This window comes from Bradyrhizobium sp. Crot121, from assembly GCF_059512385.1.
In genome coordinates, this window is record NZ_JCAMOR010000004.1 from 1 (window position 1) to 55,377 (window position 55,377).

Annotated in this window: 54 protein-coding genes and 1 tRNA gene; 24 read left to right on the plus strand and 31 right to left on the minus strand. The window is 63.8% G+C overall.

Annotated elements, in window-relative coordinates; all coding sequences use genetic code 11:
• Positions 1-189: 189 nt before the first annotated feature.
• Entirely contained in the window at positions 190-951 is a 762-nt protein-coding gene (locus tag AC5ZGW_RS06015) for an SDR family oxidoreductase (RefSeq protein ID WP_130228989.1), read from the minus strand.
• An 89-nt stretch (positions 952-1,040) separates the two neighbouring features.
• On the opposite strand from AC5ZGW_RS06015, the gene AC5ZGW_RS06020 reads away from it, so the two are divergent.
• Positions 1,041-2,570 (plus strand): malonate--CoA ligase, encoded by a 1,530-nt coding sequence (locus AC5ZGW_RS06020; RefSeq protein ID WP_130228990.1) that lies wholly within the window; start codon positions 1,041-1,043, stop codon positions 2,568-2,570.
• A 26-nt stretch (positions 2,571-2,596) separates the two neighbouring features.
• Positions 2,597-3,094 (plus strand): DUF3658 domain-containing protein, encoded by a 498-nt coding sequence (locus AC5ZGW_RS06025; protein ID WP_130228991.1) that lies wholly within the window; start codon positions 2,597-2,599, stop codon positions 3,092-3,094.
• A gap of 98 nt (positions 3,095-3,192) precedes the next feature.
• Here AC5ZGW_RS06025 and AC5ZGW_RS06030 read toward each other — a convergent pair whose 3' ends face one another.
• Positions 3,193-4,053, minus strand: coding sequence for a sulfite exporter TauE/SafE family protein (locus AC5ZGW_RS06030; protein WP_165435483.1), 861 nt, complete (start codon positions 4,051-4,053; stop codon positions 3,193-3,195).
• A 17-nt stretch (positions 4,054-4,070) separates the two neighbouring features.
• The gene (locus tag AC5ZGW_RS06035) at positions 4,071-4,325 is read right to left on the minus strand and encodes a hypothetical protein (protein WP_130228993.1); all 255 of its coding nucleotides are present in this window, start codon (positions 4,323-4,325) and stop codon (positions 4,071-4,073) included.
• Positions 4,326-4,414: 89 nt separating this feature from the next.
• Here AC5ZGW_RS06035 and AC5ZGW_RS06040 point away from each other — a divergent pair, with 89 nt between their 5' ends.
• The 5 genes from AC5ZGW_RS06040 to AC5ZGW_RS06060 all read left to right on the plus strand — a co-directional run bounded on the left by AC5ZGW_RS06040 (position 4,415) and on the right by AC5ZGW_RS06060 (position 8,990).
• Positions 4,415-5,338 (plus strand): LysR family transcriptional regulator, encoded by a 924-nt coding sequence (locus tag AC5ZGW_RS06040; RefSeq protein ID WP_130228994.1) that lies wholly within the window; start codon positions 4,415-4,417, stop codon positions 5,336-5,338.
• A gap of 209 nt (positions 5,339-5,547) precedes the next feature.
• Positions 5,548-5,946, plus strand: coding sequence for a succinate dehydrogenase, cytochrome b556 subunit (gene sdhC / locus AC5ZGW_RS06045; RefSeq protein WP_028165151.1), 399 nt, complete (start codon positions 5,548-5,550; stop codon positions 5,944-5,946).
• Between the two features lie 17 nt (positions 5,947-5,963).
• Positions 5,964-6,338 (plus strand): succinate dehydrogenase, hydrophobic membrane anchor protein, encoded by a 375-nt coding sequence (sdhD, locus tag AC5ZGW_RS06050; RefSeq protein ID WP_130229006.1) that lies wholly within the window; start codon positions 5,964-5,966, stop codon positions 6,336-6,338.
• A gap of 3 nt (positions 6,339-6,341) precedes the next feature.
• Complete coding sequence (sdhA, locus tag AC5ZGW_RS06055) at positions 6,342-8,183, plus strand: succinate dehydrogenase flavoprotein subunit (RefSeq protein WP_130228995.1); 1,842 nt, start codon at positions 6,342-6,344, stop codon at positions 8,181-8,183.
• Between the two features lie 24 nt (positions 8,184-8,207).
• Positions 8,208-8,990 (plus strand): succinate dehydrogenase iron-sulfur subunit, encoded by a 783-nt coding sequence (locus tag AC5ZGW_RS06060; protein ID WP_130228996.1) that lies wholly within the window; start codon positions 8,208-8,210, stop codon positions 8,988-8,990.
• A 119-nt stretch (positions 8,991-9,109) separates the two neighbouring features.
• Here the strand turns inward: AC5ZGW_RS06060 and AC5ZGW_RS06065 are convergent, their stop codons facing one another.
• The 8 genes from AC5ZGW_RS06065 to AC5ZGW_RS06100 form a co-directional block, all read right to left on the minus strand.
• Positions 9,110-10,354, minus strand: coding sequence for a GGDEF domain-containing protein (locus AC5ZGW_RS06065; protein WP_130228997.1), 1,245 nt, complete (start codon positions 10,352-10,354; stop codon positions 9,110-9,112).
• Positions 10,355-10,499: 145 nt separating this feature from the next.
• A complete protein-coding gene (locus tag AC5ZGW_RS06070; RefSeq protein ID WP_130228998.1) occupies positions 10,500-13,844 on the minus strand; it encodes an adenylate/guanylate cyclase domain-containing protein in 3,345 nt (1,114 codons plus the stop codon).
• A gap of 94 nt (positions 13,845-13,938) precedes the next feature.
• Positions 13,939-14,811 carry a hypothetical protein gene (locus AC5ZGW_RS06075; protein WP_130228999.1) on the minus strand — a complete coding sequence of 291 codons (873 nt, stop codon included), beginning with the start codon at positions 14,809-14,811 and terminating at the stop codon, positions 13,939-13,941.
• A gap of 97 nt (positions 14,812-14,908) precedes the next feature.
• Positions 14,909-15,280, minus strand: a complete 372-nt coding sequence (locus AC5ZGW_RS06080; protein ID WP_130229000.1) for a hypothetical protein — start codon at positions 15,278-15,280, stop codon at positions 14,909-14,911.
• A gap of 317 nt (positions 15,281-15,597) precedes the next feature.
• Positions 15,598-16,032, minus strand: coding sequence for a cupin domain-containing protein (locus AC5ZGW_RS06085; protein ID WP_130229001.1), 435 nt, complete (start codon positions 16,030-16,032; stop codon positions 15,598-15,600).
• 113 nt (positions 16,033-16,145) lie between these two features.
• Positions 16,146-17,030, minus strand: a complete 885-nt coding sequence (locus AC5ZGW_RS06090) for a LysR family transcriptional regulator (RefSeq protein ID WP_130229002.1) — start codon at positions 17,028-17,030, stop codon at positions 16,146-16,148.
• A 264-nt stretch (positions 17,031-17,294) separates the two neighbouring features.
• Entirely contained in the window at positions 17,295-17,573 is a 279-nt protein-coding gene (locus AC5ZGW_RS06095) for a hypothetical protein (protein ID WP_028165159.1), read from the minus strand.
• Positions 17,574-17,846: 273 nt separating this feature from the next.
• On the minus strand, positions 17,847-18,320 hold the full coding sequence (locus AC5ZGW_RS06100; RefSeq protein WP_028165160.1) for a nuclear transport factor 2 family protein: 474 nt from the start codon (positions 18,318-18,320) through the stop codon (positions 17,847-17,849).
• A gap of 225 nt (positions 18,321-18,545) precedes the next feature.
• On the opposite strand from AC5ZGW_RS06100, the gene AC5ZGW_RS06105 reads away from it, so the two are divergent.
• The 4 genes from AC5ZGW_RS06105 (at position 18,546) to AC5ZGW_RS06120 (ending at position 22,470) form a co-directional block, all read left to right on the plus strand.
• Complete coding sequence (locus tag AC5ZGW_RS06105) at positions 18,546-20,690, plus strand: hybrid sensor histidine kinase/response regulator family protein (RefSeq protein ID WP_463327402.1); 2,145 nt, start codon at positions 18,546-18,548, stop codon at positions 20,688-20,690.
• 71 nt (positions 20,691-20,761) lie between these two features.
• Complete coding sequence (locus AC5ZGW_RS06110) at positions 20,762-21,697, plus strand: glutathione S-transferase family protein (protein WP_130229003.1); 936 nt, start codon at positions 20,762-20,764, stop codon at positions 21,695-21,697.
• A gap of 17 nt (positions 21,698-21,714) precedes the next feature.
• Positions 21,715-22,098 (plus strand): VOC family protein, encoded by a 384-nt coding sequence (locus tag AC5ZGW_RS06115; protein WP_130229004.1) that lies wholly within the window; start codon positions 21,715-21,717, stop codon positions 22,096-22,098.
• Between the two features lie 129 nt (positions 22,099-22,227).
• Positions 22,228-22,470, plus strand: a complete 243-nt coding sequence (locus AC5ZGW_RS06120) for a hypothetical protein (RefSeq protein WP_130229005.1) — start codon at positions 22,228-22,230, stop codon at positions 22,468-22,470.
• A 197-nt stretch (positions 22,471-22,667) separates the two neighbouring features.
• Here AC5ZGW_RS06120 and AC5ZGW_RS06125 read toward each other — a convergent pair whose 3' ends face one another.
• Positions 22,668-23,480, minus strand: a complete 813-nt coding sequence (locus AC5ZGW_RS06125; RefSeq protein ID WP_496113886.1) for a hypothetical protein — start codon at positions 23,478-23,480, stop codon at positions 22,668-22,670.
• Positions 23,377-23,733: a hypothetical protein gene (locus AC5ZGW_RS06130; RefSeq protein WP_463327396.1), complete on the minus strand. Its 357-nt coding sequence runs from the start codon at positions 23,731-23,733 to the stop codon at positions 23,377-23,379. Before AC5ZGW_RS06130 ends, AC5ZGW_RS06125 begins: the two co-directional genes overlap by 104 nt.
• A gap of 271 nt (positions 23,734-24,004) precedes the next feature.
• Between AC5ZGW_RS06130 and AC5ZGW_RS06135 the strand changes: the two genes are divergently transcribed.
• Positions 24,005-24,940: an OmpA family protein gene (locus AC5ZGW_RS06135; protein WP_463327395.1), complete on the plus strand. Its 936-nt coding sequence runs from the start codon at positions 24,005-24,007 to the stop codon at positions 24,938-24,940.
• A gap of 139 nt (positions 24,941-25,079) precedes the next feature.
• Here AC5ZGW_RS06135 and AC5ZGW_RS06140 read toward each other — a convergent pair whose 3' ends face one another.
• From AC5ZGW_RS06140 to AC5ZGW_RS06175, 8 genes are all read right to left on the minus strand, one after another.
• Positions 25,080-26,015 (minus strand): homocysteine S-methyltransferase family protein, encoded by a 936-nt coding sequence (locus tag AC5ZGW_RS06140; RefSeq protein WP_130227329.1) that lies wholly within the window; start codon positions 26,013-26,015, stop codon positions 25,080-25,082.
• A 225-nt stretch (positions 26,016-26,240) separates the two neighbouring features.
• Positions 26,241-27,998, minus strand: coding sequence for an alkaline phosphatase (locus tag AC5ZGW_RS06145; protein WP_130227330.1), 1,758 nt, complete (start codon positions 27,996-27,998; stop codon positions 26,241-26,243).
• A gap of 192 nt (positions 27,999-28,190) precedes the next feature.
• A complete protein-coding gene (gene argG / locus AC5ZGW_RS06150; protein WP_130227331.1) occupies positions 28,191-29,528 on the minus strand; it encodes an argininosuccinate synthase in 1,338 nt (445 codons plus the stop codon).
• Positions 29,529-29,629: 101 nt separating this feature from the next.
• Positions 29,630-30,385: a phosphatase PAP2 family protein gene (locus AC5ZGW_RS06155; RefSeq protein ID WP_130227332.1), complete on the minus strand. Its 756-nt coding sequence runs from the start codon at positions 30,383-30,385 to the stop codon at positions 29,630-29,632.
• Between the two features lie 179 nt (positions 30,386-30,564).
• On the minus strand, positions 30,565-31,056 hold the full coding sequence (locus AC5ZGW_RS06160; protein WP_130227333.1) for a hypothetical protein: 492 nt from the start codon (positions 31,054-31,056) through the stop codon (positions 30,565-30,567).
• 153 nt (positions 31,057-31,209) lie between these two features.
• Positions 31,210-32,424 (minus strand): dual-specificity RNA methyltransferase RlmN, encoded by a 1,215-nt coding sequence (gene rlmN, locus AC5ZGW_RS06165; RefSeq protein ID WP_130227334.1) that lies wholly within the window; start codon positions 32,422-32,424, stop codon positions 31,210-31,212.
• A gap of 65 nt (positions 32,425-32,489) precedes the next feature.
• Entirely contained in the window at positions 32,490-33,110 is a 621-nt protein-coding gene (locus tag AC5ZGW_RS06170; protein WP_130227335.1) for an invasion associated locus B family protein, read from the minus strand.
• A gap of 122 nt (positions 33,111-33,232) precedes the next feature.
• Entirely contained in the window at positions 33,233-34,072 is an 840-nt protein-coding gene (locus AC5ZGW_RS06175) for an SDR family oxidoreductase (protein ID WP_130227336.1), read from the minus strand.
• Between the two features lie 89 nt (positions 34,073-34,161).
• Here AC5ZGW_RS06175 and AC5ZGW_RS06180 point away from each other — a divergent pair, with 89 nt between their 5' ends.
• The 3 genes from AC5ZGW_RS06180 to AC5ZGW_RS06190 all read left to right on the plus strand — a co-directional run bounded on the left by AC5ZGW_RS06180 (position 34,162) and on the right by AC5ZGW_RS06190 (position 37,550).
• A complete protein-coding gene (locus AC5ZGW_RS06180) occupies positions 34,162-35,136 on the plus strand; it encodes an NADPH:quinone oxidoreductase family protein (RefSeq protein ID WP_130227337.1) in 975 nt (324 codons plus the stop codon).
• A 353-nt stretch (positions 35,137-35,489) separates the two neighbouring features.
• A complete protein-coding gene (locus tag AC5ZGW_RS06185) occupies positions 35,490-36,356 on the plus strand; it encodes a hypothetical protein (RefSeq protein WP_130227338.1) in 867 nt (288 codons plus the stop codon).
• Between the two features lie 18 nt (positions 36,357-36,374).
• Entirely contained in the window at positions 36,375-37,550 is a 1,176-nt protein-coding gene (locus AC5ZGW_RS06190) for a TAXI family TRAP transporter solute-binding subunit (protein ID WP_028165177.1), read from the plus strand.
• Here AC5ZGW_RS06190 and AC5ZGW_RS06195 read toward each other — a convergent pair whose 3' ends face one another.
• Entirely contained in the window at positions 37,551-37,934 is a 384-nt protein-coding gene (locus tag AC5ZGW_RS06195) for a YkvA family protein (RefSeq protein WP_130227339.1), read from the minus strand.
• Positions 37,935-38,045: 111 nt separating this feature from the next.
• Positions 38,046-38,345 (minus strand): 4a-hydroxytetrahydrobiopterin dehydratase, encoded by a 300-nt coding sequence (locus AC5ZGW_RS06200; protein WP_130227340.1) that lies wholly within the window; start codon positions 38,343-38,345, stop codon positions 38,046-38,048.
• A 172-nt stretch (positions 38,346-38,517) separates the two neighbouring features.
• Between AC5ZGW_RS06200 and AC5ZGW_RS06205 the strand changes: the two genes are divergently transcribed.
• On the plus strand, positions 38,518-39,960 hold the full coding sequence (locus AC5ZGW_RS06205; RefSeq protein ID WP_165435319.1) for a TAXI family TRAP transporter solute-binding subunit: 1,443 nt from the start codon (positions 38,518-38,520) through the stop codon (positions 39,958-39,960).
• Between the two features lie 289 nt (positions 39,961-40,249).
• Positions 40,250-41,797, plus strand: a complete 1,548-nt coding sequence (locus AC5ZGW_RS06210; RefSeq protein ID WP_130227341.1) for an alkaline phosphatase D family protein — start codon at positions 40,250-40,252, stop codon at positions 41,795-41,797.
• 99 nt (positions 41,798-41,896) lie between these two features.
• Here the strand turns inward: AC5ZGW_RS06210 and AC5ZGW_RS06215 are convergent, their stop codons facing one another.
• Positions 41,897-42,277: a response regulator gene (locus AC5ZGW_RS06215; protein WP_130227342.1), complete on the minus strand. Its 381-nt coding sequence runs from the start codon at positions 42,275-42,277 to the stop codon at positions 41,897-41,899.
• Between the two features lie 200 nt (positions 42,278-42,477).
• Here AC5ZGW_RS06215 and AC5ZGW_RS06220 point away from each other — a divergent pair, with 200 nt between their 5' ends.
• The 3 genes from AC5ZGW_RS06220 to AC5ZGW_RS06230 all read left to right on the plus strand — a co-directional run bounded on the left by AC5ZGW_RS06220 (position 42,478) and on the right by AC5ZGW_RS06230 (position 46,788).
• Positions 42,478-43,239: a Crp/Fnr family transcriptional regulator gene (locus AC5ZGW_RS06220; RefSeq protein WP_130227343.1), complete on the plus strand. Its 762-nt coding sequence runs from the start codon at positions 42,478-42,480 to the stop codon at positions 43,237-43,239.
• Positions 43,240-43,565: 326 nt separating this feature from the next.
• A complete protein-coding gene (gene typA / locus AC5ZGW_RS06225) occupies positions 43,566-45,392 on the plus strand; it encodes a translational GTPase TypA (RefSeq protein ID WP_028165184.1) in 1,827 nt (608 codons plus the stop codon).
• A 151-nt stretch (positions 45,393-45,543) separates the two neighbouring features.
• Positions 45,544-46,788, plus strand: a complete 1,245-nt coding sequence (locus AC5ZGW_RS06230; protein ID WP_130227356.1) for a flavin monoamine oxidase family protein — start codon at positions 45,544-45,546, stop codon at positions 46,786-46,788.
• A 221-nt stretch (positions 46,789-47,009) separates the two neighbouring features.
• On the opposite strand, the gene AC5ZGW_RS06235 is transcribed toward AC5ZGW_RS06230, so the two are convergent.
• Positions 47,010-47,417 carry a thiol-disulfide oxidoreductase DCC family protein gene (locus AC5ZGW_RS06235; RefSeq protein WP_130227344.1) on the minus strand — a complete coding sequence of 136 codons (408 nt, stop codon included), beginning with the start codon at positions 47,415-47,417 and terminating at the stop codon, positions 47,010-47,012.
• Positions 47,418-47,461: 44 nt separating this feature from the next.
• The gene (locus tag AC5ZGW_RS06240; RefSeq protein ID WP_130227345.1) at positions 47,462-48,358 is read right to left on the minus strand and encodes a dienelactone hydrolase family protein; all 897 of its coding nucleotides are present in this window, start codon (positions 48,356-48,358) and stop codon (positions 47,462-47,464) included.
• A 269-nt stretch (positions 48,359-48,627) separates the two neighbouring features.
• On the opposite strand from AC5ZGW_RS06240, the gene AC5ZGW_RS06245 reads away from it, so the two are divergent.
• The 3 genes from AC5ZGW_RS06245 (at position 48,628) to AC5ZGW_RS06255 (ending at position 51,376) form a co-directional block, all read left to right on the plus strand.
• Complete coding sequence (locus tag AC5ZGW_RS06245) at positions 48,628-49,137, plus strand: GNAT family N-acetyltransferase (RefSeq protein WP_028165189.1); 510 nt, start codon at positions 48,628-48,630, stop codon at positions 49,135-49,137.
• Positions 49,138-49,305: 168 nt separating this feature from the next.
• Positions 49,306-49,833, plus strand: coding sequence for an inorganic diphosphatase (gene ppa, locus AC5ZGW_RS06250; RefSeq protein ID WP_130227346.1), 528 nt, complete (start codon positions 49,306-49,308; stop codon positions 49,831-49,833).
• Between the two features lie 61 nt (positions 49,834-49,894).
• Positions 49,895-51,376 (plus strand): M20 family peptidase, encoded by a 1,482-nt coding sequence (locus AC5ZGW_RS06255; RefSeq protein ID WP_130227347.1) that lies wholly within the window; start codon positions 49,895-49,897, stop codon positions 51,374-51,376.
• 140 nt (positions 51,377-51,516) lie between these two features.
• Here the strand turns inward: AC5ZGW_RS06255 and AC5ZGW_RS06260 are convergent, their stop codons facing one another.
• Genes AC5ZGW_RS06260 through AC5ZGW_RS06270 form a run of 3 tightly spaced genes read right to left on the minus strand, consistent with a single transcriptional unit; the run spans position 51,517 to position 53,048 of the window.
• Positions 51,517-52,401: a bifunctional methylenetetrahydrofolate dehydrogenase/methenyltetrahydrofolate cyclohydrolase gene (locus tag AC5ZGW_RS06260; RefSeq protein ID WP_130227348.1), complete on the minus strand. Its 885-nt coding sequence runs from the start codon at positions 52,399-52,401 to the stop codon at positions 51,517-51,519.
• 1 nt (position 52,402) lies between these two features.
• Complete coding sequence (locus tag AC5ZGW_RS06265; protein WP_130227349.1) at positions 52,403-52,732, minus strand: DUF167 domain-containing protein; 330 nt, start codon at positions 52,730-52,732, stop codon at positions 52,403-52,405.
• Between the two features lie 25 nt (positions 52,733-52,757).
• A complete protein-coding gene (locus AC5ZGW_RS06270) occupies positions 52,758-53,048 on the minus strand; it encodes a YggT family protein (RefSeq protein WP_028165194.1) in 291 nt (96 codons plus the stop codon).
• Positions 53,049-53,228: 180 nt separating this feature from the next.
• Here AC5ZGW_RS06270 and AC5ZGW_RS06275 point away from each other — a divergent pair.
• Positions 53,229-53,304, plus strand: a tRNA-Ala gene (locus AC5ZGW_RS06275).
• Between the two features lie 153 nt (positions 53,305-53,457).
• Here AC5ZGW_RS06275 and AC5ZGW_RS06280 read toward each other — a convergent pair.
• Complete coding sequence (locus tag AC5ZGW_RS06280) at positions 53,458-54,261, minus strand: glutamine amidotransferase (protein ID WP_130227350.1); 804 nt, start codon at positions 54,259-54,261, stop codon at positions 53,458-53,460.
• 127 nt (positions 54,262-54,388) lie between these two features.
• Entirely contained in the window at positions 54,389-55,168 is a 780-nt protein-coding gene (locus AC5ZGW_RS06285; RefSeq protein WP_130227351.1) for an SDR family NAD(P)-dependent oxidoreductase, read from the minus strand.
• Positions 55,169-55,377: the final 209 nt, after the last annotated feature.

The window sequence follows — 55,377 nt, forward strand, 5'->3', positions numbered from 1 at the left end:
GCTCGCCCGCCAGAATGCGGCGGACCGCTTCGAGCTTGAACTCTCGGCTGAAAACACGGGGAGATTTGTTGGGCATATGTTCTCCGTTAGAGAACTGTCCCTAATTTCCCGTGTCTCACTTTTGGGGGGCACTCCATGCACCTATCCCGGATTACGCTGCGCTCCATCCGGGCTACAGGGGATCAAAGACTAATCCCTGCTCGTGGGGGTCTGGATGAAGCCGCGGTTGTGGGTCGGGCTGATCAGGATCTCGTTGACGCAGACCCGCGGCGGCAGGCTGGCGACGAAGGCGATGGTGCGGCCGAGATCCTCCGGCTGCAGCATCCTGGCCTGCTCGGCTTCGCTCGGCACCACCGGCCGCAGTTTCAGGATCGGCGTAGCGACCTCGCCGGGCGACAGGCAGCAGGCGCGCAGGCCATTGGCGCATTCATCCATGTTGAAGGAATGGGTCAGCGCCAGCACCGCATGCTTGGTCGTGGTGTAGGCCGGCCCCGGCATCTTCGAGACATGGCGTCCGGCCCAGGAGGCTACGTTGATGATGCAGCCATCCTGCTGCTTGCGCATCGCCGGCAGCACCGCATGCATGCAGTAGAGCACGCCGTTGAGATTGATCTCGACCAGTTTGTCCCAGCCTTCCAGCTCCATGTCGGCCCAGCTCCGCTTCGGCACGTTGATGCCGGCGCTGTTGACCAGGAGGTCGATGCGGCCATGACGGCCGAGGATCTGGTCGGCGGCCTTGTTGACCTCGTCCTTGTTGCTGACGTCGAGCGGGATGGCCTCGGCCTTGCCGCCCTTCTTGGCGATGTTGGCGACCACCCGGTCCAGCTCCTCCTTGCGGCGGCCCGAGACCACCACCGTCCAGCCGTCAGCCGCCAGGAATTCCGCCCCGGACTCGCCAATCCCGGTGCCGCCGCCCGTCACCCAGGCCACGCGTTTCCCATCATTTGTCATGCAAACTGTCTCCGTTGCTTTCCAAAGGGCGTTTTTGCTAAGCCATTCGCCGGATTTCCCGGCCTTTTCGCCCTTCCAGGGAATGTTGCATGAACACGAGCGCCAACGCCAACCTGTTTTCCCGCCTGTTCGACGGTCTCGAGGATCCGAGCCGGCTCGCGATCGAGCAACTCGACGGCAGTCGCATCAGCTATGCGGACCTGATCGCGCGCACCAGTCAGATGGCGAACGTGCTGGTTTCGCGCGGCGTCAAGGTCGGCGACCGTGTCGCGGCGCAAACCGAAAAATCGGTGCAGGGCCTTGTGCTTTATCTCGCGACCGTGCGCGCCGGCGCGATCTATCTGCCGCTCAACACCGCCTATACGCTGAACGAGCTCGACTACTTCATCAGCGACGCCGAGCCATCGCTGGTGGTGTGCGATCCTTCCAAGGCGGAAGGCATCGGCGCGATCGCGGCGAAAGTCGGCGCCAAGGTCGAGACGCTCGGTGCCGACGGCAAGGGCTCGCTGACGGAGGCCGCCGACAAAGCGAGCCCGGAGTTCAAGACGGTCGCGCGCGGCAATGATGATCTCGCCGCGATCCTCTATACGTCGGGCACCACCGGCCGCTCCAAGGGCGCGATGCTGAGCCACGACAATCTGGCCTCGAACTCGCTGTCGCTGGTCGACTACTGGCGCTTCACCAAGGACGACGTGCTGATCCACGCGCTGCCGATCTATCACACCCACGGCCTGTTCGTGGCCAGCAACGTCACGCTGTTCGCGCGCGCCTCGATGATCTTCCTGCCGAAGTTCGATCCGGACCTGATCGTCAAGCTGATGGCGCGCGCCACCGTGCTGATGGGCGTGCCGACCTTCTACACGCGCCTCCTGCAGAACACCGCGCTGAACAAGGAGACGACCAGGCATATGCGGCTGTTCGTTTCGGGCTCGGCGCCGCTGCTCGCCGATACCCACCGCGAATGGTCCGCGCGCACCGGCCACGCCGTGCTCGAGCGCTACGGCATGACCGAGACCAACATGAACACCTCCAACCCCTATGACGGCGAGCGCGTGCCCGGCGCGGTCGGCTTTCCGCTGCCCGGCGTCTCCGCGCGCGTCACCGACCCCGAAACGGGCAAGGAGCTTGCGCGCGAAGAGATCGGCGTGATCGAGGTCAAGGGCCCGAACGTCTTCAAGGGCTACTGGCGGATGCCGGAGAAGACCAAGGCCGAATTCCGCGACGACGGCTTCTTCATCACCGGCGACCTCGGCAAGATCGACGCCAAGGGCTATGTACACATCCTCGGCCGCGGCAAGGACCTCGTGATCTCAGGCGGCTTCAACGTCTATCCCAAGGAGATCGAGACCGAGATCGACGGCATGCCCGGCGTGGTCGAATCCGCCGTCATAGGCGTGCCGCATGCCGATTTCGGCGAAGGGGTCACCGCCGTCGTGGTGCGCCAGCCCGGGGCCACGATCGATGAAGCCGCGGTGCTCAACGGGCTCGATGGCCGATTGGCGAAATTCAAGATGCCGAAGCGGGTGTTCATCGTCGACGAACTGCCGCGCAACACCATGGGCAAGGTGCAGAAGAACATTCTGCGGGATACGTATAAGGATATTTATACGAAGAAGTAGGGGCGCAAGAACGTCGCGTTGAAATAATGAACCGCAAACAAGCCGTCCGAATTAACGAACACTTACTCGATGCCTATCAGGCGATGGACGACGCAAGGATGGCCATTGCCGGTCTCGGCAAAGATGAGCGACTAAAGCTCGAGGACTTGCTTCAAGAGGTTGTCGCAGCTTTGCAACAGAAGCTGCTTGCACCGATCTATGATCAGTATCCGGACTTGGAGCCGCCGGTAGTTGATGAAGAAATCCCCACCGTGGACAGCAGGCTCGAGTGGAGCCAGGTGCGTCTCCCGCCGTCCCTGACCGAAGCGGATTTCGACAGCATCATATTCTCGTTGTTGAAGCCACAGTGGCAGAAGACCGCAAGGATGATCATTCTGGTCGAAGGGCGCTGCCAGGAGCTTAGCGTGCCGATCAGCCATGCGGCGATCGCTGCACGATTGAAAGTCCTCGCCGATTCGAATCGCATCGAAGGTGTCGGCGATATCCGCATGTGGCGCTACAGCGAAGTGCGATTGAAGGACTAGCGCCGTAGCCCGGGTGGAGCGCCAGCGTAACCCGGGACCGTCGGCAGATGCTGACTCGGTATCCCCGGGTTGCGCTGCGCTCCACCCGGGCTACGGGACTACTGCCCGCTCACGAGGCTGATCACGAACCGGCCGCCGACGATGAAGAGGTAGGCGCCGAACGCCATCTCCAGCGCCCGCTTCGATAGCGCATGCGCGACCTTCACGCCGAGCGGGGCGGTGACCAGCGTGGTCGGCATCACCAGGATGGCGCCGATCAGCGAGACATAGCCGAGCGCGAACGGAACCTGCAGCGCAAGGACATCGGGAAAGCTCGCCGCCGCCGGCCAGCCGGCATAGACATAGCCGAGCGCGCCGGGGATCGAGATCAGCACCGCGAGTGCCGAAGAGGTCGCGACCGCCTGATGGATCGGGCGGCCGTAGAAGGTCATCAGGAGATTGGCGAACAGGCCACCGCCGATGCCCATCAAAGTCGAGAGCAGGCCGACGAAGAAGCCGTAGACGCGCATCAGGAGACCTTTCGGCAGTTCGTCGCCGAACTTCCAGCCCTCGCGCGCCAATAACAGCCGAGCCGCGGCCGACCAGGCCACCATCACGAACACGATCTTGAACAGCCGCTCCGGCGCAAACCGCGCGGTGACGCTGCCGGCGAGGACACCGAGCACGATCGGAATCCACCAGCGCTTCAGCACCTCCATGTCGACAGCGCCACGCCGGTAATGGGCGCGAAACGAACTGATCGAGGTCGGGATGATGACGGCAAGCGAGGTGCCGATGCAGAGCGGCATCCGCACCTCCACTGGCACCCCGGCCAGACGGAAGCATTCGTAGAACACCGGCACCAGGATCGCGCCGCCGCCGATGCCGAACAGGCCGGCGAGAAAGCCGGACAAGGCCCCAACCGCGATCAGCAGCAATGCGAGTTCAAGGAGTTCGATAAGATCGAGGCCAGCCATGATGTCCCTTGCGCCAGCGTTTAGTCTCTGCAGCCTTGCACGCGCAAGGCCGCCAGAGCCGCCACGGCTGGCGCCGCGAGGATCAGGCTCACCCCGAAGACCGAGGGGTATCGATCGCCCGCCTGAGCCAGCATCGCGGCCCCATCCAGCAACAGCCCCGTAACCGCGAAAACAACCGGACCGATCAGGCCATCGGCCGATCGGTTGTGAAGCAGACGCATCGTCCTGGGATGCGATACGAAGCCGGTACTCCATCCCATCTCAAATTCCTCCATATGACGGCTTCCCGAAGCCTAGACCCTTGTCGAAGGCGGGAGTATCTAGCCTCTTTGGTGGTTACCTTTGCGAATTCCGGAAGGATCGGATGGACCAGCTTTCGGCCATGGCGACCTTTGTGCGCGCGGTGGAGACGGGCAGCTTCTCGGCGGCGGCCCGCTCGCTCCCGAGTTCGCTGACCTCGGTCAGCCGCCAGATCTCCGCGCTGGAGCAGCATTTCGGCACCAGGCTGCTATTGCGCACCACGCGGCAGCTCGCGCTGACCGATCATGGCCGGATCCTCTATGAGCGCGCGAAATCAATCCTCGGCGAGGTCAAGGAAATCGAAGCCGCATTGTCACGCGACCGCCACCAGCCCTCGGGACGGCTTCGCGTGAGCTGCCCCAGCCTGATGGGACGGCTCGTGATCGCGCCGCTGCTCGCCGAATTCCTGCGCCGCTATCCACTGCTGTCAGTCGATCTGCTGCTGATTGATCGCGCCGTCGACATGGTCGAGGAAGACATCCATCTGGCGATCCGTGTCGGCCGCTTGCGGGATTCGCAACTGGTCGCGCGCAAATTCGCCGACCTCAGGATGATCGTGTGCGCCTCACCCGCCTACCTCGCGCGCCACGGCGTGCCGCAGACGCCGCGCGACCTCGCTAGTCATGACTGTCTCGTGTTCTCCGATGCACCCGGCAGCGCCGAGTGGCGCTTCGCGGAGAGCACGAAGGCAGACCGCAAAATCCGCATATCCGGTCGGCTCTGGATGAATAGCCTCGATGCGCTTGCCGCGGCGGCGAAGGAAGGCGCGGGCATTGTGCGCGTGCCGTCGTGGCAGGTCGACGCCGATATCAGGGCTGGCAGCTTGCGGCGCATCCTCGCCGACTACGAACCGCCGCCCACGCCGTTGCACCTCGTGTTTCAGCCATCGCGGCTTGCGTCGCCAAAGACGAGGGCATTTGTCGATTATCTGGTTGAGCGATGGCGAGCCGCCGACCCGTTCGGCGCGCATGCAGTCGCAGCCTTATAACGGAATCAGAATTCGCTTCTTGGACTGGATCGACCGCCCTGGTATACCAAGCCCCTGATCGGCTTGCTTCATCAATGGTGTAGCAATGAATACCCGTTCGTTTTGCAGGCATTTGGCCGTTGCGCTGTAAGGTTCGACTCCGTAAATAGAATTTATCTACCGCGCTCCCCGATGGGCCGGCCGCGGTCCCACCAAACTCAAAGTCGCTGATGACCGCCAGGATCGAACGACCGCTCTCGCCCCATATACAGACCTATCGCTGGACCCTGACGATGGCGCTTTCCATCGTCCATCGCGCCACGGGAATAGCGCTTTATGCCGGCACGCTGCTGCTCGCCTGGTGGCTGATCGCGGCGGCCTCCGGCCCCAGCGCCTACGCCAATCTGCAGGCTTTCACCGGCAGCTTCATCGGCAAGCTGATCGTGTTCGGCTACACATGGGCGCTGATGCACCATCTGCTCAGCGGCATCAGGCATTTCGTGTGGGACTTGGGCTACGGCTTCAAGGCCAATGAACGGGAAGCCCTGACCTGGGCCGCGCTGATCGGCGGCATCGTGCTCACGGTGCTGATCTGGATCATCGCTTACGCGATCGGAGGCGGACGATGAGCGACTCTCGTTCCTCGATGCGCACGCCGCTCGGCCGCGTCCGCAATCTCGGCGCCTCGCATTCCGGCACCACCGATTTCTGGCGCCAGCGCCTCACCGCTGTCGCGATGACGCTGCTGATCGTGCCGGTGCTGTTCGTGATCCTGACGCTGGTCGGCCGCAACCATGCGGGCGCGACACAGATCCTCGGCTCGCTGCCGATCGCGATCATCCTCTTGCTCTTCATCGTCGCCAGCACCTGGCACATGAAGATCGGCATGCAGGTCGTGATCGAGGACTATGTGCATAACGAGAAGCTGAAGCTCGCCAGCATCATGGCCAACAATTTCTTCTGCGCTGCGGTGGCCTTGGCCTCGATCTACGCGCTCCTTAAATTATCCTCGGGAGTATGAACCATGGCCGCTGAAGGTAACGGCAAGGCCACCAATGGCAGTGGCCCGGCCACGAACGGCAAAGCCTATCCGATCGAAGACCACACCTATGACGTCGTCGTGGTCGGCGCCGGCGGCGCCGGCCTGCGCGCGGTGGTCGGCTGCTCGGAAGCGGGCCTGCGCACCGCCTGCATCACCAAGGTGTTTCCGACCCGCTCGCACACGGTCGCGGCGCAGGGCGGCATCTCGGCCTCGCTCGGCAACATGCATCAGGACGACTGGCGCTGGCACATGTACGACACCGTCAAGGGGTCGGACTGGTTGGGGGACCAGGACGCGATCGAATACATGGTGCGCAACGCGCCGGAGGCGGTCTACGAGCTCGAGCATTGGGGCGTGCCGTTCTCGCGCACCGAGGACGGCAAGATCTACCAGCGCCCGTTCGGCGGCATGACGATCGACTACGGCAAGGGCCAGGCGCAGCGCACTTGCGCCGCCGCCGACCGCACCGGCCACGCGATGCTGCACACGATGTACGGCCAGTCGCTCCGGCACGCCGCCGAGTTCTTCATCGAGTTCTTCGCCATCGACCTGATCATGGACGACCAGGGCGTCTGCCGCGGCGTGATCGCGATCAAGCTCGACGACGGCACGCTGCATCGCTTCCGCGCCCAGACCACGATCCTCGCCACCGGCGGCTATGGCCGCGCCTATGCCTCCTGCACCTCGGCCCATACCTGCACCGGCGACGGCGGCGGCATGGTGCTGCGCGCCGGCCTGCCGCTGCAGGACATGGAGTTCGTGCAGTTCCACCCGACCGGGATCTACGGCGCCGGCTGCCTCGTCACCGAGGGCGCCCGCGGCGAAGGCGGCTATCTCGTCAATTCCGAGGGCGAGCGCTTCATGGAGCGCTATGCGCCATCGGCCAAGGACCTCGCCTCGCGCGACGTGGTCTCGCGCGCGATGACCATCGAGATCCGCGAAGGCCGCGGCGTCGGCAAGAAGAAGGACCACATCTACCTGCACCTCGATCATCTCGATCCGAAGGTGCTGGCGGAGCGGCTGCCCGGCATCTCCGAATCGGCACGAATCTTCGCCAATGTCGACGTCACCCGCGAGCCGATCCCGATCGTGCCGACCGTGCACTACAACATGGGCGGCATCCCCACCAACTTCCATGCCGAAGTGCTGACGAAGCGGGACGGCGATGACAATGCGGTGGTCCCCGGCCTGATGGCGATCGGCGAGGCCGCGTGCGTCTCCGTGCACGGCGCCAACCGGCTCGGCTCCAACTCACTGATCGACCTTGTGGTGTTCGGCCGCGCCGCCGCGCTGCGCTGCGCCGAAAAACTCACCGCCAATGGCAAGCAGCCGGAACTGCCGAAGGATTCCGCCGAGATGGCGCTCGGCCGGCTCGACCATTTCCGCTACGCCTCGGGCGGCACGCCGACGGCGAAGCTGCGCGACAGCATGCAGCATGTGATGCAGACCAATTGCGCGGTGTTCCGCACCGGCGAAGTGCTGCAGGAAGGCAAGAACCTGATCCACAAGGTGCATGGCGGCATTGGCGACATCGCCGTCTCCGACCGCTCGCTGGTGTGGAATTCCGACCTGATCGAGACGCTGGAATTCGACAATCTGATCGTGCAGGCCGTCGTCACCATGGATTCGGCCGCCAACCGCACCGAGAGCCGCGGCGCCCATGCCCGCGAGGATTTCCCTGATCGCGACGACAAGAACTGGATGAAGCACACGCTGGCCTGGCTTGATCAGAAGGGCAACACCACGATCGAGTTCCGCCCGGTGCACGATTACACGATGACCAACGACGTACAGTACATCCCGCCCAAGGCGCGTGTGTATTGATGACGACAGCGAAGGCTAGCAAGCATGGTTGAATTCGCGCTTCCGAAGAACTCGAAGATCTCAGGCGGCAAGACCTGGCCGAAACCGGCCGGCGCGACCGAGACGCGCGAGTTCAAGATCTATCGCTGGAATCCGGACGACGGCAAGAATCCGAGCGTCGACACCTATCATGTCGACATCAACGATTGCGGGCCGATGGTTTTGGACGGCCTGATCTGGATCAAGAACCACATCGACCCGACGCTGACGTTCCGCCGCTCCTGCCGCGAAGGCGTGTGCGGCTCCTGCGCCATGAACATCGACGGCCAGAACACGCTCGCCTGCACCAAGTCGATGCACGACGTCAAAGACGGCGCGGTGAAGGTCAACCCGCTGCCGCACCAGCCGGTGGTGAAGGACCTTGTCCCCGACCTCACCAATTTCTACGCGCAATACGCCTCGATCGAGCCGTGGCTGAAAACCACAACGCCGACGCCGCAGAAGGAATGGAAGCAGAGCCACGAGGACCGCGAGAAGCTCGACGGCCTCTACGAGTGCATCCTCTGCGCCTGCTGCTCGACCTCGTGCCCGAGCTACTGGTGGAACAGCGAGCGCTTCCTCGGTCCCGCCGCGCTGCTGCAGGCCACGCGCTGGGTCACGGACAGCCGCGATGAGGCCACCGGCGAACGGCTCGACAATCTCGAGGACCCGTTCCGGCTCTATCGCTGCCACACCATCATGAACTGCGCCAAGGCCTGCCCCAAGGGCCTCAACCCCTCGGAAGCGATCGCCGAGCTCAAGCTGAAGCTGGTCGAGCGGCAGATGTAAGCCGCCGGCGAACGTTATAGGGAGGACGGCCTGCGATAACTCGCGCAACGGGTCAAAAGCGCGGGTCGTCTTCGCTCATTCGGGGTACCGGTCTACCCTCGAAAGCGGTCATCAAACATTTAAGCGTCCGCGCCGACAACCCCGTTCCTGCCCGACGCCTTCGCCCGATAAAGAGCAGCATCCGCCTTCTCGAGCAGCTCTCGAAAAACCCTGGCATGCGTTGGAAACGTGGCGATGCCGATGCTGACCGTCACCGGCCGCTGCAGTTCTGGATGAGTGCTGTCGGCCACAGCCGCCCGAATGCGTTCTGCCAGCGCCATGGCGCCTGGGGGCATCTGCGGGCACAGCAATGCGAACTCTTCCCCGCCATATCGAAACAGCTCGTCACCCTCACGCTTTGAGGCGACAATCGTCTCGGCCACCTTGCGGATCACTCCATCGCCGACGACGTGGCCACGGCTGTCGTTGATCGACTTGAAGTGGTCGATGTCGATCATCATGAGACTAAGTGACAGGCCCGATTGCGAAGCAGCCTGCAGCATTGCCGCCCCTTTCGCATCGAACTGCCCACGATCCTGAAGTCCTGTCAGCGCATCCCTGCCAACTCGCTCAGCAAGCTTCTCGTAGCGATGCCGGTAAGTCAGGCGATCGAACACGTCCGCGGCGCGACGCGATTGCACGGGAAGAGGCTCTCGTTCAAAGATGCGGAGATATGCGGTCATCATGAGGCTGAAGAAGGCAGCCGCGGCGACCTTGGCGATCCACCCGCCGTAGAATGCCGATTCTGGCACGCCGGTAAGATGATGCAGCCCCAGGTAGAAGAAAGCCTGGTCGAAGCTCAACACAAGCGCCAGGCTGATGAAGATCCGCCCGGGAACGGTGGTCGTCACCAATTTTCCAAGCCGTTCATAAATGATGACAAGGGCGATCAGATCGATGAACAGCAATAGGCTGCCCCAGACCATGAGCAAGCCCATTTGGTCGATGAAGCGGAGATCCGGATTATAGCCTGGCAAGCTCGCGGGATTGCTATAGAGGCGCAGGAGAAGCCCTAGCGCGATCATCAGAATGTTGCCGCTCAGGAGGCCGTAGATCGGCTGCCGCATCACCTCGGCGTCTTCCTTGATGTAAAGCAGCAGGAAAAAGGCGAGCTTGCCCGTGAACATCACGGTGGATCCCGGCGAGATCAGCCCGAAGGGCAGTTCGATGAAGAAGGTCGCGGCTAAATAGGTCTCGAGGAAGTGCATCGTGCCGAGGAGGCAGAAAAAAACACCAACTCCGATGCTCTGCCTTGCTCTGAAAATGCTCCCCATGACAATGAAATAGATGATGCCATGCGCGAGCAGGACGAGAGAACCGAACATACCGCCGAGAAGCCCCTACCGTGAAAGTCGATCTGTTCCTCTCCCTTGCCATTTTGCTTTGCTCCCCTCAATAGGGCGCGTCGTCGGTGCAAGCAGTACCTTGAAATCCTCCGTTCCCCACATCCGCGGCCATCGCGCGTGAGGATCAGCGCACCGCAGCTTGAACGGCGCGCGCCCTTCTGAGGTCGGCCGTCTCGGCGCCCTCATCGAACCAGCAGCAGATCGGCTCCAATAGCGCGCGCGACGCCTCAAGCTTTCCTTGCGTGCGCCAGAGTTCGGCGAGATCCATAGAGGCGCGCAGCTCCAAGGATTTCGCGCTTTGACCGCAGGCCACTTCGATGGACTTCGTCAGGCACGATTCGGCTTCCAGAATGTTCGAGGGGTCGATCGCCAGAAGAAGCTGCGCCTTTTGCCGATGCAATTCCGATTCCCATGACCTGCCGGTCACGTCATCGAGATTGGTCAGGGTCTGCTCGACGATCCATAGCGCGTACTCGTTTTCTCCTGCCCTTGCGTGCATCTCCGCAAGCCAGCTCTCCATCATCGGCAACATGAAGCCGACATTGTTCTGCCGGGCCTCATCGAGTCCTCGGGCAATCTCGGCGCGAGCCTCTTCGATCCGGCCGAGGTCGCCGACGGCCCGGCCGCGCGAAATTCGCGACAGGATTGCATAGAGCGAAAACCGCTGCTCCCGCGACACCTCGAAGCTCTTTTCGGCGTTCTCGAAGGCGAGATCGGCCTCGCCGCGCAACAGGTGCACGACTGAGGTCATGTAATGCGCGAACGCTATGGTGTAGGGGTGGCGAAGATCCCGTGCCAAGGCAAGCGCCTCCGAGACGCGCGCGAGCGCCTGGTCGGGATAGCCGAGGAACCACAAGTCCCAGGACAGCAGCAGGAGCGAGGCCGCCTGCGGCTCGACCATGTAGAGATGGTATAGCGGCGGCCTGCCCTTGTTCATCGAAAGCTTGATCGACTCCTCGAAATGGTCCACCGACGATCGAAAGTTCCCGATCGTCAATAGCGTGCTGCCCATCATTCGATGAGCGACCATGCGCGGCACGGCGTCCGGCAACGCCTGGGTTCGCGACATGAACTCATCGGCCATGGCGAGCGCTTCATCATTCTTGCCGGACATCCAGGAATTTCCCCACAACCCGAACAGCGCCTGGAAATATTCGGGAATATTGCCGAGCCGCAGGCACAGGGCCCGCGCCTGCGAAAAGGCTTCGCGGGTATCAGCGGAGGCATAGCCCTGCACCGCGATGAGCGGTATGCCCAACGCCAGTTGGATGTCGATCTCCTGCCTGGTCCGCTCGAGTGAGTCCGGCAGGCCGCTCAGAAGCTGAAGCGCCTTTCGAAAATTGGCGATGGCCTCGACATTGGCCGAATGCGCTAGCGCGCGTTGCCCGGACTTGAACCAGCAGCGAATGGCAAGCGGATGATTGCCGGCCTCCTGATGATGATAGGCGAGAACCTCGGGCTGATTTTCGGCAAGCTCCGGGAAATCATGCTCCAGGATCGTCGCGATGTCGGCGTGAAACTGCAGCCGCTTGCTTTTGAGCAGGGAGTCGTAGATCGCATCGCGCAGCAGCACGTGCTTGAAGGCGAAACGGACGAACGGCGAAACGTCGACCCGGTAGATGATATCAGCGTGTTCGAGCAATGAGAGCGCCGACAGCATATCCTCCTCGTCGACCTGCGATGCAGCCGACAAGAGGTCATAGGAAAACTCTCGTCCGATCACGGCCGCGATCTGCGCAAGCCGGCGGCTCGGCGCGACCCGGTCGAGCCGTTCCATCAGGGCGTCGCTTAGCGTGTCCGGAACGCGGAGCAAGGCCGGCTGCGCCTTGCGCTCGACGGCACCTCGGCTTCGCAAAGGCGCGCTCAACGTGCTGTTTGTCAGTTCCTCGATGAATAGCGGGACGCCATCGGCCTTTTCGACGATCTGGTCGAGCAACGGCTGGGGCATGCTCGCGCCGCTCAGGAGCTCCCGGATCATCGCCCTGACCTCGCTATGCGACAGCCGGGTGAGCGAGTGCAGAGTGGTGTTCGCGTGAGTGATCCACGCGGGGCGAAATTCGGGCCGGCAGGATACGATCAGCAGCACGCGGGCGCGGTCGATGCGGCTGGTGGCCAGTTCGAGCAGCTCAAGGGTCGACGCGTCAAGCCAATGCGCGTCCTCGAAAATGCACAGCGTCGGGCGCCGGATGGAAAATGCCAAGAGGATGTCAACAAGCGTAGAGATCGTCCTGTTCTTCACTTGCCGCGGCGTCAGTCCTGACAGTTCGAGGTCATCTTCCAGCGGGATCGACAACAGTTTAGCGATCAGGGCGACCGGCTCTGCCGAGCCGTCAATCGGGCGCGGAAGGTAGGCCTTGAGCTTTGCAAGCTTGTCGGTATCGGGCTCGCGAGCCGTCAGTTGGGCCGCCTGTTCGATCTGCTCGATCACGGGAAAGAACGCGCTCTGACTGTGATAGGGCGAGCACTGATGGTGAAGCAGGACGTGCGGCTCATCCTCGACACGCGATTTCAGTTCGTGGAGAAGCCTCGATTTCCCGACTCCGGGAATGCCCGAAAGAAACACGACCTGGCCGTCGGCTTCCTTGGCTTTCTGCCACCTGTCGAGCAGCAGGGAAAGCTCGCTCGAGCGCCCGATCAGTGGCGTAAGGGAACCCGCATGCGCGGCCTCGAAGCGGCTCGTGGTGTGCTTTGCCGAGAGCACGCGATAGACGTGAACGGATTCGGTTACACCTTTGAGCTCCTGGAGACCGAGGTCCTGAAAATCAAACGCGGCCGAAACAAGCCGTCTGGTCGATTCCGAAACGACCACCGTATTGGCGGCCGCAAGCGTCTGCAGACGCGCGGCGATATTCGGCGTCTCGCCCACCGCGTCCATCGACCACGTGCCGCTCTCTCCGGTTTCGCCGACCACGACGGGGCCGGAGCAGACACCCACCCGGCACGTCAGGGTGACCGGCCCTGGAATGGTCGCAACTCTGGAAACGATCTCCAGCGCCGCATGCGTGGCACGAACTGCGTCATCCTCATGCGCATAGGGCCAACCGAAGAACGCCATCGCGCCGTCGCCGAAGTAGCGCGCGACCTCGCCTCCGTAGCGCCGGATCGCGGTGCTGCATTCGCCCCGATACGCGTCAATGAGTTTTTGCAGATCCTCCGGGTCCAGCGCCTCCGAAAGCTGCGTGGACCCCACCAGATCGCTGAACATCACCGTGATCTGACGGAACTCGGCCTCGCGCTGCGGCACGACCGAGGCGGACGCGATGCCGAACTTCGCTGCCGTCAATGCTTCGATGGCCTTCAGCAGCTTCTTGCGATGGCCTAACGAAATAACGCCGAGCTTCCTGAGATCATTGTCGGTCAGATCCGGAAGGACGGAGTATTCGATATTATTGTCGGCGAAGGTTTGGGCGTACTGCCCCAGGCCGTGTCCACACAGCCAGTCGGTCACCTCGGTGGTTGTCCTCGCCATTGCAGAGGCCCTCGTCTCTTGTCGCTCGAGGCACGCCAGACTGCGACGACTGCCGTGCCGTTCTGCTCACGCCGAGGGCCGAGCACCGCGCCTCTTACTGTACGAAGGCCCTGCTCAGACGATACGGAAGCGCCTCTCCGGCCGCCTGCTGAAGCTCGTCGAGCATCTCCGCCTCGGATTTGAGGAGCTCGTGATTATATCCCTCCGCCATGATCAATGCCGATTCATACGTCTCCTGGACGACCCTGATGCGGTCGCTCGGAGGAAGCGACGCGACGAACTCGATCGTCTCTTCCACATGGGCAACCTCGCTCCCAAGGCAACTGTGACTTCGGAGAAAGCGGGTCGCATCGACGCCGTCAGGGCATAGTGCCTGCACCTTCTCGATATCGGTCTTCTGCTTGAGCGCGGCGATGCGTTCCAGACAGTAGGAATAGCCGATGCAGCCGATCGGGTAGTCCTCGACGCAGAGCTCATCGAACCGCTCGCAGAGCGGCTTGATGCCGTCGGGAATGAAGTTGGCGACCAATCGCTCGGCGGGCAGGCCCAGCGCGCGAAGATCCTTGAGCGCAAGCCGGTCGTGACCAGTCTCCTCGCGCGCACGTTCTTCAAGATAAGCCGCCACTTCCGGCCGCCCCAGTTCGTTGAATCGCCTGGCGGCGCGCTGGAGATTTCGCGGCGTGTGGACAGACGTGTGGTAGGCGCCCACGATGGCGATGATGTAGCCGACAAGCGTCGGCGCCGGGCTGGCGAGGCGCTTTTCAATTCTGGAAAATCCGAGATTGATCGCGCCGTCGAGCAGCCCGATCGTGCTGCCCCTGGCGCCGACGCCCGTCATAGGCGTCGCAAACGGATCTGCGTATTCCTTTGTGCCGCCCGGGAGATGAAACCAGACCTCCCCGGACTCGCGAGCGATGATCGAAATATTGCCGCTAACGCTGACCCACTCCGTGACCAGGGGCGCCATTCCACACCTCCATATCCGAGCGGTCGCGCGCGCAACGTTTCCCGCACGGTGCGCGCGAAACTCGCCAAAAAAACAGCTCAGGCCAATCTCGACTGCGCTAGATTCCGTTTGGCGTAATGGCCATCAGCAAGCGCGCTGTCTCGAGCAGAGACAGGTGATGCGGAGGCTGCTCGACGCGCGATCGGTCCGGCACCACGAAAATGACTCCGGTCCCATCAGGGTCCGGGTTGTGACAGCCGTCATTATACTCTTCTTCCGTGAACACGATGGGGTTCGCGAGGAATATGCCCCGGGCCTCGAGCGACGCCTTGGCGTTTGGCGAGGTGCCGTCCGACTGCCGCGTCGTCAACCACTTTTCAAAATCTGGATCGGTCCACGCCTCGACGATCAACTGTGCGAGGGCATCGTTCTGATAAGAAAAATCAGCAACTCTTTCTTGGAGATTAGCGTCCCGGAAGATACCTGCCATAGCGAAGCCCTCCGTAAAATACAGGGGCGCCGTTCTGACGCCCGGTATTTTCGTAGCTTAGTTGTAGAACTCTGCGGTGGCAAGCCAGACTAGCGCCACCGAAAAGGCTGTAAGCACTTGGCGGTCGACGATGAAAGCTGGTCGCGGCCGAACACCTCGCCGTCAGGGTTTCGCCGCGGCTTCCACGCCGTGAAGCTGGGTGGCTACGATCAATTCGCCGATCTTCCTGCCCAGCTGTTTTCCAACTTCGGTAGAAAACCGATAGTGAAAACCGGCCCGCGCCTGCGGCCATCAGGCGCAGGCCGAGTGCAGAGAACTTAAGGAAGAGGCCCGACGATCGCCTGATCGTGGCGTGCCGCGATGCCGGGCAAGAGATCCATATGCTCCTCCCGGGGATCGGGAATGCCGTGCAGGTCGCGGAAGAATTCTTCGTGGCGGCGCGGCGTGGACACCAGAATATGTCGCGCGTCGGCGTCCCCGACATTGGTGAAGCCGTGAACCGTGCCTCTCGGGACCAGGACGCGTGCGCCCGGCCCTGCCACGGCGGTGCGGTCGCCGATGAGGTATTTCAGTTGGCCTGCGATCACGATGAAGAGCTTGTCTTCGGTGGCGGAGATGTGCGCGGGTGCGCCGGTGCCGGGCTTGATCGTCATGTCGAGGATCGTGAAGGGGCTCGGATAGGGGTTGATGATCCCGGTGGTGATCCCGGCGAATTCTGTCGTTTCGAATTCCGTGGTGATATCGGCTTGCATGTTCGCTCCAGGGCAAGGTTGCGATCTGACAAACCGCATGTAGCGACCGCGCCCGCCCTGAGTAGCCCTGCCGGTCCGGACAGAGCGGCCAGGATACTGGCCAATCGGGCGCGTCACTGTCCGGCCGCCGCAGCCTCCAGGTGGCGCGCCAGGACTTGCGCGAACGCATTGACCTTGGGATTGAGGTCGGCGCGCGAGGGAAAGGTGAGATGCAGCCGGATCGATCCCGAGAACAGGTTCGGCAGCACGGGTAAAACGGCTTTCGACGCAAGCTCGGCTTGGCACAGCGATTGCGGCAGCAGCCCGACGCCTTGATGCAGCAAGACGAACTCACGCACCAGGGCGAAACTGTCCACCGCGAGTTGGAATTGCGGGAACTCGACCCCGTTCTTGAGAGCACGGGACAGCAGGCGACGCAGCTCGGGCCGTTCGGGACCAATCAGCGTGCTCACCGCGTGTATGTTGGCCGGCTCGCCGTTCCTGCGCAGATATTCGGCGCTGCCATAGAGGCCGAACTCCATGTCCAGAACGCCCCTGACAAGCGCTCCCTGCGGGTTGGAAGCGCCGATGCGAAGGGCGACGTCGATGTTTTCGGAGACGAGGTCGAGCACGTCGTTCGTGAGCAGCACCTCGAACCGCACGGCGGGATGCGCTTCACGGAATTCGGAAACGGCGCCGGCAATGAGCCCGGGCGGAAAATCCGCCGGCGCCGTAAGACGGATTCCACCGCCATAGGGGCTGCCTGCCTTGCCCAGGCCGTCGAGCGCGCCGGCGAGGGAGGCCAGAGCCTCCGCAGAGCGTCCGTACAGTTCGGCGCCTTCCGTGGTGAGCGAGAAAGCGCGAGTCGAACGCTTGAAAAGGCGCACGCCGAGTGTCCTTTCCAAGGTCCGGATGCGCAAACTGACGGACGAGCGCGGGGTGTTGGTCTGACGTGCGGCCGCCGCAAATCCGCCAGCCCGCACGACAGCGACAAAGGTCTGAAGAGAGTTGAGGTCCATTCGGCGCGCCTTTTGTCACGCCAAATTCGGATGTCGTCGCATCGGCCGGGCCGAAATCACGCATGTCATATGATTTATCCGCGATCTGCGGGCAGACGGACGAAGCACGTCGTGGCGGAAGAGGATTGATGTGGTTGCCGGCTTCAATGACGTTGCGGAGCTACAGGATCGTTTCAACGAATCGGAGATGAGTTACATTCGAAATGTTGTCCCGTGCGTCACACCGGCCAGGACGCACGGGACCACAGATGCGGCGCACGAAACTCAACAGCCGTGGCAGATCGTGAGCTTGCGATCGACAGCGCGATCCTCTTCGCTGATTTGCTCGAGCTCGTTCGTGTTCTGCGACGGCAGGTCCTTCGCATGGGGCTGACGATGGCCGACCGGCGCAGGCCACGGCAGACCTAACGTCCGTGATGAGGCATCGGACATGCCTGACGAGACGGCCGAGGGCGATGGTTTCGCCAGTCCCACCGTCTCGGCCGTGGCCGTGCGACCAGAGAGTAAAGCTGCCAGAAGCACTGCTCCGATCATCTCACGCATGATTGCTCTCCAAAGCTTCGATTGCCGTTGGTGTCATCGGCTGACCTCCTTCCGATATGGAGCGGCCAGAATCGGCGCGGCTTGCTACAGCGTGATTTCAATCATTCGGGAGAAGAGTTGCGGTTGTAAGAACCGACCAGCTAGCCGTGATGAACTGCGGGCGAACGACCCGACGATCTGTTCTTGCACCGCCTAAGCAATAGGCACTCCGGCGCGTCGATAGATCATCGACGCGTGCCATGGAGCGTGGGTTGCCACTTCGAACAGAGACGTTCAAAGCCCGAGGTCGGAAAGCCCCGGGTGATTGGCGGGACGAGGTCCCGAACGGTCCCAGTGGTATTTGCGATCGGACTCCTTGATGGGGAGATCGTTGATGCAGGCGAACCGTTTTTGCATCAGCCCGTTCTCGGCAAATTCCCAGTTCTCGTTGCCGTAGGAGCGAAACCAGTTTCCGGAATCGTCGTGCCACTCATAGGCGAAACGTACGGCGATCCGGTTCTCGGTGAACGCCCAGAGCTCCTTGATCAGGCGGTAGTCGAGCTCCTTGACCCATTTCCGCGTGAGAAACGCGACGATCTCGGCGCGGCCGTTGATGAATTCCGACCGGTTTCGCCAGTAGCTGTCCGGGCTGTAGGCGAGCGACACCTTTTCCGGATTACAGGAATTCCAGCCGTCTTCCGCGCCGCGCACTTTCTGCACGGCAGTCTCATGGGTGAAGGGTGGAAAGGGGGGACGGCTCTCGGCCATATACGATCTCCATTTCTAGCTCGGCCCGGGTCCGGCGCATGGCACGCGAGTGTGCCCGGGCGGCTCATCCTTATCTTTCCGAAGCACGCGCCAGCTTTCCATAATGCACGATAGCTTGTGATGCGAGGGACGGAACTGGCGGCGATGGCGGCCAGCAAGCCGCGTCAGCTCCCCTTCCTTCCGAGCCGAATTTTGCGTTAAGGTTGCGGAGGATCCGGAGTGCCCGTGCAGACCGCACAACGCCATTCGCTGAAGTTGTTGCAATGGATGATGGCCGCTTCCCTGGCCCTTCCGCTGGCGCTCTTTGTTTTTGCTTCGGTGATCTCCTGGAATTCAATCAACCAGGCCGCCGACCGGGAAATCGAGCGCACGCTCGATGTCGCGCACGAGCACGCGCTGAAAGTGTTCGAGACCATCGACCGCAGCCTGTCGGAGATCGCGGAAATCATTCGCGGCCTTCCCGACGACGCGATCCGTTCGCGTGAAGAGAGCCTGCACGAGCGGCTGAAGCAGCTCACGGCATCGCTGCCCCAGGTGAAATCGGCGTGGGTCTTCGACGCCAGGGGCCATGCTCTGGTCAACAGCCTGGTGGCCCCGGCGCCCGACATCGATTTCTCGGACCGAGCGTATTTCAGGGCCCATGCCGCCGGCGACGTCGGCACCCATATCGGCGACGTGCTGACGCCGCGGCCGCCCTACCGGGGCGCACCATTCTTCGGCGTCAGCCGTCGGCGGTCGACCGAGACAGGCGACTTTGCCGGCGTGATCCAGGCATCGGTGCTGCCCGAATATTTCGAGAATTTCTACGCGCGGATCGGCCGCGAACCCGGCAGCTTCTTCGCGCTCGGGCGCACCGACGGCGCGATGCTGGCTGGCTATCCGACGGCCGACCGCGAGTTCCGCCTCGACCCTGACGGACCGGTCGGGCAGAAGCTTGCCGCGATCCCCGATGGCGGCCTGATCACCGTCACCTCGCCGGCCGACGGCATCGAACGCCGTCTCGGTTATCGGCGGCTCGCCGAATATCCTATCTATGTCAGCGCGGGGCTCGAGACCTCGGCGATCCGCGCGCGCTGGCTCGCGACCATCGGCCAGCACCTGATCTTCGGCGTGCCCGCCACCGCGCTGTTGTTCCTGCTGCTCGCTCTGGCGCTGCGGCGGACGCGACGCCTGCATGAGGAGGCCGAAAGACGCCAGGAAGCCGAAGAGGCGCTGAAGCATGGGCAACGGCTGGAGGCCCTCGGCCAGCTCACCGGTGGCGTCGCGCACGACTTCAACAATCTGCTGACCGTGATCCGCGCCTCCATCGACATGTTGCGGCGGCCGAACCTTCCGGAGCAGCGGCGGCTGCGCTACATCGATGCGATTTCGGAGACGGTCAACCGGGCCTCGAAACTGACCGGCCAACTGCTCGCCTTCGCCCGACGACAGACGCTCAAGCCTGAACTGTTCGACGTCGGCCAGAGCGTGCAGGTGCTGGGCGAGATGATCGGAACGCTGGTCGGGCCGCGGATCGAGATCGTCACCAGGCTGCCGGACGAACCCTGCTTCATCAACGCCGATGCCGGCCAGTTCGAGACCGCGATCATCAACATGGCCGTCAATGCCCGTGACGCCATGAATGGTGCCGGCCGGCTGACGATCGCGGTGCGTCGCGCAGCCGAACTGCCCGTTGCCGATGGCCATCCGCCGGCGCCGCACGGCTATGTCGCGGTGGCGGTCGGGGACGTCGGCATCGGCATTCCGCAGGATCAGCTCGGGCGCATCTTCGAGCCGTTCTTCACCACCAAGCAGATCGGTCAGGGCACCGGGCTCGGGCTGTCGCAGGTATTCGGATTCGCCAAGCAGTCCGGCGGCGAGATTGTCGTCGTCAGCGAGGTCGGCAAGGGCTCTACCTTCACGCTCTATCTGCCTCGCGCCGCGGCCACGGGTCCGACATTGCAGTTCGCGGCCGCGGATGCGCCGCCGGTCGACGGCAGCGGCATGTCGGTGCTGGTGGTCGAGGACAATATCGAGGTCGGCAGGTTTACGGCCGATGCGCTCGCCGAACTCGGCTACGCCGCGACCCTGGTCGAGAACGCTACGCAGGCGCTGGACGCGCTGGCCGGCGACGCCGCCCGCTTCGACGTGGTGTTCACCGACGTCGCGATGCCCGGCATAAGCGGCGTCGAGCTCGCCCAGGAAATCCGCCGCCGCTGCCCGGACCTGCCGGTCGTGCTGACCAGCGGCTACAGCCAGGTGCTGGCGCAGCGAGGCAGCTATGGATTCGACTTCCTGCAAAAGCCGTATTCGATCGAGCAGCTCTCGCACGCGCTGCACAAGGTCTCCCGGCCGAAACCAACACGAACACCGACGGCGGCGTCGTCCTGACGCGCGCCGGTCCATTGTAACCGGTCCAGGCCGGGGTTAGCCTTCCGTCGGCGTCTATCCAGGAGGGAACGATGAGTCCCGACTACCCGGTCATCCTCCATCATTTTCCTCAATCGCCGTTCTCGGAGAAGATCCGCCTGATCCTGGCGCTGAAGAACGTGACATGGACCTCGGTGCTGATTTCCCGGATCATGCCCCGTCCGGATCTGATGCCGCTGACGGGAGGCTACCGGCGGACCCCGGTGCTGCAGATCGGCGCCGATATCTACTGCGACACCCAATGCATCGTCCGCGAACTGGAACGGCGCTATCCGCAGCCGACGCTGTTCCCGAGCGGGTATTACGGGCTTGCCGCCGCGACCGCGATGTGGACCGACCGTCCGTTCTTCCAGAACACCGTCAACCTGATCTTCGGCTCGGTGGCCGACAATGTGCCGCAGGAGTTCATCGACGACCGCGAAAAGCTGCGCGGCGCCAAATTTGATGTTGCCGCCATGCGGGAAGCGATCCCGCAGATGCGCGATCAGTTTCGTGCCCACCTGCAATGGATCGAAGCCCAGCTTCGCAACGGCCATAGCTGGATGTGCGGCGATAGCGCCAGCCTGTGCGACGTCAACGCCTACATGAATATCTGGTACGTGCGCACCAACCTTCCCGACCTCGACAAGCTGCTGTTCGAGTTCCCCGCCACGCGATCATGGGAGGCGCGCATTCGCGCCATCGAGCACAAGCCATGCAAGGAAATCTCGCCCGCCTCCGCGCTCGACATCGCCGCCAATGCTGCGCCGCGGACCACCGTGCTGGCCGACCCTTACGATCCCAACCACCGCAAGCCGGGCGACCAGGTCGAGGTGATGCCCGATGACTACGGCAAGATCAAAGTGAGCGGCGAGATCGTTTCCCTGTCTTCGCAGCATATCGCGATCCGCAGGCACGACCCCCGCGCCGGCGAGGTGGTGGTGCACTTCCCGCGGGCCGGCTTTCTGGTGTTTGATCAGGGCAGATAGGCCGAAGGAGTTGCTTGATGATCGATCACATCGGTTTTCCGGTTTCCGACTATCAGCGTTCCCTGGCGTTCTATCAGCAGGCGCTCGCGCCGCTCGACTACACGCTGATCATGAAAGTCACGCAGGAGAACGGCGCTGACCGGGCGGCCGGCTTCGGCGCGGGCGGCAAGCCGGATTTCTGGATCGGCGGTGAAGGCGGGCTTGAAAAGCCGCTGCATGTCGCGATCGTGGCAAAGGACCGCGCAACCGTGGATGCGTTCTACAAGGCAGCGATCGCAGCCGGCGGACGCGACAATGGCGCGCCCGGTATCCGCGCGCACTATCATCCCAACTATTACGGCGCGTTCGTGCTCGACCCCGACGGCCACAACATCGAAGCGGTCTGCCACGCGCCGGAATAGTTCCGGGCTTGGACCGCCGGAACATCACAGCATGCGTGCCGTTATCGTTCTTCCGAAACAGAAACGGAGCGAACCATGACGCGTGATGATCCGCGCGCCGCGATCGGAAACAACGGCACGGTTACGTAGATGCCGATCGAACCGCCCGAGGTTCCGCCGCCAACACCAGGCACGCCGAGCGAACCACCTCCCGGAATCCCTCCGGGGAGTCCGCGCCCTGAGGTGCCGCCGCCGGCACGTGAGCCCGGCGAACCGCCAGTACCTGACGAACTGCCCGGCAAGCTGCCGGATGAATTGCCGATTCGCGGGCCGAACGGACCGCCTCCGCCGAATCCGACCGATGCCGCGGAACCACGCAAGCAACAATGGTGAGATCGCGATTTGCAAGTCTCGTCTGAATGAGCAATGAACAAGTTTGCTTGCAAGTCATTGCAACGCTGAAATAAAAAGCCTTTCCCCTTTGTCGCCCGCCACATTGCGGCCTAACGAATAACCGTTGATCCGACCGCCGAGCTATTCGGCCCCCGCCCATCCTCCTTCCTTACCAAGAACTTTCCCGGGACCTGCAATCATGACCAACCTCCGCCTCGTGCTGCTTGCCACGACCGCATTGACGGTGACGCAGCTAGCCAGCTTCGCATCGCATGCGCAAACCGCGCCACTCGTCGTGGCACAGGCAGCGGCGCCGAAGGAAGAACTCGGCCCCGACGGAAAGCCGAAGCAGCCACCGAAGGCAGCGCCGCCGGCCGGCGCGCCAAAGCAGCCCGCACCGCCGCAGCCGCCTGGCGCCGCTCCGCCTGCTCATCCGTCCGCTCCACCGGCCGCTGCGCCAGCGCGACCGGCACCACCGCCTCCGGCTGCTGCGCCGGCACGGCCGACACCGCCGCCGGCCGCCGCTCCGGAACGACCAACGCCTCCGCCTGCCGCGCCGACACGGCCGACTCCGCCTCCAGCCGCTGCTCCAGAGCGGCCAACGCCCCCGCCTGCCGCCCCGGCACGGCCGACTCCGCCGCCAGCCGCTGCTCCGGAACGACCAACAGCTCCACCTCCGTCTGCTGCTCCGCCGGCGCGTCCGACGCCGCCTCCGGCAGCAGCGCCGCATACTCCGACGCCGCCCACTGCAGCGCCGCCGGCGCGCACGCAGCCGCCCACGCCTCCATCCGCGGCGACGCCGCCCGCTGCGCCCACGACGCCAGCCACTCCGACGCCACCGCGCGGCGCGCAAAAGGAGGTGCCGCCCGCCGGCGCCAAGCAGCCCGCGCCTGCGCCGACGCAGCCTCATCCCGCGCCTGCGGCAACGCCGACACCCGCAACGCCGCCAGCCGCGGGAAGTCCGTCTCCGACTCCTTCGCCGGCACGGCCTGGCGCGGCGACGACGACACCTCCCGCCGCCGGTACGCCGGCGAGCCAGCCTCCCGCTGCAGGCACGCCGCCCGCCGGCGCCAAGCAGCCCGGGGCGGCCCCCACCGCCACGCCGACGCAGACTCGGCCTGCGCCTGCGGCAACGCCGACACCCGCAACGCCGCCGGCCGCGGGAAGCCCGTCTCCGACGCCTTCGCCGGTGCGGCCTGGCGCAGCGACGACGACACCTCCTGCCGCCGGCACGCCAGCGAGCCCGCCTCCGGCTGCAGGCACACCGCCTGCCGGCGCACCCGCTGCCGGAACTCCGACTGCGCCGCCCCAAGCCGGCCTCCCGCCCCGGCCTGCAGCTCCTCCCCCCGGAGCCGCTGCGCCGACCGTCGTCCCCGGCACGCCCGCCGCAGCGCCCCCGCCCAACAGGGCGCAATACGCGCCGCCGACGATTGCGCCGGCCTTCCGGGCGGCACCTACGGTCGCAGCGCCGCTGCCACCACCGCCGCGTCCGCCGCAGCGTGACCTGACGCCGCTCGCGATCGGTGCGGGCGTGGTGGCCGGCGCCGTGATCGGCGCGACAATCGCCGACCTCCGCAACCAGCGACAGGAAGTCGTCGAAGGCGGCCGTACCGTCTACACCGAGCCGGATCGCATCATCATCCGCGACCCGAGTGGGCAGGAGTACGTCCGCGGCAACGATCTCTATCGCTTCCGCTATGGCGCTCGCGACATCCGGAGCGAGACGATCGGCGGCGAAACCCGCACCGTCGTGGTCCGTCCCGACGGCAGCGAGGTGATCACCGTGGTTGGTGCGGACGGCACGCTGCTGCGGCGAATCCGCAGGGACCCCGGCGGCCGCGAGATCGTCATCATCGACAACAGCTACCGCGATCCGCGGGCGGTCGGCGGCTTCTATGTCGACGTGCCGCCGCCCGTGGTCAACATTCCCTACGATCGCTACATCGTCGACGCCCAGGAGGCGTCGCCGGACGTGATCTACGAGACCATGGAGGCACCGCCGGTACAACGGATCGAACGGCGCTATTCGCTCGACGAGATCCGCTACAGCCCCAATGTTCGCATGCAAATGCCGAGCATCGACGTCAACACGATCAACTTCGAGACGGGATCGTGGACTATCCCGCCGGACCAGGCGGCTCGGCTGCAGGTGATCGCCGACGGCCTCAACCGCGCGATCCAGCGCAACCCGCGCGAGGTGTTCCTGATCGAGGGACACACCGACGCGGTCGGCAACGACGTCGACAATCTGTCATTGTCGGATCGCCGTGCGCAGTCCGCGGCTGAATTGCTGACCCAGCAGTTCGGTGTGCCGGCGGAGAACCTGACGTCGCAGGGCTACGGCAAGCAGTATCTGAAGGAGCAGACGGACGGACCGAGCCGCATCAACCGGCGCGTCACTGTCCGCCGCATCACCCCGCTGCTCAACGGCGGCACCGCTTCACTGCCACCACCCAGCACACCGCGCTGAGGCGAGCGATTTCGAACAAATGGCCGGGAGCGATCCCGGCCATTTTTGTTTCGACAGTGACCACGAATTCGCTTCAGACTTTTGATGGGTTTCGCTTCGCTCGACCCATCCTACGAGCCCGTCATTGCGGGCCACTCGGCTATAGGCAGGCTTCGCAGATCGCGGCGACATGGCGATGGTCGGTGCCGCAGCAGCCGCCGAGAATGTGCATGCCGGGAAACGAGCGCCGGAGGTCGACATAGCGGCGGCCGAGATCGGTGGGATCGCCGGCATCGAGCGTCTCGGATTCGTCGAGCTCCTGGTGGCTCTTGGCCGACGCATTGGCCCTGACGCCATGGATGCGCCCGGCCCACGTGTCGCCCGCGCTCAACGCGCCTGCGAAATGGGACGGATGCGCGCAGTTGATCAGGAAATATTCCGGCCCGTTTTGCGTGGCGCGATCGACAGCCTCGATCGCCTCACGCAGCGTTTCACCCTTCACCAGACGACCATCGGTTTCGACGGTGAAGGAGATCGCCACCGGAATACCGTGTGCCTTGGCCGCGTGGACGATGCCGATCGCCTCATTGATCCCGTTCAGCGTGAACGCCGTCACCATGTCGGCGCCGCCTTCCGCGAAGGCGGCAATCTGTGGCGCATGATAGGCTTCCGCCTCCGATGCATCCATGTTGCCGGCTTTGTAGCCATCGCCGCGCGGACCGATCGCGCCATCGATGACACATGGCATGTTCGGCCGCTCCCAGCCGGTTCGCAGATGGTTCAGGAACTCAATCGAACGGACGTTGATCGATGTCAGCGCAGCCGCGTCGTAGCCGAGCTTGACGCCCCAATCCGGATTGGCGCGCCAGGTCGGGCTGTCGAGCACGAAACCGGTGCCCTTCGCGCGCGCAATCGCAAGGTAGGACTCGTAGTAGCGCTTGAGGTGCTCACGACCATCCGCGGAATCGAGCAGGACGAAAGCGGCAAAGTGCGGCAGCTCGAGGCTGTGGTGGAAGATCAGCGTCGTTTCCATGCCGCCGTCGGTCAGGAAGATGCCGCCGCGCCGCTGTGGCAGGTCGTGCCGATACTTGGCCATTGATGCCTCCGTGATCAAAAGGGCTGTCACCGGTAGGTCGGCCAATGCCGGGTTTGGTTGGGCCGGCTGGTGCCTCATATTGTCGCGACTTCCAGATGGCTCCCGCGCGCAGAGGCGTGAACGCAGAACCTGTCGGGATGGGCAAAAGCGTAGCGTGCCCGCCTCCGAGCGGAGTGTTGATCGCGGGCACGCTTCGCTTCGCCCACGCTACAAGAGCTCGCGAGGCTACGGCGCCGGTGCGGCAAGTCCCAGCGCATCGGCGATGACACGGAAGACGTCCGTGTTGTCCATCGAACCATGAACGCGTTCGCTGCCTGGGCCGGTTGCTGTCAGGATGACGTCTTCTCCCGAATGCACGCTGGCGCCGATCATCGCCGGCAGATTGCCGGGGCGTAGCACGGCTCCCGGAACGTCCTTGTATTTGTCGTTGGCTTTGAAAGTCCCAGGCTCATCGCCCTTCGCCGTCGGATCATTCGGGTTATCGAGCTTGGGGCGGAAGGTTTCGTAATGGTCCGGCAGGCTGGCCGAGAAAATCGCGAGCCGCCGGCTGACATCCACCCGCGAGGGATAGCCTTCCGCATCGGCAGCCGGATAGTTGGGGAATCCCGCCTTGTCATAGACGCCGACGCGTTCGCGGAACGGGACGTTGGGCGTCTTAGTCATGTCGTCATTGATGGTGCCGACAAGACTGTTGGGATGATTGTGGTCCGCCACCACCAGGATCAAGGTGTCGTCGCCGCGGGCCTGCGCCCAGTCGCGCGCAAAACGAACGGCATTGTCGAGCATGATCGTGTCGTAGACCGCGCGCTCCATGTCCAGGAGATGAGCGTATTTGTCGATTAGTCCCGATTCCACCATCAGGAAGAAGCCGGCATCGTTCTTCGACAGCACTTTCAGCGCGGCCTGCACCTGCTCGGTCAGGTCGGGCTGTTCGGGAAACTTGCCGACGCTGCCGCCTTTGAGGAACTTGCGGTCCAGGACGCCGTCCATGTTGCCGGAGGCAAACAGTCCCAGCAGCTTGTTCGTGTCGGGTTTCGCAGCCGAGGCATCAAGCTCGGACTTTGTCGTCACCACCTGATAGCCGGCATCGCGAAAGCGGGCGATGTAATCGATGTCGTCCTTGCGCTTTCCCGCTGCTGCTTGCGGCAGGAAATTCGCGCTGCCTCCTCCCATCAGGACATCGGGCTTGGCGGCGAAGAGCTGCGCGACGATCTCATCATAGGCGGCGCGGCGGCGGGTATGCGCGACCATTGCCGCCGGTGTGGCATCCTCGACTTCGGTGTTGGTGACGATCCCGATGCCCAGACCAAGCCGCCGCTTCGCGACGCTGGTGATGGTTTCGACCTTGGGATCATCGAACGGGCTTGTGGAGCGATCAGCGTAGACACCCAACGCGTTGACGGCGGTCTTGTGGCCCGTGGCGTAGGCGCTGGCCGCATTCGCCGAATCGGTGATGATCGAATCGGAGCCGGCAGTCGCAACCAGCGCCATATGCGGCATGTCGTCGATGGCAAGCTTGCCGAGGCTTTTGCCTTCCGCAATTCCCTTGGAGAGCATACGCGCCGCAACCCGATGCGCCGGCGACAGTCCATCACCGATGAACAGGATCACGTTCTTGGCCTTGCGCGGACCGGTGTCGTAAACCGACCACACGACAGTGCGGCTGCGTGCGCCGTCAGAGACTTCCACCTTCACGCTTCCGGGCTTGGTCAATGCGACGTCGCGAACGATCAGGGCCGACTGCTCCTTGCCGTCTTCGTGCTCCACGAAGGTGCCGGGCTGGCCGAACGCTGCGGAATAATCCGCGCCGTTCACCGTGACTTTCACATTCGCCGGATCAACGCGATCGGGAAACTCGACCTTGAAGTCGAAATGGGCGCTGGCGAGGATGTCGGCGCGGTCGATCGGATAGATCGTCTGGGCTAGCGTCGGCGATCCGGACAACAGGACGAGGAGAGCGGCACCGGCAAATGGCTTGATCATGATTTGCGCCCCACAATTGTTCGCCCGCGCCGTCCGGCTGCAGTACGGAGGTCACGGGCGCGCAGGCGACGAGACTAGCCGCGCCGAATGACGCGTCCATTACACATCGAGCCTGGATACCGGCGATGGATCGTCGCAGTCCGTAGCCCGGATGGAGCGCAAGCGTAGTCCGGGCTACGGAGCTCACACGCTTCAGCTCTTGTCGCTATCGAGCCTCAAGATGTTCGAGCCCTCGCCGAGCGACAGCAAGCCTGTCTCCGCGTAGAGATCCAGCTTGGTGCGGGTATCGGCGATGTCGAGGTTGCGCATTGTGAGCTGGCCGATACGGTCCGCCGGCGTGAACGCCGCATCCTCCACCTTCTCCATGCTCAGCCGCTCCGGCTGATAGCTCAGGTTCGGGCTCTCGGTGTTCAAGATCGAATAGTCGTTGCCGCGGCGCAGCTCGAGCGTCACCTCACCGGTGATGGCGCGCGCCACCCAACGCTGGGCGGTTTCGCGCAGCATGAGAGCCTGAGAATCGAACCACCGCCCCTGGTAGAGCAGCCGGCCAAGGCGCAGGCCGTTGATCCGGTACTGCTCGATGGTGTCTTCGTTGTGGATGCCGGTGATCAGGCGCTCATAGGCGATGTGCAGCAGCGCCATGCCGGGAGCTTCATAGATGCCGCGGCTCTTTGCCTCGATGATCCGGTTCTCGATCTGGTCGCTCATGCCAAGACCATGCCTGCCGCCGATGGCGTTGGCCTCGAGGAACAGCGCCACCGGGTCCGGGAAAGTCTGGCCGTTCAGCGCGACGGGCTGGCCTTCCTCGAAGCGCACGGTGACCTGTTCGGCCCTGACGACACAGTCGTCGCGCCAGAACGGCACGCCCATGATCGGATTGACGATCTTGATACCGCTTTGCAGGCTCTCGAGATCCTTGGCCTCGTGGGTTGCACCGAGGAGATTGCTGTCGGTCGAATACGCCTTCTCGGCGCTCATCTTGTAGGCGAACCCTTGCGCGGTCATGAACGCCGACATTTCCGCGCGGCCGCCGAGCTCGTCGATGAATTGCTGGTCGAGCCAGGGCTTGTAGATCTTCAGGTTCGAATTGGTCAGCAGGCCGTAGCGATAGAACCGCTCGATATCGTTGCCCTTGAAGGTGGAGCCATCACCCCAGATGTTGACCCCGTCCTCCTTCATGGCCGAGACCAGCATGGTGCCAGTCACGGCGCGACCGAGCGGGGTGGTGTTGAAATAGGTGGCGCCGCCGGTCGAGATGTGGAAGGCACCGGATTGGATCGCGGCAATGCCTTCGTGGACCAATTGCATACGGCAATCCACGAGGCGGGCTTTCTCGGCGCCGAACTCCATGGCCTTGCGCGGAATTTCGTTGTAGTCGGACTCGTCGGGCTGGCCGAGGTTCGCGGTGTAGGCAAAGACGCGCGCGCCCTTCTGTTTCATCCATAGCAGCGCTGCGCTGGTGTCGAGACCGCCCGAGAAAGCGATGCCGACTTTTTCGCCCTTGGGCAGGCTTTTCAAAATCGTACTCATGGAGCGTCCAATCGGTCGTAAAGTCGTTTGCTGTTAAGTTGCGCGAATATCAAATTTCGCGCTGATGGGCACGTGATTAATGGCGGCCTTTATGACGTCGCTCATATCGACGGCCTGGGGTCCGTCTCGCGCCGGCGCCACCGTCGCGCGAACCGGGTTAGCGCGGCATCAACCTGGGCATCCGTCACCCGCGTCGACGGCCAGCGGTAGATCAGGGCATAGGCGAGCCAGATCACCAGGTAGGTCACGATGCCGGCAATCGCGACGTCGGTGAAGAAATGCCCGCCAAAGGCCATCCGCAGGGCGCTGGTGGCGATACCGAACACGGTCGCCGCCGCAAACGCCAGGGCGCGCCATTGCGGCGGCGCCAGCGCTGCCGGCGCATAGGTCCAGAACGCAGTCGCCCCCTCGCCGGAGAAGAACGAGCAGTTGCGGCCGCAGGTGCCGCGCGGATCCCACCACGGCACGAAGCTCTTGTCGCCGGCAAACTCGGTCACCGCCACCGGTCGCGGCCGGCCCCAATAGGTCTTGAAGGTGAAGTTGGTGAGGACGCCGGCGGAGAGCAGCAGCGTCACCAGGAGAAACGTCGCGGCGCGGCCCGAGATCAGCATCGGCCGGTCGGGCCGGATCATCTTGACGACGAACGCAGCGATCGCGGGCAGCGCAAATCCCCATGCGATCCACATCGCCGCATCGCGCGCAAACGACGCGACAGCGTTCAGCTTCAGCGGAAAGGTTTTTTGCGCGGCATCGTAGAACAGCGCACCGAGCTTCAGGTCGAGTTCGGGAAAGAGCCCGAACAACAGCCCGATCACGACCGCAAGCCCCAGCGCGATGAAAAGTCCGGTCCGGTTCATGGCGCGCGGTTTACCCGAGGCGGCGGGATGTGGAAACCCCGAATTCAACCGTCATTGCGGGGAGCGATAGCGACGAAGCAATCCACCTCTCCGCACGCGCAGCTGCATGGATTGCTTCGCGGAGCCTGTCGTCGGGCGGCGCTTCGCGCCGACCCGGTGGCTCGCAATGACAGCTCCATTCACGGCTGCGGCCGGGATTGTGACGGCAGTGGCGGGGGCGGCGGCAATTTGCGCGGCGGCTCGCGCCAGGCGCCGGCGGTGCGGCCCGCAATCAGCCAGTACACCAGACCCGCGACGATGCCGGCGCCGGTCATGATCTCGAGATGGCGATGCACGATGCCCTCGAACCGGAACGTATCGGGGTCGAACGGAACCAGGCCGAGATAACAGGCGGCCCCGACGATCGCGCCGCCGATCGCATAGCTCAGCGCGCCCCGGACATTGAAGGCTTCCGTGATCAGCACCACGATCAGCGCCGGCAGCAGCGCGAATCCGGAAATGAAGATGAAGCCGAAGCCGAGCACGATGTTGATGGCGTTCTGATCGATCTGACCGGTGCCGATATCGCTCAGCTCCGGATAGAGCACCGCCACGACGATGATCATGCCCGCCACCAGACAGGAGGCAAGGAAAGCGAGCAGGATCAGGAAGACGCGGCCGATCAGTGCCATGGCTTCATTCCACCGTCAGACCGTACCCGCGACACTACTCTCCACCGTCATGCCCGGGCTTGACCCGGGCATCCACGCCTGCCTCGAAGCTTCGGAAAGACGTGGATGGCCGGGACGAGCCCGGCCATGACGAGTTTCGGTGCATAGATCGTCTCAATCCGTCATCGCCATTGCGCGCAGCGCCTGGCGCTCGCGGGCGGAGAGTTTTTCGGTCTCCGATTTCAACTGGCCGCAGGCGGCGAGGATGTCGCGGCCGCGCGGGGTGCGCACCGGCGAGGAATAGCCGGCGTTGAAGATATATTCGGAGAACTTCTCGATCTGCTCCCAGTCCGAGCATTCGTAACGCGTGCCCGGCCAGGGATTGAACGGGATCAGGTTGATCTTCGCCGGAATGCCCTTCAGCAGCTTCACCAGCAGCTTGGCGTCATCGAGCGAATCATTGATGCCCTTCAGCATCACATATTCGAAGGTGATGCGCCGCGCATTGGAGGCCCCGGGATAGTCGCGGCAGGCCTGCAGCAATTCCTGAATCGGAAATTTGCGGTTGAGCGGCACCAATTCGTTGCGCAACTCGTCGCGCACGGCATGCAGCGAGATCGCGAGCATGACGCCGATCTCCTCGCCGGTGCGGATGATGTTCGGCACCACGCCCGAGGTCGACAGCGTGATGCGGCGGCGGGAGATGCCGATGCCTTCATTATCAGCAACGATGAGCAACGCATCGCGCACCGCATCGAAATTGTAGAGCGGCTCGCCCATGCCCATCATCACGACGTTGGTGACGAGGCGGCCGCCGCTCTCGCGGTCGGCCCAATCGTTCAGCCGATCCCGCGCCACCATCACCTGGCCGACGATCTCGCCGGCCGTGAGGTTACGCACCAGGCGCTGCGTGCCAGTGTGGCAGAAGGCGCAATTCAGCGTGCAGCCGACCTGCGAGGAGACGCAGAGCGTGCCGCGATCGGTCTCGGGGATATAGACGCATTCGACTTCATGCGGCTTCTCAAGATCGTTGCCGCTGGGCAGCCGCAACAGCCATTTGCGGGTGCCGTCGTTCGAAATCTGCTCGGCGACCACTTCGGGCCGGTCGACGGTAAAATGCTTCTCCAGCTCGCTGCGCATCTCCTTCGAGACGTTGGTCATCTCGGCAAAGCTCTTGGCGCCGCGGAAATAGATCCAGTGCCAGAGCTGCTGGGTGCGCATCTTGCGTTGCGAGGCCGGCACACCGATCTCGCCGAGCCGCTCGGCGATCTCCGTGCGCGACAGCCCGATCAGCGACGGCTTGGCCGGCGGCACATAGGTCTCGAGCGGAACTTTCTCCACGAGCGCGGTGCTGGCGCGATCGCTCTGGCTGGTGAGGGTGTCGGTCATGAAACATCACATAGGCCTTCCAGCAGGCGCTGGAAAGGCGGGAAATGCGCGGATTTCAGGCTGAATTAGCGCCGGCAGTCCTGCGCCAGCCGATCGAGCGCCTGCGACAGGCCCTTGAGCGAGAACGTGTCCGTCGTCTCGGTGCCCTTGGCCGAGACGCCTTTCACGGTCAGGTCCGCAGCCTTGCGCATGGCTTCGACCATGCGCTCTTCTTCTGCGGCGTTCTTGATCCAGAGCCCGTCGCCCTGGGTGTACATCGCATACGACCCGCCGCCGACCTCGAGCGTCGATTCCGACCCGGGCTTCAGGGTGTAGCCGATCATGATCGAGACTTCGTTGATGACCTTTTCCGCCGGACGGGTCGAGACGAAGGCGTAGGCCGGATCGCGCGGGCGATTCGGCGGATTGGTCTTCGACGACGACGGTTTTGCCAGCGCAAAACACACCTTCTTGCCGTTCGGGGTCGCGGTATAGGCGCCCCAGGTGCCGAACTGGCCAATCAGGGTCGGTTCGGCGCCCCCGGCCGCGGCAGCCGCCGCAGCGCCCTCCGGCTTGGCCGGGGCCGCAGACTTTGCCGCGCCCTTGGTGGCCGCCTTGGGGGAACCGCCCTGCGCCACGGCAAGGGAAGTCGTCGCGCAAAGCAGGGCGCCTGCAACCAGAGATGTCAGTATTTGCCGCACGGACAACTGGTTCCCCTATCATTGTGACTGGAAGATGGCCCAACCGGCGTCGTCCCCGGCGCGATGCAATAGCCGGAAAAGGCCTTTTTGGGAAGGTAGTTAGGGGCATGGCGCGCGGTTCCGCCGCATTAACTTTTGGTACGCGAGGCGCGCTGCTGTTCCCATTGCGCGTCGGTCCAATGCAGGAGGTCCTCCGCCCCGGAGCTGCGCAAATGCGCCCCGCCGTCCTGCACCACCATCTCGCCATTGATGTAGCCGGCCTGGTCGGAGATCAGGAAACTCGCGAGGTTGGCGAGCTCGCCGTGCCCGCCGGGACGGCCCAGCGGGTTGCGGTGCGCCCAGCTCTCCTCGCGCCCTTCGGGCCGGAGCTGGCCGGTTGCTCCCGGCGTCGGAAATGCGCCCGGCGCGATCGCGACAGTGCGGATGCCCTTTGGCCCCCATTCCACGGCAAGGCTCTTGGTCATCGCAAGCACCGCCGACTTCGCCATCGCTGACGGCACCGTGAAGGCGCGCCCGGTGATCGTCGAGGTCGAGAGGATCGAGAGGATGACGCCTTTGTGCCCGCTCTCGATCCACCGCTTGCCGGCGGCAAGCGTGCAATACATCGTGCCGTGCAGCGTCGGCGCCAGGATCGCGTCCGCAGCACGGAATGAGAGATGCTCAGTCTGTGCAATGAAGGTTGCGGCCGCGTTGTTGACGAGCACGTCGATCGGCGCTTCCTGCCAGATCGCGTCCATCATCGCATCCACCGCCGCGCCGTCGCGGATGTCGCATGTGATTGTAGTGACCTTGGCGCCGAGATCGTCGCGCAATCTCGTCGCCGTGTGCTGCAGTAATTCCGTCCTGCGGCCACAGATGATCAGTTCGGCGCCGAGCTCGGCAAAGCGTCGCCCCATCGCTGCGCCAAGCCCGGAGCCGCCGCCGGTGACGAGGATCCGCTTGTGTGCCAGCAGGCTCTTTTCAAACATTGTTTGATCCCTCCGCGTTGTATTGTCGCCCGGCTTCAAATCCGGCATGAAGCGAGTAATCCTTCTGTGTCCGAAAATCAGGTGCATCCATGAAAGCCATTCTCTGCACAGAATATTGCCAACCCGACGATCTCGTGCTGGCTGACGTGCCCGATCCCGTGGCCGGACCGGGCGAAGCGGTGATCGCGATCAAAGCCGCGGCCCTGAATTTCTTCGACATCCTGATGATCCAGGGCAAGTACCAGATCAAGCCGCCGTTCCCGTTCTCGCCCGCGGCAGAAGTCGCCGGCGTGATCGAGAGCGTCGGCGACGGCGTCACTGATCTCAAGCCCGGCGATCGCGTGGTCGCCTCCTGCGGCCACAATGGCGCGCGCGAGAAGATCGCGCTGCCGGCGAATTCGATCGTGAAGATTCCCGACAATCTCGATTTCGATCGCGCCGCCGGGATCATCATCATCTACGGCACAGCGCTGCACGCGCTGGAAGATCGTGCGAGCCCGAAACCGGGCGAGACGCTGGCCGTGCTTGGCGCCGCCGGCGGCACGGGGCTTGCGGCCTGCGAGCTCGGCAAGTTGATGGGCCTGAAGGTGATCGCCTGCGCCTCCTCGGACGAGAAGCTTGAGTTTGCCAAGCAGCATGGCGCCGAGCTGACGCTCAATTACGCCAAGGAAGATCTGAAAGAGGGCCTAAAGGCGCTGACCGGCGGCAAGGGCGTCGACATCATCTTCGATCCCGTCGGCGGGACCTACGCCGAAGCTGCGCTCCGCGCCATCGCCTGGGAAGGCCGCTTTCTCGTCATCGGCTTTGCCGCCGGCGACATTCCGAAGATGCCGCTCAACCTTGCGCTGCTCAAAGGCTGCGATATCCGCGGCGTGTTCTGGGGCGCGTGGACGCGGCTCAACCCCGAGAAGAACCGCAAGAACCTGCAGAAGCTCGTGCAGTGGACCGCCGAAGGAAAAATCTCTTCGCATGTCGATCGCACCTTCCCGCTGTCGCAAACGGCGGAAGCACTGAAGGTGCTCGCCGGCCGCAAGGCGATGGGCAAGGTGATCCTGCATCCATAAAGAGGCGACACGCGCGTGAGTTGTGGCGCCATCCAGGCGCCGCGCTCTCCTATTACGGAATCACGCGCACTTACCCCGTGACCCCAATTCATTTAACTATGTGAATTAACTGACCGGGTTAGTTCCGAATGCGGAACTTATTCCCAAAATCACCATTTTTAATTTAGTGAATAGGGCATTTTTGCCATAATCGAACCAAAATAAGTCCCAATTCCCGCAGGTCAGGGCCGTTTTTTGGGCTCATTCGCAGTGCGTAAGTTCCCGTTAGCGGGCACTCGGGGAAAGCCGACAAGAAGCAAGAGACAACCAGAGATGCCCCATGCGTTGCGTATTGTGTAACGGGAAGCGTCAAAATGGTGGATATTTCATCACGCGTCACGCCGAGACAGGCGCATGACGTAGATATCGATGATCCTGAGCTGGCAGAGTATCGCTACCAGCGGTCGTATCGATCGGATACCGACATCGACACAGACGAGCCCGCCCCGCTGTTCCTGTCATACCCTCTCGACGAGGACAGCGGTGCGAAATATCGGCGAGGTTCTCTCGAACGTTCGCTCGGCCGCTCGTTGCTCACGAGTGGTCTTCTCATCGCTGCCGCCGCAGCGGCGGCTGTCCTGCTGGTTTCGCTAGACGTCACGCATAACATCACGGCCACCGCCAAGACGTGGCTGCTCGGCACCTCGCAAGTGCAGGCCCGAACCGTCATGGCGGCGCTGCCGCAACCCGTGAGCGAGCCTGTACCGCCACCATCGACCAATTCAGGTCCGCCGTCGCGCGAGCAAATCACGGCCGCGTATCAGGAGGCGATCAAGGGCGGCCAGGCCGTGGTCCGGTCGGTGGCACCGCCATCTGCCGCTCCACCGGCACCAGCAGCCGCTCCACCCGCGCCATCCGCCGCAGTACAAGCGGCACCGCCCGCTGCGCCGCCGGCAAGACAGGTCAGTCCCGACGAGCTCGGCGCACTGATGAAGCGGGCGAACAGCCTGCTTGCGATCGGCGATATCGCAGCCGCACGGCTGCTGCTCGAGCGCGCCGCCGATGCGCAGGAGGCCGACGCGGCGCTGCTGCTGGCGCGGACCTACGATCCCCTGGTGCTGGGAACGAAGGATGCGCGCGCCATCACGCCCGATCCGGCTCAGGCGCGGATCTGGTACCGCCGGGCGGCCGAGCTTGGCTCGCAACACGCCCAGCAACGTCTCACACAAATGCAAGATTGAACCTTTTTGGGGTAGCACATGCTGCGATTGTTTGGAGTGGCGTTATTCGCCCTGACGATGATTTGCGGCCCGACAGTACGGGCTGAGGAAACCGAATATGATCCGGCCAAGGTCAGCGACAGCCTGAGGGCCATCTTCCAGTTCGGCTCGGCCGCCACCAAGCAGAACCTGAACGCCAACACGGTGACGCTGATCACGGGCACGATCGGCGGCACCTACGTCCAGTTCGGCGCCGACCTCGCTTCCGTGCTCGACGACGGCAACAAGTTGCGCGTACTGCCGATCGTCGGGCGCGGCTCCGTGCAGAGCGTCGCCGATATCCTGTTCCTGCAGGGCGTCGATCTTGGCATCGTCCGCGCGGACACGCTGGACTATCTCGAAAGAAAGGGCTTTGCGAAGGACATCAAGAGGCAGTTCGCCTATGTGACCAAGCTCTATAACGAGGAGATGCATGTCGTCGCGCCGAAGACGATCAAGACCCTGAAGGATCTCGACGGCAGGATCGTCAGTGTCGACCTGCCCAATGGCGGCACCTTCGTCACCGCGCTGACAGTGTTCGAGCGGCTCGGGATGAAGGCGAAATTTCTCTACATCGAGCAGCGCATCGCAATGGAGAAATTGAAGGCCGGTGAAATCGACGCCGTGATCGTGACCGGCGGCAAGCCGTACAAATCCGTCAGCACATTCAACAATGACGGCCGCTTCCACCTCGTCACCGTCAACTATGACAAGCCGCTGCAGAACGACTATCTGCCGGCGACGCTCACCTCGAAGGATTATCCGAACCTGATTTCGGATCAGGAGCGCGTCGACACCATCGCCGTGCCTGCCGTGCTCGCGGCCTATAATTGGGCGCCGAACACCGAGCGCTCGCGCAAGCTGGCGCTGTTCGTGGACGCTTTCTTCACGAAATTCCCGGCCTTCCAGAATCCGCCGTTCCATCCGAAGTGGAAGGAGGTCTCGCTGGCTGCACCGCTGCCAGACTGGACCCGGCTGCCGTCGGCCAAGCAATGGCTGGAGAAGCACAGCGTGGAAGCGGTGACACGCAGTCGCTTCGATGAGTTCCTGAAGCAATCGCCGGGCGCAGCCAAGCTGCAGACGGACGCCGACAAGGAGGCGCTGTTCAAGCAGTTCCAGGCCTGGGAAGCGGAGAACAATGCCCGCGCGCAGGTGCGCACAGGCGAGAAGCGCTAGCTAGATCTCCTCGGCCGTCTCGATGCCGCGCTTCAGCGCGGCACGGGCGGCTTCGCGGTGCTCCGGCGTGATGTGGCTTGCGACCATGCGGATCGCGGTCGCCAGGATCGCAGCATCATCGGTGAAGCCGAGAACCGGCATCACGTCCGGCACGAAGTCGAACGGCAGGACGAAATAGGCGATGGCGCCAAGCAGCGCCGCCTGCACATGGCGCGGCGTCTCTTTGTCGAAGGCGCAATAATAGGCCGCCAGTAGATCTTCGGCGAAAGGCAGTTTCGCCGCCACCCGCTTCAACTTGATCCAGAAACGCCGTCGCACGCTCTCGCGGTCCTGCGCCAGCCCATCGGCCGGCTCGAAAGCGACAGTGTGTTCGGATGATGTCATCGGAAGAAGCTCCCTCGGACCACAGCCGCCAAACGGTCCCGCGACCCCTGACGCAAAAGGTGGGGACCTCCCGCCTGCCCTGCAAGATCATCCAAGGAGAAGTCGCCTCTCTCAGCCAGCCTGCTTGGCGATCGCCTCCATCGCCCTGGCCAATTCGATGTCGCGCGCCGTGACGCCGCCGGCGTCATGGGTTGCGAGCACCACATCGACCGTCTTGTAGACGTTCCTCCATTCCGGGTGATGGTCGCGCTTCTCCGCGATCAGCGCGACGCGCGTCATGAAGCCGAAGGCCTCGTTGAAATCCCTGAACGTGAAAGTCTTGGCGATCGCCTCACGTCCCGGCACCTCGGACCAGCCGGATAGTTCCTTCAGCGCCGATTTCCGCGGTTCCGCCGATAACCGTCCTGCCATGGCAAATCTCCACTTCACTCGTTCACACCCTAACACCGGCAGCCACCAGCGGGATCCATGCTCACGACGCGGCCGCAAAGCGCGTCCTATCGCCGCTGGTAACCATGACGGGATTGTAACCTAGCTGCTGCCGGAATTTTGTTACAATGCAAAGGATAAACGCGTCGGCGGGATGACCCAGAACCTCAAACGGCTGTTTGCGCGATCGATGACCGAGCCTGACTTCGTCGCCGCTCCAGCTTCGCCTCCGCCGCGTTCGGCGCGGCGTCGGCTGAGTTTCGTGATGATTGCCGGCGCGCTTGCCATCATCGGCGCACTGGCCGCCGGCTATTACTTCGCGATGCGGCCGGTGAACTTGAAAATCGCGGTCGGGCCCGCCAACAGTGACGACCTCAAAGTAGTCCAGGCGCTCGCCCAAGCCTACAACCAGGGCAACAGCCAAATCCGGCTGCGTCTGATGCAGACGGACGGCGCGGTAGCGAGCGCCGAGGCGCTGGCCGGCGGCAAGGCCGACCTCGCCATTATCCGCGGCGATCTGGATGTCCCCAAGAATGCGCAGGCGGTGGCGACGCTGCGCAAGAATGTCGTGGCGATCTGGGTGCCGCCGCAGGGCAAAGGCAGGGGCAGGAAAGCAGCGCCAAAAATCACCAAGATCGCGCAGCTCGCCGGCCACCGCGTCGGTGTCGTCGGCCGCACGCCCGCCAACGTCAACCTCTTGAAGGTGATCCTGCAGCAATATGGCGTCGACCCCGCCAAGGTAGAGATCGTCCAGTTTCCCGCCAATGAGACGGCCGAGACCATCAAGGGCCAGAAGGCGGACGCCTATCTCGCCGCCGGACCCGTCAACAGCAAGATCACAACCGACGCGATCGCAGCTTCGACGCGCGGCACGCCGACCTTCCTCGCCATCGACGCGGCGGAAGCGATCGCGCAGAACCATCCCGCCTATGAAGCCTCGCAAATCCCCGCCGGCTCGCTCGGCGGCGTCGACCGCCCTGCGGACGAGGTCAAGACCATCAGCTTCTCGCACCATATCGTGGCGCGCAGGGGCATTTCCGAATCGACCATCGCCATCTTCACCCGACAGCTGTTCTCGATCCGGCAGTCGCTGAAGAACGATTTCCCGCCGGCCGCCAGGATCGAGACGCCGGACACCGACAAGGACGCCACGATTCCCGTGCACCCTGGCGCTGCGGCTTTCGTCGATGGCGACGAGAAGACCTTCCTCGACCGCTACAGCGATTACATCTGGTGGGGGCTGATGCTGGTCTCCGCAATGGGTTCGGCCGGCGCCTGGTTTGCCGGCTACCTGAAGAAGGACGAACGCAGCATCAACACGTCGCAGCGCGACCGGCTGCTCGACATGCTCGCTGCCGCGCGCCACAGCGATTCGATGGAAGAACTCGACCAGATGCAGGCCGAAGCCGACAACATCCTGCGCGAAGCGCTGACCTGTTTCGAGCACGGCGGAATCGAGCAGGGCACGCTGACCGCCTTCAACATCGCGCTCGAGCAATTCCACAATGCGGTCACCGACCGCAAGCTGCTGTTGATCAGCATGCCGCAAAACCTGCAGCGCGCCAGCGCGCAATTCCGGGCGGCAGGGACCGCTTAGCCAAGGCGGGACGCAATCGGGTTCGCTTCAGTTCCCTGTTTGCGGGGCACGCGACCTCTCCTCCGTCATTCCGGGATGCGCCGAAGGCGCAGGCCCGGAATCCATCGGGCCGCAAGCGACGTGGATGAATGGATTCGGGGCTCACGCTTCGCGTGCCCCGGAATGACGACCAGATGCAATTTCTCTGCGATCACGTGGAGATGGCCGCCGTAATCGCTTCGTCATAGAATCCTTCTAGGTCTGTTGCGACATTTCGGCGCATCCGGCGCCGGACCGACGGAGGCTTGCCATGACGATCAGGATTTCCCGCCGAAAGTTCCTCTCTTCAGCCGCTGTCGGCGCCGGCGTCATCGCGATGCCCCACCTCTCCCGCGCCGCCGACCGGCCGGCCGTCACCCATGGCGTGCAGTCCGGCGACGTCGGAGTTGACGGCGGCGTGGTCTGGGCGCGCGCCGACCGGCCGTCGCAAATGATGGTCGAGGTCGCGACGACCGAATCCTTCAAGGACGCGCGCGCACTGCCGCCGATCGCGGCCCTGCCCGAAAGCGATTTCACCGCCAAGATGCTCCTGGAAAACCTGCCCGCGGGCCAGGACATCTTCTACCGCGTGCGCTTCCGCGACCTCGCCCATGTCAACGTCCTCGGCGAGCCCGTAACCGGCCGCTTCCGTACCGCGCCCGCCGACCGGCGCGATGTCAGCTTTGTCTGGGGCGGCGACGTCGCCGGCCAGGGCTGGGGCATCAATCCCGACGATGGCGGCATGTTCACCTTCGCCACCATGGCCAAATACAAGCCGGATTTCTTCCTGCATTCCGGCGACACCATCTATGCCGATGGCGTCATTCCGTCCGAGGTGAAACTCGCCGACGGCAAGCTCTGGAAGAACCTCACCATCCCGGAGAAGGCCAAGGTCGCCGAGACGCTCGACGAGTACCGCGCGGCGCACAAGTACAACCTGCTCGACGAGCATGTGCGCGGCTTCAATGCGGAGGTGCCGATCTTCGTGCAGTGGGACGACCACGAGGTCACCAACAACTGGTCGCTGTCGAAACAGCTTCCTGCCGCCTACAAGGAGCGCGACATCAACGTGCTGGCGGCGCGTGCGGCGCGCGCCTTCCACGAGATGTATCCGATGCGCGAAAGCATCGTCGAGCCGGGACGCGTCTATCGCACGCTCAGCTACGGACCGCATCTCGACGTATTCATGCTGGACGAGCGCAGCTATCGCGGACCCAACGGGCCAAACCAGCAGACCAGCTACGGTCCCGATGCTTATTTCCTTGGCCCGGACCAACTCGCCTGGCTGAAGCGCGGACTGCTCAACTCGCGCGCCACCTGGAAGGTGATCGCCTCCGACATGCCGCTCAGCCTCATCGTCTATGACGATGCGGCCAACAGCAAGGGCTCCGAAGCGTTCGCGCAAGGAGACGGCCCGGCGCGCGGCCGCGAGCTCGAGATCGCCGAGATCCTGCGTTTCATCAAGACCGCCGGGATCGTCAACACCGTGTGGCTGACCGCCGACGTGCACTACGCCGCCGCGCACTATTACAATCCGAACAAGGCGCAGTTCCAGGACTTCGACCCGTTCTGGGAATTCGTCTCCGGCCCGCTGCATGCCGGCACTTTCGGCCCCAACGAGCTCGACAACACGTTTGGACCCGAGGTGAAGTTCATCAAGGCGCCCGGAGCCGACAAGCAGAACCTGCCGCCATCGGCGGGCATGCAGTTCTTCGGCCACGTCAAGATCGACGGCGCGACCGGACAGATGACAGTAACCTTGCGCGACCGCGCCGACGTCGCGCTGTGGTCGACCACGCTCGACCCGAAGCCGGTGTAACATCGTAACGTAGTGACGTGACGTAGCCCGGATGGAGCGCAATCCGGGACGGTCTATCCGCGAACCCAGGACCCCGGATTGCGCTGCGCTTCATCCGGGCTACGAATCCGAAACCCTCATTCGCAGCGCTGCTTCCAGCGCTTCGGTCGAGCATGGCTTGACCAGGCGCGGCTTGCCGGCCAGCGCAGCGGGAAGCTGGACGTCAGCGCCATAGCCGGTGACGAAGAGATAGGGGATCCGTAGCGCGTCGAGCTCCTCGGCGAGCGCAAAGGTGTTCTCGCGGGCCAGCACGACATCCAGCAGCGCGAAGTCGGGCCGGCGATAGGCGATCATCTGAAGTGCTCGCGCGACGCTGGTCGCTGTCCGCACCGTCTTCACCCCGAAGCCGAGGATCGTGTCCTCGAAATCGATGGCGATGATCGGGTCGTCCTCGACGATCAACACGTCGGAAGGCATGCGGCTGAAGAGGGCCGGTATCATATGCGCGCCAGGTCCTGTTTTGAGGCATTGATCTGATGGTCCGGACATGAGCCGCCAGTCGGCACGCTGCCGGCGCCTCTGAAGCACACCGGCGGTTCCCGCATTGAAACCACCACACTGCGGTCCCGGCGTCTGTTCACTTGTGCACACAACAGGAGGAACGGGTTGACTATCGTCGCGGTTGGTGAGGGGGAGACCCGATGCTTCAACAACGCAGCCAACCGGACAGAGCCGACCGGCCCTTCAACAACCTGTTGCGCCGTCTGAGCGACGCCGATTATGGGCTGATCGCACCGCACCTCGCGCGCGCCGAGGCCAATGCCAACGACCTGCTTTACAGCCCCGGCGACGACGTCGAGACCGTGTATTTTCCCTGCGGGCCCGGCCTCGTCTCCTACCTCGTGACCAACGAGGACGGCCGGGACGTCGAGACCATTCTGGTCGGCCGCGAGGGTGCCGTCGGTGGCATCGTCAGCCAGGGATCTCTTCCCGCCTATACCCGCATCATCGTCAAATTCGGCGGGCCGTTCGCGCGGATGACGGTCGGCAGGCTGGAAGCGGCCAAGCTGAAATCGCCCTCGATCCGCAACGTCTTCGCGCGCTACGCCGATTGCATGCTGGCGCAGATCTTTCAGTCGACGGCCTGTAACGCGATCCACTCGATCGAGCAGCGCACCGCCAAATGGATCATCTCGGCGATGGAGCGCACCAATGGCGATGGCGCTGTGCCGCTCACGCATGAGCAGCTCGCCACCCTGCTGGGGGTGGGCCGTAGCTATGCCAGCCGCGTGATTCAGTCCTTCAAGGCCGAAGGCGTGCTGGAGACGCGCCGCGGCGCGATCCTGGTCCGCAACCACGACGTCTTGCGCCTCCGCTCCTGCCTGTGCAACGAGGCCGTCAAGGACCACTTTGAGGAGGTGCTCCGTGGGGTCTATCCGAGCAAGGAAGAGGAAGCCGGATAGGCATCATGAAATCAGGCTGAATTGCATCCCCGGCCACGGTGCGCCCCCTCTCCCGCTCGCGGGGAGGTGCCAAAGGGTTCCAAAAACGGCGGGTACCCGGCAAACAACGCATTGTTTTTTGGCGGTTTCTGACTATATTGCGCCGCAAACGCGCAAGCTTTGCCCGGTCCCTTTTGGCCGGGCTTGCTTTTTGAGGCGAGCCGCGCCCCGCGAGATTTCAAAGGCTTGAGTGTGATCCGGACCCGGAGGGGCCGTAGTTACCAAAGATCGATCCCGGCTTTCCGGCGAGATCGCTCAAGACCTGTGCACGACTGAAAAGCAGAGCCATGAATCTTCGTAACGTCGCCATCATCGCCCACGTCGACCACGGCAAGACCACCCTGGTGGACCGCCTGCTGCAGCAATCCGGTACGTTCCGCGAGAATCAGAAGGTCGCCGAACGCGCCATGGACTCCAATGATCTCGAGCGCGAGCGCGGGATCACCATCCTGGCCAAGGCCGCATCGGTGCAGTGGAAGGACATCCGCATCAACATCGTCGATACCCCCGGCCACGCCGATTTCGGCGGCGAGGTCGAGCGCATCCTCAACATGGTGGACGGTGCGCTGGTGCTGGTGGATGCCGCCGAAGGCCCGCTGCCGCAGACCAAGTTCGTGGTCTCCAAGGCGCTCAAGGTCGGCTTGAAGCCGATCGTCGTCATCAACAAGGTCGACCGCCCCGACGCGCGACCGACGGAAGTCATCAACGAAGTGTTCGATCTGTTCGCGGCGCTCGATGCCAGCGAGGAGCAGCTCGATTTCCCGATCCTGTACGGCTCGGCCAAGCAGGGCTGGATGGCGGAGAGCCCGGAAGGCCCAAAGGAAGCAGGCATGCAGCCGCTGTTCGATCTGATCGTGCGGCACGTCGCGCCGCCGAAGGTCGAGGAAGGCCCGTTCCGCATGATCGGCACCATCCTCGAGGCCAATCCCTATCTGGGGCGTATCATCACCGGCCGCATCACCTCCGGCATCGTCAAGCCGAACCAGGCTGTGAAGGTGCTAAATGCGGAAGGCAAGCTGGTCGAGCAGGGACGCGTGTCAAAGATCCTGGCGTTCCGCGGAATCGAGCGCACACCGCTCGATGAAGCTGAAGCCGGCGACATCGTCGCCATTGCCGGCCTCACCAAGGGCACCGTCGCCGATACGTTCTGCGATCCCACCGTCGAGACGCCGCTGCTCGCGCAGCCGATCGATCCGCCGACGGTGTCGATGTCCTTCATCGTCAACAACTCCCCACTCGCAGGCACCGAGGGCGACAAGGTGACGAGCCGCATGATCCGCGATCGCCTGATGCGCGAGGCTGAAGGCAATGTCGCGCTGCGCGTCATCGAAGCCGCCGATAAAGACTCGATGGAAGTCTCCGGCCGTGGCGAATTGCAGCTCGCGATCCTGATCGAGACCATGCGCCGCGAAGGTTTTGAGCTCTCGGTGTCGCGTCCGCGCGTCGTGTTCAAGAAGGACGAGGCCACGGGCCAGGCGCTGGAGCCGATCGAGGAAGTCGTGATCGACGTCGACGAGGAGCATTCCGGCGTCGTCGTGCAGAAGATGAGCGAGCGCAAGGCCGAGATGATCGAGATGCGCCCGTCCGGCGGCAACCGGCTCCGGCTCGTGTTCTACGCGCCGACCCGCGGCTTGATCGGGTATCAGGGTGAACTGCTCACCGACACCCGCGGCACCGCGATCATGAACCGCCTGTTCCACGGCTATGCGCCCTACAAGGGCGAGATCCAGGGCCGTCGCAATGGCGTCCTGATTTCCAACGATCAGGGCGAGGCCGTCGCCTATGCCATGTTCAAGCTGGAGGATCGCGGCCCAATGATGATCGAGCCGGGCTGGAAGGTCTACAAGGGCATGATCGTCGGCGAGCACACCCGCGACAACGATCTCGAGATCAATGTGCTGAAGGGCAAGCAGCTCACCAACATCCGCACCACCTCCAAGGACGAAGCGGTGCGCCTGACCCCGCCGATCCGGATGACCCTGGAAAAGGCGCTGGCCTATATCGAGGACGACGAGCTCGTCGAAGTGACGCCGAAGTCGATCCGGCTGCGCAAGAAGCACCTCGATCCAAACGACCGCAAGCGCGCCGAAAAGGCCAAGGAAGCGGTGGCTTAACCTCTCGCTCCACAAGGGAACCGTCATGGCCGGGCTTGTCCCGGCCATCCACGTCTTCGATACTGGGAACCAAGAGCTGGATGCCCGGGACATCTGCGCGAAGACGCGCTTCGCGCTTTTGCGCCGGCATGACGATGAAGTGGACGACCCGATGTCCCTCCCCTCCTCAGTCGACGTCGCCATCATCGGCGCTGGCGCAGCCGGCCTTGGCGCAGCCAATGCGCTGAAGGATTCCGGCCTGTCGGTGATAGTGCTGGAAGCGCGCGACCGCCTCGGCGGGCGGGCGCATACGGTGCAGGCCGCGCCCGATGTGGTGTTCGACGTCGGCTGCGGCTGGCTGCATTCGGCGGACAAGAACAGTTTCGTCGCCGTCGCCGAACAACTGAATTTCGAGATCAACAAGACCTTGCCGCCCTGGCGCGAGCGCGCCTATGGCAAGGCGTTCCCGCAAGCCGATCGCGACGATTTCATGCGTTCGCTCGATGAATTCTACGAGCGCGCTTGGAAGGCCGCGCAAAGGGGCGAGGACGCGCCCGCGAACCGTTATCTCGAGCCGGGTAATCGCTGGAATCCGATGATCGATGCGATCTCCACCTATGTGAACGGCTGCGAGCTCGACCAGGTCTCGATTCTTGACATGGAGGCTTATGAGGACACCAACATCAATTGGCGCGTGCGGCGCGGCTATGGCGCGCTGGTCGCCGCCTATGGTGCCTCATGTCCCGTCGCGCTCAATTGCAATGTCACGCTGATCGACCATTCCGGAAAACGCCTGCGCCTCGAAACGTCGCTGGGCACCCTTGCGGCCGACCATGTGATCGTGACCGTGCCGACCAATTTGATCGCGGATGAAGCGATCCGCTTCTCGCCCGCGCTGCCGTCAAAAGTCGACGCCGCGCGCGGACTGCCGCTCGGCGTCGACGATAAGGTGGTGCTGGCGCTCGCCGATGCGGAGGCATTTCCGAAGGAAGGCAATTTGCGCGGCGCCACCATGCGCACCGAAATGGGCACCTATCACATCCGTCCGTTCGGCCAGCCCTGCATCGAGGGCTTTTTCGGCGGCCGGTTCGCAAAAGAGCTGGAAGATGCCGGCGACGGCGCCTTTGCCGCGCACAGCATCGACGAAATCGCGGGCTTTCTCGGTAGCGACATCCGGCGCAAGCTGACGCCGCTTGCGGAATCCCGCTGGGCGCACGACCCCTTCGCCCGCGGCGCCTATTCGCACGCGCTCCCCGGCCATGCCGGCAAACGTGCCGTGCTGGCCGCGCCCGTCGATGGACGATTGTTCTTCGCGGGTGAAGCGACCTCGCCGAACTTCTTCTCCACCGCACATGGCGCGCGCGACTCCGGCGAGCGCGCGGCACAGGAAGTGCTGGCTTCAAAGGCGAAGCGCTAACCGCTTTCCAGTCATCGCGAGCAGCGTAGCCCGGGTGGAGCCAACGGGTCGCGTGAACGCGCGCCCGATGACAGGCTCCACGCAACACGGGACATCTCTATCCGCCTTGCGAGCGGCCCGGGGTTACGCTGGCGCTCCACCCGGGCTACGAGGCTGTGGTTATGGGTCGCTGCTTTCGCACGGACGACAGTCGTAGGATGGGTAGAGCGCAGCGAAACCCATCATTCAATCACCCGCGTCCGCATCTCAGCATCCGGCACAAAGCAAGTCTCGTATTTGCCGAAAATGCGATAGCGATTGCGTGCCACGAGATTGTAGACGGCGTCGCGCAGCGGCTTCGGCACCGCGAACAGTGCTCGGGTCCAGCGCCAGCCCGGCAGGTGGCTCAGCACCGTGAGCGCGGCGTCGGATTTGAAATAGGCGACACCGCCATGCACGACGGCGTTGGTGTCAGGATCAGCAGGATCGATGCCGAATGCCCGCGCCAGCCGCGTGCCATAGCCCGATTGGACTGGCGTGAAGCGGAAGCGGCGGTCCGCGTCGCGCGCGACGACGAAGCGGACCCAGCGCGAGCAGAAGATGCAGACGCCGTCATAGAGGATCACGTCATCGTCCGGCCAGAGTCGCATTCTGTTTCCAGTTGACGCATTCTTGCGCGACGACGAAGCGAGCGTCATGGTTTAGCCCGAGCGGCACGCCGCGCTCTCAGCGCGCGATCGATGTCTGCCGCGGCGAGCTTAACGCCATTCTCGCTTTCGGGCAGCCAATGGCCTTCGCCGCCATAGGCCGGCAGCACGTGAAAATCCACCCGCCCGCCGGCCTCGCGAAAGGCATCGGCGAGCTGCCGCGACAGCGCCGGCGAAAAATAACTGTCATTGGCGGCAACGAACCATGTCACCGGCACTTTCGCCCCTCGGCCGAACTCGGCCGCCGAAGCGAGCAGGGTGTGCGGCGCGCAAACCTGGTCCGGAAAATCATTGGCGCGGCCGCCGCGCCCCGGCGCGAAGGCGATGATCGCCAAGATGCCATTTGGGCTCTCGGCGGCAAGCGCCAGCGCACCCCAGCCGCCGGCGGAATGGCCGATGACGACAGCGTGATCCTTCCGGATGAAAGGCTGATCGCTGAGGTAATCGAGTGCGAGCCTGATCTGCCCGGCGGTAGCCCGAGCCGCGCGTGAATAATTCGCCTCGTCGCAGCCGCCCTGGTCTTCCAGGTATGTTCCGCCTGTTGCGCCATGGCCGAGCCGCTCCGGCACCAGCACGGCAAAACCGCGTGCGACCATCGAGCCGGCCAGCGCGCGGTATTCGGGCTGGGGCATCTGTGCCCGACGCAGCACGTTCTGCGTCGTGGCATGTGCGATCAAGACAGGCGGAAATGGCCCTGCGCCCGGTGGGCGAAACAGCAAGGCGCGCGCCGGCCGCGCGGGGTCGGGCGACGGCACCAGCCATTGCTGCCGCCGGCTCGGCTCGCCCTCCCCGCCCTGCGCCCCTAGGACGGGTTGCGCCAGAGCTGCTTCGGAGCCGAGCGCCGCGGCAACAAGCAGCGCGAAAATCACTTTAAGTGAATGCATTCTTGGCCTGACGCGACCATGCTGGGGAAACCGGATTCGCCGAAAGACGGTCTCGCGAATCAACCCGGCGCAGTTTTTCACGACACGCTTGCTGACCATATGTCACCGGCGTGACGCCGGCCTGCCCCGCATCACGAACTGGCCGATTGAAGTTCGCACTGTCCTCTTTCGGTACAAGTCGTTCGAAAACTGATGCAAAAAATCCACAGGTTAACCGATAATTAACGATAGAGCTTGAAGGCGGCGCGCCGACTTGCTTTGATTGGATCATGAGCACAACCCTGATAGAGGTCCGGCCGGCCAAGGTTGCGGATGCAGCCGCGGTGGCGGCTACGCATGACGAAGCCTGGCGTTCAGCCTATCAGGGCATCATCCCCGGCGCCGAACTGGAAAAGCTGATCAACCGGCGCGGTCCGCACTGGTGGGACAGCGCGATTCGCAAGGGCAGCCGCGTCAGCGTGCTGGTGTTCGGGGACAAGATCGCAGGCTACGCCAATTACGGTCGTAACCGCGCCCGCAGCCTGCACTTCGAAGGCGAGATCTACGAGCTCTATCTGCGGCCGGAATTCCAGGGCCTCGGCTTCGGCCGCCGCCTGTTCAACGCCGCCCGCCGCGACCTCGCGCAGAGCGGGCTGAAGAGCATGGTGGTCTGGGCGCTGTCGGATAACGACCCGGCCACGGAGTTTTATCGCGCGCTCGGCGGCCGCATGGTGGCGCGCTCCTCCGAAAGGTTCGGGCCGAAATCGCTCGACAAGGTCGCTTTTGCCTGGACCAACTGAGGCTGCGAGCGTCTCCGGGACGGCGCTACGGGCGCGCGTCAACCAATAGCCCAAAAATCCATCATTTTTCCTCGAAAGTTAGATGGATGGGCGGGCCCAGCCCGCGTATGACAGCAGCAATCACTGGTCCTGCCCGGCGCACCCGCGTTGGCAATCACGGAGTTCTCTATGCGTATTGATGCGGTATCGATCGGAGTGAATCCGCCGCATGACGTCAACGTCATCATCGAAGTGCCGGTCGGCGGCGAGCCGATCAAATATGAAATGGACAAGGAAGCCGGCACGCTAGTGGTCGACCGTTTCCTCTATACGCCGATGCGCTATCCCGGCAATTACGGCTTCATCCCGCACACACTGTCCGACGACGGCGACCCCTGCGACGTCCTGATCGTCAACACCCGCGCCATCGTGCCCGGCGCGGTGATGAGCGTGCGCCCGGTCGGCGTGCTCCTGATGGAAGACGAAGCCGGCGGTGACGAAAAGATCCTCGCGGTCCCCTCCTCGAAGCTCACCCAGCGCTACGACAAGGTGAAGAACTACAGCGACCTTCCCCAGATCACGCTGGACCAGATCCAGCATTTCTTCGAGCACTACAAGGATCTCGAAAAGAACAAGTGGGTGAAGGTGCTGCACTGGGGCGATGCCGAAGAAGCGCGCAGGCTGATCACCGAAGGGATCGCACGGGCGAAGAAGTAACACCTGATCCCGAACGCGCGGTGTGGCGCCTCCGGGGCATGGGAATGTCGAGGGGGAACGATTGCGCCGGCTCATCAAGATCATCGGCAAGGCCGTGCTGCTCCTGGTTGCAGCGGCGCTCGTCCTTGCCGGTGTGCTCGCCTTCAATGTCTTCAGCCGCGGCTCGCGGCAGCTCCAGGTCGCGGCCATCCCGCGCGCGGCCGTTGATGCGGAAACCGCCGCCTCCCGGCTGGCCGAGGCAATCCGCTTCAGGACCATCTCGAGCTTCGAAAAGCCCGAACAGCATGCCCCGGCGTTGCGCGGCATGCAGGCCCATATCGAGAAAAGCTTCCCGGCGTTTCATGCCGCCGCCAAGCGCGAGGTCATCGCCGGCCTGAGCCTGCTCTATACCTGGGAAGGCAGCGACCCGCGGGCACAGCCGATCGCCCTGCTCGCGCATCAGGACGTGGTGCCGGTCGCGCCGGGCACCGACAAGGACTGGCAGCAGCCGCCCTATGACGGCGTGATCGCCGACGGATTCATCTGGGGCCGCGGCTCCTGGGACGACAAGGGTAACCTCTATGCGATGCTGGAGGCCGCCGAGGCGCTCGCAAAAGCCGGCTTTCAGCCGAAGCGGACGATCTATTTCGCCTTCGGCCACGATGAGGAGGTCGCGGGCACGCGCGGCGCCAAGGCGATCGCCGCGACGCTCGCCTCGCGCGGGATCAAGCTCGACTTCGTGCTCGACGAAGGCCTGTTGATCACCGACGGCATCATGAAGGGGCTTACCAGGCAAGCTGCCCTGATCGGCGTCGCCGAAAAAGGCTATGCCACGCTGGTGCTGTCGGCGCAGGCGACGCCCGGCCACTCCTCAATGCCGCCGCGCGAGACCGCGATCGGCATGATGAGCGCGGCGCTGGTCAAGCTTGAGGATCACCGCCTGCCGATGCAAATCCGCGCCACGGTGTCGGAGATGTTCGACACGCTGGCGCCCGAGATGAACGGCGTCAACCGCGTGATCCTGTCGAATCTCTGGCTGTTCAAGCCGCTGCTGTTGCGCGAGTTCGAGAAGACCGGACCGACAGAAGCGATGGTCCGCACCACCACCGCGCTCACCATCTTCAATGCCGGCGACAAGGACAATGTGCTGCCCGGCCGCGCCGAGGCCACCGTCAACTTCCGGCTGCTTCCCGGCGACACCCAGGCAAGCGTGACTGATCACGTCAGCTCCACCGTCGGCAACGATCGCATCTCGATCAAGCCGTTTCCCGGCAATACCGATCCGCCACCGGTGACCGGCACGGCCAGCGTGTCCTACCGGACGCTCAACCGCACCATCCGCGAGATCTATCCTGATGTCATCGTCGCGCCCGGCCTGATGATCGCCGCAACCGATTCGCGGCACTATGCCGGGATCGCCGACAACATCTTCCGTTTCTCCCCGGTGCGCGCCAACAGCGACGACCTGAAGCGCTTCCACGGCACCAATGAGCGCCTCAGCATCGAGGGCTACGCCGACATGATCCGGTTCTATCGGCGATTCATCGAGAACAGCGCGGGGTGACCACCACCGTCATTCCGGGGCGCGCGGAGCGCGAGCTATGATGTGCAATTGCACATCAGAGAATCGATCGAGCCGCATGCGCTGGCGGATAAATGGATTCCGGGCTCGCGCTGCGCGCGCCCCGGAATGACGGCATTTACCTAAACCCCCGGCGCTGGCAGGCCGGCGATCGCGCAAGCGGCGCGGAGCGTATTCACCAACAGGCAGGCCACCGTCATCTGCCCGACGCCGCCCGGCACCGGCGTAATCGCGCCGGCGACGCTCAGCGCCTCCTGATAGGCGACATCGCCGACCAGACGCGGCTTGCCGCCCTCTACGGGGATGCGGTTGATGCCGACGTCGATCACGGTCGCGCCCGGCTTGATCCAGTCGCCGCGCACCATCTCGGGCCTGCCGACCGCCGCATAGAGCAGGTCGGCGCTAGCGGCGAGCTTCGGCAGGTCGCGCGAGCGCGAATGCGCGATCGTCACCGTCGCATTTTCGTTCAACAGCAACTGCACCAGCGGCCGGCCGACCAGGTTGGAGCGGCCAATCACCAGCGCATTCATGCCGTCGAGCGAGGGATGCACGCTCTTGGTCAGGATGATGCAGCCGAGCGGCGTGCAGGGCGACAGCGCGGCGAAGCCGCCAGCCAGCCGCCCGGCATTGTTCGGATGCAGGCCATCGACATCCTTGGCCGGATCGATGGCATTGATGATGGTTTCGGTGTGAATGGATTTCGGCAGCGGCAGTTGCACCAGGATGCCGTGCACCGCCGGGTCGCGGTTGAGCTTGCCGATCAGCGCCAGCAGATCGGCCTGTGCGACATCGGCCGGCAGCTTGTGCTCGAACGAGGCCATGCCGGCGGCCTGGGTCTGCGTGTGCTTGCTGCGGACATAGACTTCGCTCGCGGGATCGTTGCCGACCAGGACCACAGCCAGCCCCGGCACCAGCCCGTGTTCGCGCTTGACGCGGGCAACCTCCTCCGCGACGCGTGCGCGGAGGTCGGCTGCAATGGCTTTTCCGTCGATGATGTGAGCCGTCATCTCAATCCTTCGCGTTGGGTGCAGTCAGTTGGCGCAAGGTGTCACCGAGCTGCCGTGGATCGCCTTCGATCGCCACCTGTTTGAGCCGCGAGGTGGCGCCCGAGAGGATCTTCACCCGCCCCTTGGGCACGCCCAGCGCCTTGGCAAGCAGGCCCATTACCGCCCGATTGGCCTCGCCGCCGTCGGCAATGGCGCGGACCCGGACCTTCAGCACATTACGGCCGTCGGACAGCGTCTCGATCCCATCGATGTCGTCGCGGCCGCCGCGGGGCGTCACGCGGAGTGCGACGCTGATGCCACCGGTGGAATAGCGCCAAGGGAGATCTGCCAAGGATCGGTCACCGGCCGAAGGGCGCTCAGATCACGTTGGGATAGACGTAGTACATGATCACCCGCTCGATGAACATGATGAGCAGAATGACGATGATCGGCGAGATATCGAGCCCGCCCAGATTAGGCATGATCTTCCGGATCGGCGCCAGCACAGGTTCCGTGATCCGGTACAGGAACTCGGCCACCGCTGATACGAACTGGTTGCGCGTGTTCACGACATTGAACGCGACCAGCCATGACAGGATCGCAGCGGCGATCAGGAGCCAGACATAGAGGTCAAGGACAATGATGACGATGTCGAGGATGGCGCGCATGTGGTGGGGGCTCGCGGGTGGGACAACGAGCTAAATATCGGTTCGCCCCTGCACAAACAAGGGAACTTCCGGATCAACGTGGCCAAAAACCGGGCGTTTACTGTTCTTGACTTGGGCTTGGGCGGGACGGTAAATGGCGCCGATTGCCGGCCGCACTGCTCAGCACGGACCGGTCTGGACGGGGCCATAGCTCAGCTGGGAGAGCGCATCGTTCGCAATGATGAGGTCGGCGGTTCGATCCCGCCTGGCTCCACCACGCTTCGCCCTTCGGGCTACGCGTGGCGCAGCCGCGCAGAGCCCGAGGGGTGAAGCGTGGTGCCCGGCATAGCCCGAAGGGCGACGACGGGCTTTTTCTCCACAAGCTAACCTGCCAACCAATACCGCGTTCGCGCCGTTACCCCACGCCCCCCTACTCCGCCGCCTCCGACATCACCGCCATCGGCTCGCGCGCCAGCCAGTCGTCGATGAAATGCTTCAGCCACGCCCGTTCGACCGCGTCGTAGACGGCGCGGTCGGCGAAATGCTGATGGCGTGGGCGGGCGCCGGGCGAATCCAGGCGGTCGCCGCCGCGCGTGGTCCAGCAATGCATCATCGCGTAGGTGACATCAGGATGGAACTGCAAGCCGAAGGCGTGTCCGTATCTGAACGCCTGCACCGGAAAGTCGCCGCCCTCGGCAAGAAGCTCGGCGCCGTCAGGCAATTCGAATCCCTCGCGGTGCCAGTGGTAGACCTGCTGCGGCCAATAGGGGCAAAGCGCGCGGCCTGCTTCGGTCGGGCGGATCGGATAATAGCCGATCTCGGCGCGGCCTTCCGGATGCGGCGCGACGCTGGCGCCGAGCTGCCTGGCGAGCATCTGAGCCCCCAAGCAAATGCCGAGAAACGGCCGTTGCTCGCGCAGCGGAATCTCGATCCAGTCGATCTCCCCCCGCACAAAATCATCGCCATCATTGGCGCTCATCGGGCCGCCGAAGATGATGGCGCCCGCGTGCTCGTCCAGCGTTGCGGGAAGCGCATCGCCAAACCGCGGGCGGCGGATATCCAGGGGATGGCCGAGCGCACGCAAGGCGTTGCCGACGCGGCCGGGCTTGGAAGTCTCCTGGTGCAGGACGATCAGGACCGGCAGCAGGGAGTCAGGCCCGGTTGGGGTGACGGCCGCGCGCCTTCCGCCGGGGAAAGGCAGCACGGCATTGGCTGTTTCAGACCGTGACGACATCGACCTCAAGCGGCATGCAGCAAGCTGGCAGCATGCCTAAGCGATTCTTAATTTCGGGTGAGTTCACGCCAACTCATCGAAAATTTTAAAGCAAATCGCGGGCCAGATTGGAGCCCTTTGGTTTGCGTCAGCGCCGACGTAGCTGGAAACCGCCGACCGCCGTCAGGATGAATGACCGCGGGAAAAATCGGAGCAGCAGTGGCACCACCTTGATGAAGAGGCCGGGCAGCACCGCGCGCTTGTTCGCCATCAAGCCACCATAGGCCTGCCGCGCGACCTCCGCCGCCGAGACGTTGAGGATCGCGGAATCAAATCCCGGTGCGAAGCCGGCGCGGGCCTGGAATTCCGTCGGCACCGGCCCCGGACAGACCAGGGTGACACGAACGCCGTGCGGCTCGAGCTCCTTGCGCAGCGCCTCCGTGAACGACAGCACATAGGCCTTGGAAGCGTAATAGACCGCCATGCCCGGCCCCGGCAGGAAGCCCGCGATCGAACCGACATTGAGGATGCCGCCGCGATGGCGGATCAGCGAATCGGCAAATCGCAGCGACAGATCGGTCAGCGCGCGGATGTTGACGTTGATGATGTTGAGCTGGTCGGCCCGGTCGCGCTTGTTCGCGTAGCCGAACACGCCGAAGCCGGCATTGTTGACGACATATTCGACCTCGACGCCGGCCTCGGCCAGCGCGGCGGCGATCTTGTCGCCGGCATCTGGCTGCTCGAGGTCGCACGGAATCACGATCGGCGCTGCACCACCCTTGCCAGCGATTTCACTGGCGAGCGCCGTGAGGCGATCGGCGCGGCGCGCCACCAACGCCACACGATGACCGTTGGATGCGAAAACACGCGCCAGCTCGGCGCCTATACCCGCCGATGCACCGGTAATCAGCGTCACACACTCGGTCACGATCGAATGCTCTTAATGAATCACAGGGCCCGTTACGAACGGCCGAACGAGAGCATAGGCTTGTGGTCCGGCGCAAGCCACCCGCGGGCATATCCGCATGCAGCGCTGGCCGCCTTCGCGATCGGAATGCATCATTTTGAGGCTTAGCGCGCAAACCGGCCGGTTGCGCGATGTACATTAAAGTTTCGTCATCTGCACGGCGGGAAGCG

What these genes read in the sequence shown, in the direction of transcription:
- AC5ZGW_RS06215 (WP_130227342.1), bottom strand. Translation starts at nt 42,277, where the DNA reads ATGATACCGGCCCTCTTCAGCCGCATGCCTTCCGACGTGTTGATCGTC.
- AC5ZGW_RS06100 (WP_028165160.1), bottom strand. Translation starts at nt 18,320, where the DNA reads ATGGCCGAGAGCCGTCCCCCCTTTCCACCCTTCACCCATGAGACTGCC.
- AC5ZGW_RS06065 (WP_130228997.1), bottom strand. Translation starts at nt 10,354, where the DNA reads ATGTTCGGTTCTCTCGTCCTGCTCGCGCATGGCATCATCTATTTCATT.
- AC5ZGW_RS06270 (WP_028165194.1), bottom strand. Translation starts at nt 53,048, where the DNA reads ATGCGCGCCATCCTCGACATCGTCATCATTGTCCTTGACCTCTATGTC.
- AC5ZGW_RS06235 (WP_130227344.1), bottom strand. Translation starts at nt 47,417, where the DNA reads ATGCGACTCTGGCCGGACGATGACGTGATCCTCTATGACGGCGTCTGC.
- AC5ZGW_RS06115 (WP_130229004.1), top strand. Translation starts at nt 21,715, where the DNA reads ATGATCGATCACATCGGTTTTCCGGTTTCCGACTATCAGCGTTCCCTG.
- AC5ZGW_RS06090 (WP_130229002.1), bottom strand. Translation starts at nt 17,030, where the DNA reads ATGGACCTCAACTCTCTTCAGACCTTTGTCGCTGTCGTGCGGGCTGGC.
- AC5ZGW_RS06280 (WP_130227350.1), bottom strand. Translation starts at nt 54,261, where the DNA reads ATGTCGTCACGGTCTGAAACAGCCAATGCCGTGCTGCCTTTCCCCGGC.
- AC5ZGW_RS06185 (WP_130227338.1), top strand. Translation starts at nt 35,490, where the DNA reads ATGGTGGATATTTCATCACGCGTCACGCCGAGACAGGCGCATGACGTA.
- AC5ZGW_RS06020 (WP_130228990.1), top strand. Translation starts at nt 1,041, where the DNA reads ATGAACACGAGCGCCAACGCCAACCTGTTTTCCCGCCTGTTCGACGGT.
- AC5ZGW_RS06230 (WP_130227356.1), top strand. Translation starts at nt 45,544, where the DNA reads ATGTCCCTCCCCTCCTCAGTCGACGTCGCCATCATCGGCGCTGGCGCA.
- AC5ZGW_RS06205 (WP_165435319.1), top strand. Translation starts at nt 38,518, where the DNA reads ATGACCCAGAACCTCAAACGGCTGTTTGCGCGATCGATGACCGAGCCT.
- AC5ZGW_RS06095 (WP_028165159.1), bottom strand. Translation starts at nt 17,573, where the DNA reads ATGCGTGAGATGATCGGAGCAGTGCTTCTGGCAGCTTTACTCTCTGGT.
- AC5ZGW_RS06015 (WP_130228989.1), bottom strand. Translation starts at nt 951, where the DNA reads ATGACAAATGATGGGAAACGCGTGGCCTGGGTGACGGGCGGCGGCACC.
- sdhC (WP_028165151.1), top strand. Translation starts at nt 5,548, where the DNA reads ATGACCGCCAGGATCGAACGACCGCTCTCGCCCCATATACAGACCTAT.
- AC5ZGW_RS06085 (WP_130229001.1), bottom strand. Translation starts at nt 16,032, where the DNA reads ATGCAAGCCGATATCACCACGGAATTCGAAACGACAGAATTCGCCGGG.
- AC5ZGW_RS06145 (WP_130227330.1), bottom strand. Translation starts at nt 27,998, where the DNA reads ATGATCAAGCCATTTGCCGGTGCCGCTCTCCTCGTCCTGTTGTCCGGA.
- AC5ZGW_RS06195 (WP_130227339.1), bottom strand. Translation starts at nt 37,934, where the DNA reads ATGACATCATCCGAACACACTGTCGCTTTCGAGCCGGCCGATGGGCTG.
- AC5ZGW_RS06155 (WP_130227332.1), bottom strand. Translation starts at nt 30,385, where the DNA reads ATGAACCGGACCGGACTTTTCATCGCGCTGGGGCTTGCGGTCGTGATC.
- sdhD (WP_130229006.1), top strand. Translation starts at nt 5,964, where the DNA reads ATGCGCACGCCGCTCGGCCGCGTCCGCAATCTCGGCGCCTCGCATTCC.
- AC5ZGW_RS06240 (WP_130227345.1), bottom strand. Translation starts at nt 48,358, where the DNA reads ATGCATTCACTTAAAGTGATTTTCGCGCTGCTTGTTGCCGCGGCGCTC.
- rlmN (WP_130227334.1), bottom strand. Translation starts at nt 32,424, where the DNA reads ATGACCGACACCCTCACCAGCCAGAGCGATCGCGCCAGCACCGCGCTC.
- AC5ZGW_RS06025 (WP_130228991.1), top strand. Translation starts at nt 2,597, where the DNA reads ATGAACCGCAAACAAGCCGTCCGAATTAACGAACACTTACTCGATGCC.
- AC5ZGW_RS06110 (WP_130229003.1), top strand. Translation starts at nt 20,762, where the DNA reads ATGAGTCCCGACTACCCGGTCATCCTCCATCATTTTCCTCAATCGCCG.
- typA (WP_028165184.1), top strand. Translation starts at nt 43,566, where the DNA reads ATGAATCTTCGTAACGTCGCCATCATCGCCCACGTCGACCACGGCAAG.
- AC5ZGW_RS06175 (WP_130227336.1), bottom strand. Translation starts at nt 34,072, where the DNA reads ATGTTTGAAAAGAGCCTGCTGGCACACAAGCGGATCCTCGTCACCGGC.
- AC5ZGW_RS06200 (WP_130227340.1), bottom strand. Translation starts at nt 38,345, where the DNA reads ATGGCAGGACGGTTATCGGCGGAACCGCGGAAATCGGCGCTGAAGGAA.
- AC5ZGW_RS06160 (WP_130227333.1), bottom strand. Translation starts at nt 31,056, where the DNA reads ATGGCACTGATCGGCCGCGTCTTCCTGATCCTGCTCGCTTTCCTTGCC.
- sdhA (WP_130228995.1), top strand. Translation starts at nt 6,342, where the DNA reads ATGGCCGCTGAAGGTAACGGCAAGGCCACCAATGGCAGTGGCCCGGCC.
- AC5ZGW_RS06060 (WP_130228996.1), top strand. Translation starts at nt 8,208, where the DNA reads ATGGTTGAATTCGCGCTTCCGAAGAACTCGAAGATCTCAGGCGGCAAG.
- AC5ZGW_RS06075 (WP_130228999.1), bottom strand. Translation starts at nt 14,811, where the DNA reads ATGGCGCCCCTGGTCACGGAGTGGGTCAGCGTTAGCGGCAATATTTCG.
- AC5ZGW_RS06080 (WP_130229000.1), bottom strand. Translation starts at nt 15,280, where the DNA reads ATGGCAGGTATCTTCCGGGACGCTAATCTCCAAGAAAGAGTTGCTGAT.
- AC5ZGW_RS06220 (WP_130227343.1), top strand. Translation starts at nt 42,478, where the DNA reads ATGCTTCAACAACGCAGCCAACCGGACAGAGCCGACCGGCCCTTCAAC.
- AC5ZGW_RS06120 (WP_130229005.1), top strand. Translation starts at nt 22,228, where the DNA reads ATGCCGATCGAACCGCCCGAGGTTCCGCCGCCAACACCAGGCACGCCG.
- AC5ZGW_RS06260 (WP_130227348.1), bottom strand. Translation starts at nt 52,401, where the DNA reads ATGACGGCTCACATCATCGACGGAAAAGCCATTGCAGCCGACCTCCGC.
- AC5ZGW_RS06245 (WP_028165189.1), top strand. Translation starts at nt 48,628, where the DNA reads ATGAGCACAACCCTGATAGAGGTCCGGCCGGCCAAGGTTGCGGATGCA.
- AC5ZGW_RS06040 (WP_130228994.1), top strand. Translation starts at nt 4,415, where the DNA reads ATGGACCAGCTTTCGGCCATGGCGACCTTTGTGCGCGCGGTGGAGACG.
- AC5ZGW_RS06070 (WP_130228998.1), bottom strand. Translation starts at nt 13,844, where the DNA reads ATGGCGAGGACAACCACCGAGGTGACCGACTGGCTGTGTGGACACGGC.
- ppa (WP_130227346.1), top strand. Translation starts at nt 49,306, where the DNA reads ATGCGTATTGATGCGGTATCGATCGGAGTGAATCCGCCGCATGACGTC.
- AC5ZGW_RS06210 (WP_130227341.1), top strand. Translation starts at nt 40,250, where the DNA reads ATGACGATCAGGATTTCCCGCCGAAAGTTCCTCTCTTCAGCCGCTGTC.
- AC5ZGW_RS06190 (WP_028165177.1), top strand. Translation starts at nt 36,375, where the DNA reads ATGCTGCGATTGTTTGGAGTGGCGTTATTCGCCCTGACGATGATTTGC.
- AC5ZGW_RS06180 (WP_130227337.1), top strand. Translation starts at nt 34,162, where the DNA reads ATGAAAGCCATTCTCTGCACAGAATATTGCCAACCCGACGATCTCGTG.
- AC5ZGW_RS06035 (WP_130228993.1), bottom strand. Translation starts at nt 4,325, where the DNA reads ATGGAGGAATTTGAGATGGGATGGAGTACCGGCTTCGTATCGCATCCC.
- argG (WP_130227331.1), bottom strand. Translation starts at nt 29,528, where the DNA reads ATGAGTACGATTTTGAAAAGCCTGCCCAAGGGCGAAAAAGTCGGCATC.
- AC5ZGW_RS06140 (WP_130227329.1), bottom strand. Translation starts at nt 26,015, where the DNA reads ATGGCCAAGTATCGGCACGACCTGCCACAGCGGCGCGGCGGCATCTTC.